This is a genomic window from Cellulosimicrobium cellulans (assembly GCF_042723955.1).
GTDB classification, from domain to species: domain Bacteria; phylum Actinomycetota; class Actinomycetes; order Actinomycetales; family Cellulomonadaceae; genus Cellulosimicrobium; species Cellulosimicrobium cellulans_H.
Genome location: NZ_JBHXIC010000030.1, coordinates 1 through 46,876 on the forward strand (window position 1 = coordinate 1; position 46,876 = coordinate 46,876).

General features: G+C 75.0%; 43 protein-coding genes and 2 tRNA genes. 22 read left to right on the forward strand and 23 right to left on the reverse strand.

Going from position 1 to position 46,876, the window contains the following annotated elements; translation table 11 throughout:
- Positions 1-58: 58 nt before the first annotated feature.
- The 6 genes from trmB (at position 59) to ACFWH7_RS10330 (ending at position 6,398) form a co-directional block, all read left to right on the forward strand.
- Positions 59-844, forward strand: coding sequence for a tRNA (guanosine(46)-N7)-methyltransferase TrmB (trmB, locus tag ACFWH7_RS10305; RefSeq protein ID WP_378216413.1), 786 nt, complete (start codon positions 59-61; stop codon positions 842-844).
- A 184-nt stretch (positions 845-1,028) separates the two neighbouring features.
- On the forward strand, positions 1,029-1,379 hold the full coding sequence (locus tag ACFWH7_RS10310; protein ID WP_047233219.1) for a DUF485 domain-containing protein: 351 nt from the start codon (positions 1,029-1,031) through the stop codon (positions 1,377-1,379).
- The gene (locus tag ACFWH7_RS10315) at positions 1,376-3,022 is read left to right on the forward strand and encodes a solute symporter family protein (protein WP_378216414.1); all 1,647 of its coding nucleotides are present in this window, start codon (positions 1,376-1,378) and stop codon (positions 3,020-3,022) included. Before ACFWH7_RS10310 ends, ACFWH7_RS10315 begins: the two co-directional genes overlap by 4 nt.
- A gap of 166 nt (positions 3,023-3,188) precedes the next feature.
- Positions 3,189-3,755 carry an AAA family ATPase gene (locus tag ACFWH7_RS10320; RefSeq protein WP_378216415.1) on the forward strand — a complete coding sequence of 189 codons (567 nt, stop codon included), beginning with the start codon at positions 3,189-3,191 and terminating at the stop codon, positions 3,753-3,755.
- A 53-nt stretch (positions 3,756-3,808) separates the two neighbouring features.
- Positions 3,809-5,377, forward strand: a complete 1,569-nt coding sequence (locus ACFWH7_RS10325; protein WP_378216416.1) for a dihydrolipoyl dehydrogenase family protein — start codon at positions 3,809-3,811, stop codon at positions 5,375-5,377.
- Positions 5,378-5,474: 97 nt separating this feature from the next.
- Positions 5,475-6,398 (forward strand): ATP-grasp domain-containing protein, encoded by a 924-nt coding sequence (locus ACFWH7_RS10330; RefSeq protein ID WP_378216418.1) that lies wholly within the window; start codon positions 5,475-5,477, stop codon positions 6,396-6,398.
- Positions 6,399-6,473: 75 nt separating this feature from the next.
- Here ACFWH7_RS10330 and ACFWH7_RS10335 read toward each other — a convergent pair whose 3' ends face one another.
- The 4 genes from ACFWH7_RS10335 to ACFWH7_RS10350 form a co-directional block, all read right to left on the reverse strand.
- Positions 6,474-7,394, reverse strand: coding sequence for an ABC transporter substrate-binding protein (locus tag ACFWH7_RS10335; protein WP_378216419.1), 921 nt, complete (start codon positions 7,392-7,394; stop codon positions 6,474-6,476).
- Between the two features lie 108 nt (positions 7,395-7,502).
- Positions 7,503-8,237: an ABC transporter permease gene (locus tag ACFWH7_RS10340; protein WP_378216420.1), complete on the reverse strand. Its 735-nt coding sequence runs from the start codon at positions 8,235-8,237 to the stop codon at positions 7,503-7,505.
- The gene (locus ACFWH7_RS10345; protein ID WP_378216421.1) at positions 8,234-8,875 is read right to left on the reverse strand and encodes an ABC transporter permease; all 642 of its coding nucleotides are present in this window, start codon (positions 8,873-8,875) and stop codon (positions 8,234-8,236) included. Before ACFWH7_RS10345 ends, ACFWH7_RS10340 begins: the two co-directional genes overlap by 4 nt.
- Entirely contained in the window at positions 8,872-9,705 is an 834-nt protein-coding gene (locus ACFWH7_RS10350; RefSeq protein ID WP_378216422.1) for an ABC transporter ATP-binding protein, read from the reverse strand. The genes ACFWH7_RS10345 and ACFWH7_RS10350 overlap by 4 nt, the downstream gene beginning before the upstream one ends.
- Positions 9,706-9,931: 226 nt before the next feature.
- Between ACFWH7_RS10350 and ACFWH7_RS10355 the strand changes: the two genes are divergently transcribed.
- Complete coding sequence (locus ACFWH7_RS10355; protein ID WP_378216423.1) at positions 9,932-10,573, forward strand: LysE family translocator; 642 nt, start codon at positions 9,932-9,934, stop codon at positions 10,571-10,573.
- Positions 10,574-10,642: 69 nt separating this feature from the next.
- On the opposite strand, the gene ACFWH7_RS10360 is transcribed toward ACFWH7_RS10355, so the two are convergent.
- The 3 genes from ACFWH7_RS10360 to ACFWH7_RS10370 form a co-directional block, all read right to left on the reverse strand.
- Positions 10,643-10,718, reverse strand: a tRNA-His gene (locus ACFWH7_RS10360).
- 76 nt (positions 10,719-10,794) lie between these two features.
- Positions 10,795-11,487 carry an oligoribonuclease gene (gene orn, locus ACFWH7_RS10365; protein ID WP_378216424.1) on the reverse strand — a complete coding sequence of 231 codons (693 nt, stop codon included), beginning with the start codon at positions 11,485-11,487 and terminating at the stop codon, positions 10,795-10,797.
- Between the two features lie 139 nt (positions 11,488-11,626).
- Positions 11,627-11,776 (reverse strand): hypothetical protein, encoded by a 150-nt coding sequence (locus tag ACFWH7_RS10370; protein ID WP_378216425.1) that lies wholly within the window; start codon positions 11,774-11,776, stop codon positions 11,627-11,629.
- Positions 11,777-12,065: 289 nt separating this feature from the next.
- Here ACFWH7_RS10370 and ACFWH7_RS10375 point away from each other — a divergent pair, with 289 nt between their 5' ends.
- From ACFWH7_RS10375 to ACFWH7_RS10385, 3 genes are read left to right on the forward strand one after another with little or no spacing between them, the layout of a single operon-like run.
- Positions 12,066-12,797 carry a phosphatase PAP2 family protein gene (locus tag ACFWH7_RS10375; protein ID WP_378216426.1) on the forward strand — a complete coding sequence of 244 codons (732 nt, stop codon included), beginning with the start codon at positions 12,066-12,068 and terminating at the stop codon, positions 12,795-12,797.
- Positions 12,798-12,840: 43 nt separating this feature from the next.
- Entirely contained in the window at positions 12,841-13,521 is a 681-nt protein-coding gene (locus ACFWH7_RS10380; RefSeq protein ID WP_378216427.1) for an ArsR/SmtB family transcription factor, read from the forward strand.
- Positions 13,518-14,906 carry an MFS transporter gene (locus ACFWH7_RS10385; protein ID WP_378216429.1) on the forward strand — a complete coding sequence of 463 codons (1,389 nt, stop codon included), beginning with the start codon at positions 13,518-13,520 and terminating at the stop codon, positions 14,904-14,906. The genes ACFWH7_RS10380 and ACFWH7_RS10385 overlap by 4 nt, the downstream gene beginning before the upstream one ends.
- 124 nt (positions 14,907-15,030) lie before the next feature.
- Here ACFWH7_RS10385 and ACFWH7_RS10390 read toward each other — a convergent pair whose 3' ends face one another.
- Genes ACFWH7_RS10390 through ACFWH7_RS10410 form a run of 5 tightly spaced genes read right to left on the reverse strand, consistent with a single transcriptional unit; the run spans position 15,031 to position 19,870 of the window.
- Positions 15,031-15,630 (reverse strand): energy-coupling factor transporter transmembrane component T family protein, encoded by a 600-nt coding sequence (locus ACFWH7_RS10390; RefSeq protein WP_378216430.1) that lies wholly within the window; start codon positions 15,628-15,630, stop codon positions 15,031-15,033.
- Positions 15,627-16,502: an energy-coupling factor ABC transporter ATP-binding protein gene (locus ACFWH7_RS10395; RefSeq protein WP_378216431.1), complete on the reverse strand. Its 876-nt coding sequence runs from the start codon at positions 16,500-16,502 to the stop codon at positions 15,627-15,629. The genes ACFWH7_RS10390 and ACFWH7_RS10395 overlap by 4 nt, the downstream gene beginning before the upstream one ends.
- A complete protein-coding gene (locus tag ACFWH7_RS10400) occupies positions 16,499-17,695 on the reverse strand; it encodes a thiolase family protein (protein WP_378216432.1) in 1,197 nt (398 codons plus the stop codon). Before ACFWH7_RS10400 ends, ACFWH7_RS10395 begins: the two co-directional genes overlap by 4 nt.
- A complete protein-coding gene (locus ACFWH7_RS10405) occupies positions 17,692-19,179 on the reverse strand; it encodes a class I adenylate-forming enzyme family protein (protein ID WP_378216433.1) in 1,488 nt (495 codons plus the stop codon). The genes ACFWH7_RS10400 and ACFWH7_RS10405 overlap by 4 nt, the downstream gene beginning before the upstream one ends.
- Positions 19,180-19,198: 19 nt before the next feature.
- Entirely contained in the window at positions 19,199-19,870 is a 672-nt protein-coding gene (locus ACFWH7_RS10410) for a biotin transporter BioY (RefSeq protein WP_378216434.1), read from the reverse strand.
- A 357-nt stretch (positions 19,871-20,227) separates the two neighbouring features.
- Here ACFWH7_RS10410 and ACFWH7_RS10415 point away from each other — a divergent pair, with 357 nt between their 5' ends.
- A complete protein-coding gene (locus tag ACFWH7_RS10415) occupies positions 20,228-20,713 on the forward strand; it encodes an Hsp20/alpha crystallin family protein (protein ID WP_378216435.1) in 486 nt (161 codons plus the stop codon).
- Positions 20,714-20,719: 6 nt separating this feature from the next.
- Here ACFWH7_RS10415 and ACFWH7_RS10420 read toward each other — a convergent pair whose 3' ends face one another.
- From ACFWH7_RS10420 to ACFWH7_RS10465, 10 genes are all read right to left on the reverse strand, one after another.
- Positions 20,720-21,652, reverse strand: coding sequence for an FHA domain-containing protein (locus tag ACFWH7_RS10420; RefSeq protein WP_378216436.1), 933 nt, complete (start codon positions 21,650-21,652; stop codon positions 20,720-20,722).
- A complete protein-coding gene (locus ACFWH7_RS10425; protein ID WP_237842278.1) occupies positions 21,649-22,932 on the reverse strand; it encodes a VWA domain-containing protein in 1,284 nt (427 codons plus the stop codon). Before ACFWH7_RS10425 ends, ACFWH7_RS10420 begins: the two co-directional genes overlap by 4 nt.
- A 94-nt stretch (positions 22,933-23,026) precedes the next feature.
- Positions 23,027-24,307: a PP2C family serine/threonine-protein phosphatase gene (locus ACFWH7_RS10430; RefSeq protein ID WP_378216437.1), complete on the reverse strand. Its 1,281-nt coding sequence runs from the start codon at positions 24,305-24,307 to the stop codon at positions 23,027-23,029.
- The gene (locus ACFWH7_RS10435) at positions 24,304-26,661 is read right to left on the reverse strand and encodes a serine/threonine-protein kinase (protein ID WP_378216438.1); all 2,358 of its coding nucleotides are present in this window, start codon (positions 26,659-26,661) and stop codon (positions 24,304-24,306) included. The genes ACFWH7_RS10430 and ACFWH7_RS10435 overlap by 4 nt, the downstream gene beginning before the upstream one ends.
- Positions 26,658-27,764 (reverse strand): hypothetical protein, encoded by a 1,107-nt coding sequence (locus tag ACFWH7_RS10440; RefSeq protein ID WP_378216439.1) that lies wholly within the window; start codon positions 27,762-27,764, stop codon positions 26,658-26,660. Before ACFWH7_RS10440 ends, ACFWH7_RS10435 begins: the two co-directional genes overlap by 4 nt.
- A complete protein-coding gene (locus tag ACFWH7_RS10445) occupies positions 27,761-28,789 on the reverse strand; it encodes a glutamate ABC transporter substrate-binding protein (RefSeq protein ID WP_378216440.1) in 1,029 nt (342 codons plus the stop codon). Before ACFWH7_RS10445 ends, ACFWH7_RS10440 begins: the two co-directional genes overlap by 4 nt.
- Positions 28,786-30,135 carry a hypothetical protein gene (locus ACFWH7_RS10450; protein WP_378216441.1) on the reverse strand — a complete coding sequence of 450 codons (1,350 nt, stop codon included), beginning with the start codon at positions 30,133-30,135 and terminating at the stop codon, positions 28,786-28,788. Before ACFWH7_RS10450 ends, ACFWH7_RS10445 begins: the two co-directional genes overlap by 4 nt.
- Positions 30,132-31,859 (reverse strand): AAA family ATPase, encoded by a 1,728-nt coding sequence (locus tag ACFWH7_RS10455; RefSeq protein WP_378216442.1) that lies wholly within the window; start codon positions 31,857-31,859, stop codon positions 30,132-30,134. The genes ACFWH7_RS10450 and ACFWH7_RS10455 overlap by 4 nt, the downstream gene beginning before the upstream one ends.
- The gene (locus ACFWH7_RS10460; RefSeq protein WP_378216443.1) at positions 31,856-32,428 is read right to left on the reverse strand and encodes a hypothetical protein; all 573 of its coding nucleotides are present in this window, start codon (positions 32,426-32,428) and stop codon (positions 31,856-31,858) included. The genes ACFWH7_RS10455 and ACFWH7_RS10460 overlap by 4 nt, the downstream gene beginning before the upstream one ends.
- 77 nt (positions 32,429-32,505) lie before the next feature.
- Complete coding sequence (locus ACFWH7_RS10465) at positions 32,506-33,723, reverse strand: toxic anion resistance protein (protein WP_378216444.1); 1,218 nt, start codon at positions 33,721-33,723, stop codon at positions 32,506-32,508.
- A gap of 303 nt (positions 33,724-34,026) precedes the next feature.
- On the opposite strand from ACFWH7_RS10465, the gene ACFWH7_RS10470 reads away from it, so the two are divergent.
- The 4 genes from ACFWH7_RS10470 (at position 34,027) to ACFWH7_RS10485 (ending at position 36,360) form a co-directional block, all read left to right on the forward strand.
- Positions 34,027-34,767, forward strand: a complete 741-nt coding sequence (locus tag ACFWH7_RS10470; protein ID WP_378216445.1) for an SDR family NAD(P)-dependent oxidoreductase — start codon at positions 34,027-34,029, stop codon at positions 34,765-34,767.
- Positions 34,764-35,180, forward strand: a complete 417-nt coding sequence (locus tag ACFWH7_RS10475) for a PPOX class F420-dependent oxidoreductase (protein WP_378216446.1) — start codon at positions 34,764-34,766, stop codon at positions 35,178-35,180. The genes ACFWH7_RS10470 and ACFWH7_RS10475 overlap by 4 nt, the downstream gene beginning before the upstream one ends.
- A 282-nt stretch (positions 35,181-35,462) precedes the next feature.
- Entirely contained in the window at positions 35,463-36,089 is a 627-nt protein-coding gene (locus ACFWH7_RS10480) for a PAS and ANTAR domain-containing protein (RefSeq protein WP_378216447.1), read from the forward strand.
- A gap of 55 nt (positions 36,090-36,144) precedes the next feature.
- The gene (locus tag ACFWH7_RS10485) at positions 36,145-36,360 is read left to right on the forward strand and encodes a hypothetical protein (protein ID WP_378216448.1); all 216 of its coding nucleotides are present in this window, start codon (positions 36,145-36,147) and stop codon (positions 36,358-36,360) included.
- A gap of 309 nt (positions 36,361-36,669) precedes the next feature.
- Here ACFWH7_RS10485 and ACFWH7_RS10490 read toward each other — a convergent pair.
- A tRNA-Arg gene (locus ACFWH7_RS10490) sits at positions 36,670-36,745 on the reverse strand.
- 133 nt (positions 36,746-36,878) lie between these two features.
- Between ACFWH7_RS10490 and ACFWH7_RS10495 the strand changes: the two genes are divergently transcribed.
- The 7 genes from ACFWH7_RS10495 to ACFWH7_RS10525 form a co-directional block, all read left to right on the forward strand.
- Complete coding sequence (locus ACFWH7_RS10495) at positions 36,879-38,561, forward strand: GTPase (protein ID WP_378216449.1); 1,683 nt, start codon at positions 36,879-36,881, stop codon at positions 38,559-38,561.
- Complete coding sequence (locus ACFWH7_RS10500; protein WP_378216450.1) at positions 38,558-40,144, forward strand: P-loop NTPase family protein; 1,587 nt, start codon at positions 38,558-38,560, stop codon at positions 40,142-40,144. Before ACFWH7_RS10495 ends, ACFWH7_RS10500 begins: the two co-directional genes overlap by 4 nt.
- 44 nt (positions 40,145-40,188) lie before the next feature.
- Positions 40,189-40,851, forward strand: coding sequence for a single-stranded DNA-binding protein (locus tag ACFWH7_RS10505; protein WP_378216451.1), 663 nt, complete (start codon positions 40,189-40,191; stop codon positions 40,849-40,851).
- Positions 40,852-40,987: 136 nt separating this feature from the next.
- The gene (gene ettA, locus ACFWH7_RS10510; protein WP_168731906.1) at positions 40,988-42,670 is read left to right on the forward strand and encodes an energy-dependent translational throttle protein EttA; all 1,683 of its coding nucleotides are present in this window, start codon (positions 40,988-40,990) and stop codon (positions 42,668-42,670) included.
- 150 nt (positions 42,671-42,820) lie between these two features.
- A complete protein-coding gene (locus ACFWH7_RS10515) occupies positions 42,821-43,822 on the forward strand; it encodes a phosphotransferase (RefSeq protein WP_378216452.1) in 1,002 nt (333 codons plus the stop codon).
- Between the two features lie 134 nt (positions 43,823-43,956).
- Positions 43,957-46,002 (forward strand): dynamin family protein, encoded by a 2,046-nt coding sequence (locus ACFWH7_RS10520; protein ID WP_378216453.1) that lies wholly within the window; start codon positions 43,957-43,959, stop codon positions 46,000-46,002.
- The coding region (locus ACFWH7_RS10525; RefSeq protein ID WP_378216454.1) for a GTPase family protein at positions 45,999-46,876 on the forward strand (878 nt) is incomplete at its 3' end. The genes ACFWH7_RS10520 and ACFWH7_RS10525, both read left to right, overlap by 4 nt.

Sequence of the window (46,876 nt, forward strand, 5' to 3'; positions counted from 1 at the left end):
CCCCCCCCCGCCCCCCCCGCGGCCCGCCCCCCCGCGGCGGCGCCCGTACCCTGGTGCGGTGCCCGAACCGACCCCCGAGACGCTCGACGACGCCCTGACCGACGACCGCCCGCGCTACCGCACGCAGCCCGTGTCGTTCGTGCGGCGCAGCGGGCGCCTCGCGCCACGCCAGCAGCGCGCGTGGGACGCCCACCGGGACCGCTACGTCGTCGACGTGCCGCGCGACGTCGCGCGGACGTCGGTCGACCCGGCGCACGTGCTCGACGTCGCGGGGACGTTCGGACGCGAGGCGCGCCTCGTCGTCGAGATCGGCTCGGGCCAGGGCGAGGCCGTGGTGGCCGCCGCCGAGCGCGAGCCGGGCACCGACTTCCTCGCCGTCGAGGTGTACGCCCCGGGCCTCGCGCAGACCGTGCTGCGGGCGTCGCAGCGCGACCTGACGAACGTGCGGCTGGTCCAGGCGAACGCGGCCGAGCTGCTGGCCACGACGCTGCCCGCGGGGAGCGTCGACGAGCTGTGGGTGTTCTTCCCCGACCCGTGGCACAAGTCTCGCCACCACAAGCGCCGCCTCGTGGCGCCGTCGTTCGCGGCGCTCGCCGAGCGGGTGCTGCGGGCCCCGCGCGAGGGGCACGGCGCGCGGCCCGGTGGGACGCTGCGCCTTGCCACGGACTGGGCCGAGTACGCGGAGCAGATGATCGACGTGCTCGACGCCGCGCCCGGGCTGCGCAACGTCCACGGCCCGCGCGGCGTGGCGCCGCGCTTCGAGGGCCGCGTGCTCACCGGGTTCGAGCGCAAGGGCGAGAACGCCGGCCGCGTCATCACCGACCTGGAGTACGTGCGCGTCTGACGCGTCGTGGACCGGTGGCCGACCGGCCGCGCCAGGTTCTTGCGGACAGAAGTGATCTACGGCACATTGTGCCGGGGGATGGAACGTCGCCCCGGGCACGCAGTGTCGCGTGCGGTCGCGTCGACTGGTGACCGTCTGCGGGTGCGGGCTCTGTCAGTCCACGGAATGAGCCAACGGAGGCGTCATGACCGACGTGACGGCCGGCCCCGGAACCGGGCCCGCCGAAGAGACCGACTACCAGCGCGTGCAGCGCTCGCCCGAGTTCCAGGACCTGCGCAGACGCTTCCGGAACTTCGTGTTCCCGATGACCGCGCTGTTCCTCGTGTGGTACTTCGTCTACGTCCTGCTGGCGAACTATGCGCACGACTTCATGAGCATTCGGGTGTGGGGGAACATCACGGTCGGGTTGCTCTTCGGCCTCGGCCAGTTCGTGTCCACGTTCGCGATCACCATGATCTACGCGCGCTGGGCCAACAAGCGCTTCGATGCCGCGGCGGACGAGCTGCGCCGGGAGATCGAGGAGGACGAGCTGTGAGCGCGCACCTCCTGGCCGCGGAGGCCACCGACGTCGGGAACCCGGTCGTCAACGTCGCGATCTTCGGCGTCTTCGTCGCCGTGACGCTCGTCATCGTGCTGCGCGCGTCGCGGCAGAACAAGTCCGCCGCGGACTACTACGCGGGCGGACGCTCGTTCACCGGGCCGCAGAACGGCACGGCCATCGCGGGGGACTACCTCTCCGCCGCGAGCTTCCTCGGGATCTGCGGGGCCATCGCGATCAACGGGTACGACGGCTTCCTCTACTCGATCGGGTTCCTCGTCGCGTGGCTCGTCGCGCTGCTGCTCGTCGCCGAGCTGCTGCGCAACACCGGCAAGTTCACGATGGCCGACGTGCTGTCGTTCCGGCTCAGGCAGCGCCCCGTGCGCATGGCGGCGGCGATCGCGACCCTGGCCGTCGTGTTCTTCTACCTGCTCGCGCAGATGGCGGGGGCGGGCGGGCTCGTAGCCCTCCTGCTCGGCGTGGACTCCACGGCGGGGCAGAGCGTCGTCGTCGCGGTCGTCGGCGCGCTGATGATCCTCTACGTGCTGGTCGGCGGCATGAAGGGCACCACCTGGGTGCAGATCATCAAGGCGGTGCTGCTCATCGCGGGCGCCGCCGTCATGACGGTGTGGGTCCTCGCGAAGTTCGGCTTCAACCTGTCCGACCTGCTCCAGGGCGCGATCGACAAGGCCGGCCCGGGCGGCGAGGCGCTCATCGAGCCGGGCAAGCAGTACGGAGCCACGGAGACGTCGAAGCTCGACTTCCTCTCTCTCGCACTGGCCCTCGTGCTCGGCACGGCCGGGCTGCCGCACGTGCTCATGCGCTTCTACACCGTGCCCTCGGCCAAGGAGGCCCGCCGCTCGGTCGTGTGGGCGATCTGGCTCATCGGCATCTTCTACCTGTTCACGCTCGTGCTCGGGTACGGAGCCGGGGCGCTCGTGGGGCCGGAGACGATCAGCGCGGCACCAGGCGGCGTGAACTCGGCGGCACCGCTGCTCGCGTTCGCCCTCGGTGGGGAGATCCTGCTCGGGTTCATCTCCGCCGTCGCGTTCGCGACGATCCTCGCCGTCGTGGCGGGCCTGACGATCACCGCGGCGGCGAGCTTCGCGCACGACATCTACGCCAACGTCATCAAGCGGGGCGAGGTGAAGCCCGACGGCGAGGTCAAGGTCGCGCGCATCACCGTCGTCGTCATCGGGATCCTCGCGATCCTCGGCGGCATCTTCGCCCAGGGCCAGAACGTGGCGTTCCTCGTGGCGCTCGCGTTCGCGGTCGCCGCGAGCGCGAACCTCCCGACGATCCTCTACTCGCTGTTCTGGAAGCGGTTCAACACGTCCGGGGCGCTGTGGAGCATGTACGGCGGGCTCATCTCGTGCGTGGTGCTCATCGCGTTCTCGCCCGTCGTGTCCGGCAAGGTGGACCCGGTGACCGGTGCGAGCCTGTCGATGATCAAGAACACCGACATCGACTTCGCGATCTTCCCGCTGAGCAACCCCGGCATCATCTCCATCCCGCTCGCCTTCCTGCTCGGGATCCTCGGGACGCTGCTCAGCAAGGAGAAGCCGCACCCGGAGAAGTTCGCCGAGATGGAGGTCCGCTCGCTCACGGGCGCGGGGGCCGAGAAGGCGGTCACGCACTAGCGGCACACTCCTGCGCTCCGCACGAGGACGCCCCCGGTCCGGTCGGACCGGGGGCGTCCGCGCGTCCGGTGGTCCGGTCGACGCGCGCTGCCGTCCCGCCGCGCCGACGTCCCCTCGCGCCGCAATCCCGTCGCCGTGGGCACGGTCCGCGACGTACGGTCGCGCCATGACCTCTCCGACCCCGCCCGACGCGGTCGCTCCCGCGGGGACCTCGGCGCCCGTCCTCGTGGTCACCGGGGCGATGGCCTCGGGCAAGTCGACCGTCGCCGAGGCGCTCGCGCGGACGTTCCCGCTCGCGGCGCACCTGCGGGGCGACGTGTTCCGGCGGTTCGTCGTGAGCGGGCAGGCGTCGATGGCGCCGCCCCTGTCGGCCGCGGCCCGCGCCCAGCTCGACCTGCGGCAGGAGCTCGCGGCCCAGGCCGCGGACACGTACGCCGCGGCGGGTGTGGTCGCCGTCGTCCAGGACATCCTGCTCGGTCCCGACCTGGAGCGCTTCACGGCACGCGTGCGGACCCGCCCGTGCTACGCCGTCGTGCTCGCGCCCGACGCCGAGACGCTCGCCGCGCGCGACGCGGCCCGGCACAAGCAGGCGTACGGGGACTGGACGCCGGGGGAGTTCGCGGCCGCGGCGCGCGAGACTCCCGGCGGCCTGCACCTCGACACGACCAGGTGGTCCGTCGCCGAGACCGTGCGACAGGTCCTCGACCGGCTCGACGAGGCGCGCGTCGCGTGACCCTGTCCCTGTCCCGCTGGGCGGCGAGCGCGACCCCGCGTGAGGATGGGCCCATGACGAGCGACCCGCAGCAGGAGACCGTGCCCGACGAGACCTACGACGTGATCGTCATCGGCGGTGGACCCGTCGGCGAGAACGTCGCCGACCGCGCCGGGCGCACAGGACTGAGCGTCGCGCTCGTCGAGGCCGAGCTCGTGGGGGGCGAGTGCTCGTACTGGGCGTGCATCCCCTCGAAGACGCTTCTGCGGCCCGGCGCAGCGCGGGCCGAGGCGCAGGGCGTCCCGGGGGTCGGTGTCGACGACGACCTCGACGTCCCGGCGGTCCTCGCGCGCCGCGACGCGATGGTCGCGGACTGGGACGACACGGGCCAGGTCTCCTGGGTCGAGGGAGCGGGCATCGCGCTCGTGCGCGGGCTCGGGCGCATCGTCGGGCCGCGCCTCGTCGAGGTCGTCCCGGAGGAGTCCGACGCCGACCCCGACGACCTCCCGCGCGCACGCCGCCTCGCGGCTCGGTACGCGGTGGTCGTGGCGACGGGCAGCGTCCCGGTGCTCCCTGACGTGCCCGGCCTCGCCGACGTCAACCCGTGGACCAGCCGCGAGGCGACGGCCGTCGAGGACGTCCCGGAGTCGCTCGCGATCGTCGGCGGGGGAGTCGTCGCGACGGAGATGGCGGTCGCGTTCGCCGACCTGGGGTCGCGCGTCACCGTGCTGTCGCGCGGCGGCCTGCTCGGGCGCACCGAGCCGTGGGCGGGCGAGGCCGTCGCGGCGTCCCTGCGGAAGCTGGGGGTGGACGTGCGCCTCGGCGTCGCCACCGACTCGGTCGAGGCGTTGCCCGACGGCGGCGTGCGCCTCACGCTGTCGGCCACCGGGCACGCGGCGGAGGGCGAGGCCCCGGACGTGGCGCCCGTGACCGCGGAGCGGGTGCTCGTCGCGACCGGTCGCGTCGCGCGGACCCAGGACCTCGGCGTCGACGCGGTCGGTCTCGTCCCGGGACGCGCGCTCGACGTCGACGACACGATGCTCGTCCAGGGGGTGGGTCCGGACGGCGCCGAGGGTGCCGGCGGCTGGCTGTACGCCGCGGGCGACGTCACCGGGCGGGTCGCGACGACCCACCAGGGCAAGTACCAGGGCCGGGTCGTGGGCGACGTCGTCGCGGCCCGCTTCGGCGACCCGGACGCCGACGGGGCGCCGACCGCCGGGGATCGGGTGCCCGCCGTCGGGTCCGCGCCCGAGCCGTGGTCGCGGTTCGCGGCGACGGCCGACGCCGTCGCGTCCCCGCAGGTCGTGTTCACGCGTCCCGAGGTCGCGGCCGTCGGGCACACCGAGGCGTCCGCGCGCGAGGCCGGGATCGACGTGCGGGTCGTGCGGTACGACCTGGCGAACGTCTCCGGCGCCGCCGTGCGCGCCGAGGACTATGCCGGCAGCGCCCAGCTCGTCGTCGACGCCGCGCGCGAGGTCGTCGTCGGCGCCACGTTCGTCGGCCCCGACGCGGCGGAGATGCTGCACGCCGCGACGATCGCCGTGGTGGGCGAGGTTCCGCTGCGGCGTCTGTGGCACGCGGTGCCGTCGTACCCGACGGTGAGCGAGGTCTGGCTGCGCTTCCTCGAGGAGTACGGCCTGTAGTGCGCGACGTCGCGGGCCGCGAGGGCACGCCGCCCGGGCCGGGCACGTCACAGGGGCCGGGCGCTCGCGCGACGGTCCCGTCCCCTAGGCTCGGGGCGTGACGACCGAGACCTCCGCCCCGCGCGTCGCCCTCGCGACGTGCTCCGTCCTGCCGCACCTCGACCCGGACGACGCGCCGCTCGTGCGCGCGCTCGACGCCCGCGGCGTCGCCGCGCAGCCCGCCGTCTGGGACGATCCGGACGTCGACTGGGGCGCGTTCGACGCCGTCGTCGTGCGCTCGACGTGGGACTACTCGGCCCGGCGCGACGAGTTCGTCGCGTGGGCGACGCGCGTCCCGCGCATCCTCAACGCGGAGGCCGTGCTGCGCTGGAACACCGACAAGGGCTACCTGCGCGAGCTGGAGGGCGCGGGGATCCCCGTCATCCCGACGCTGTGGCTCGACCCGGCACGCAACCTGTCCTCGCGCGCGATCCACACGCGCCTGCCCGCCCAGGGCGACTTCGTGATCAAGCCGGTCGTCAGCGCGGGCGCCAAGGACACCGGCCGGTACCAGGCCGGCGAGGCGCACTCGCGCGGGCTCGCGATCCAGCACGCGAAGAACCTGCTGGTCTCGGGCCGCGAGGTCATGGTGCAGCCGTACGTGACGAGCGTCGACACCGCGGGCGAGACGGGCCTCGTCTTCGTCGACGGCGAGTTCTCCCACGCCGTGCGCAAGAACGCGCTCCTCACCGGCCCGCACCGCCCGACCCGCGGCCTGTACCAGCAGGAGGAGATGAGCCCGTTCACCGCGACCGAGGAACAGCTCGACGTCGCGCGCCGGGCGCTCGCGGCGGCGGCCGACGCGGTCGGCGGCGGGGACGCGGCGAGCTTCCTGTACGCGCGCGTCGACGTGGTCACGGGCAACGACGGTGGCGTCGTCGTCATCGAGCTCGAGCTCACCGAGCCGTCGCTGTTCCTCGCGCTCTCGCCCGGGTCGCTCGACCGGTTCGCCGACGCGATCGCGGCACGCGTCGCGCGCTGACCGCCGGTCCGCGGGCGCGCGACCGTGGCCCCGCCCCGACGTCGGGACGGGGCCACGGTCATGCGGTGCCGGAGGTCAGGCGAGGCCGTTCTCCGAGAGCCAGTCTGCCGCGATGTCCTCGGGCGAGCGCTGGTCCTCCGTGGACTCCACGTTCAGGGCCACGAGGCCCTCGGGCGTGAGCGCCTCGCTGACCGGGTTGACGACGTCCGCGATCTCGTCGGCGATGTCCGCGTTGACGAGCGGCACGACGTTCGAGGCGAGGAACAGGCCCTCGGGATCCTCGAGCGTGACGAGCTTCTCGGTCTGGATGCGCGGGTCGGCGCTGAACACGTTCGCGACGTTCACCGTGCCGGCGACGAGGTCCTGCACGGTCGTGTCGCCGGTCGCGACGAACGAGACGTCGACGCCGTACACGTCCTTGAGGCCCTGCGGTCCGTACGGGCGCTGCTCGAGCTCCGCGGGACCGCCGAGCGTCAGCGGCACGTCCAGGCCCGCGAGATCGGCGATGCTCGTCAGCCCGTTCTCTGTCGCGAACGCCTCGGTGACGTTGTACGAGTCCTGGTCCGTCGCGCTCGACTGGTCGAGGACCGCGAGCCCGTCCGGGAGGGCCTCCTGGAGCGCTGCGTACACGTCGTCGGGCGACGTCGCCGTGGTCTCCGGGTCGAAGAACTGCAGCAGGTTGCCCGTGTACTCGGGGAAGACCTGCACCTCTCCGCTCTCGAGGGCGGGCATGTAGGCGTCGCGCTGGCCGATCGAGAAGTTCCGCTCGACCGTGAAGCCCTCGGCCTCGAGGGCCTGGGCGTAGATCTCGGCGATGATCTCGTTCGAGTAGTAGGCCTGCGAGCCGACGACGATGGTGTCGGACGAGGAGCCGCCGCCGTCGGACGTCGCGGTGTCCGCATCGAGCGGGTCGGACCCGCCGCCGCAGGCGGTGAGCGTGAGGACGGCGGTCGCCGCGGCGGCGACGAGGGCGGCGGTGCGTCGGGTGGTGCGCATGTGTCTGCCTTTCTGAGGGCCGTCCCGTGGACCGGGAGGGTCGGGGAGCGTCGGGAGGGTTTCGGGTTCAGGTTCGGGTTCGAGACGAGCGGTCGGGGGGTGCGGGTGTCAGGCGGTGGTCGGTTCGGGGGCCCGACGTCGTCGCCTCCGGGCCGGCTCGTCGTCCGAGGAGCGGCCGGCGGTCACCCCGCGCGGCACGACGACGCGCTGGAGGATCGCGAACAGCGCGTCGAGCACGACGGCCAGGACGACGATGAGGAGGGCGGCGCCGAGGATCTGGGAGAAGTCGCGGATCTGGATGCCCTGCACGATGTAGAAGCCGAGGCCCCAGTTGCCGACGTACCCCGCGAGCGTCACGGTCGCGACGACCTGCAGCGTCGCGGAGCGCAGCCCGCCGATGAGCAGGGGGAGCCCGAGCGGCACCTCGGCCTTGAAGAGCACCTGCCACCCGGTCATGCCGACGGACCGCGCGCCGTCGACCACGCGCCGCTCGACGGCCTCCACGCCCGCGTAGGCGCCCGCGAGGATCGGCGGGATCGCGAGGAGGACGAACGCGGTGACGGACGCCGCGACCTTGTGCGTCACGCCGAGGACGAGGACGAGGAGCAGGACGAGCCCGAAGGAGGGGACCGCGCGGGCCGCGCCCGAGAGCGCGACGGCGAGCTCCCGGCCGCGACCCGTGTGTCCGATGGCCCAGCCTGCGGGGATCGCGAGTGCCGCCGCGACGAGCACCGAGACGAACGTGAACGCGAGGTGGGTCCAGATCGCCTCCGGGAGGGGGAGCGCGCCCGTGAGCCGGTCGGGGGAGAAGATCCAGGCGATCGCGTCGGAGAACAGGTTCATGCGCGCACCTTCCGGGACCAGGGCATGACCGCTCGCCCGGCGAGCACGAGCAGCAGGTCGACGAGCAGGGCGATGACGACGACCGCGACGACGCCCGCGAGGATCTCGGCGACGATCTGCCGCTGGTAGCCGTTGGTGAAGAGGTAGCCGAGGTTGTCGATCCCGATGAGGATGCCGACCGTCGCGAGCGAGATGGTCGACACCGCGGTCACGCGCAGCCCGGCGAGCACGACCGGTCCGGCGAGCGGGAGGTCGACCTGCCAGAAGCGCCGCCACGGCCCGTAGCCGACCGCGAGGGCCGCCTGCCGGACCGTCGGGTCGACCGAGGCGAGGGCGTCGGCGACGAACCGGGTCATGATCGCTACGGCGTAGATCGTCAGCGCGACGACCAGGTTCAGCTCGGACAGGAAGCTGATGCCGAGGAGCGGCGGGAGCAGCGCGAAGAGCGCGAGCGACGGGATCGTGTAGAGCAGGCCGACGAGCGTCAGGACGAGTCCCCGTGTGAGGCGGAACCGGAACGCGAGCCAGCCCAGCGGGATCGAGACGAGGAACCCGAGCACGATCGGCACCACGCACTGGCTCAGGTGCTCGACCGTGAGGCGGCCGATGAGGTCGAGGTTGTCCAGGACCCAGGTCATGCGCCGCCCTCGGCGTGGTCCTCGACCAGGACGCCCTGCGTGCGTCCCGTGCCGTCCACGAGCACGGTCCCGTGCCCGGTGCGCTTCGTGTGCAGCGCGCGGGTGCCACGCTCCGCCCCGATGAAGCTCGCGACGAACTCGCTCGCGGGGTTCTCCAGGATCTCGCTCGGCGACCCGATCTGGGCCACCTGCGCCCCCTTCTCGAGGATCACGACCTGGTCGCCGAGCAGGAACGCCTCGTCGATGTCGTGCGTGACGAAGACGACCGTCTTGTCCAGCTCGCGCTGCAACCGGATGGTCTCGGTCTGGAGCTCGGCGCGCACGATCGGGTCGACGGCCCCGAACGGCTCGTCCATGAGCAGGATGTTCGGGTCCGCGGCGAGCGCTCGCGCCACGCCGACGCGTTGCTGCTGGCCGCCCGAGAGCTGGCTCGGGTAGCGGTCCGCGAGCGCCCGGTCGAGGCCGACGGTGTCGAGCAGCTCGAGGGCCCGCTCGCGCGCCTGCCGCCGGGGCGTGCCCTCGAGCCGCAGGACCGTCGTCACGTTGTCGACGACCTTGTAGTGGGGCAGGAGCCCGCCATTCTGCAGGACGTAGCCGATGCTGCGGCGCAGCTTCACCGGGTCGCGGTCGAGGATGGACGCGCCGTCGATCTCGATCGTGCCCGACGTGGGCTCCACCATGCGGTTGATCATGCGCAGGAGCGTCGTCTTGCCGCTCCCGGACGACCCGACGAGCACCGTCGTGCGGTGGGGCGGGATGACCAGGTCGAAGTCCGCGACCGCCGCCGTGCCGTCCGGGTACGTCTTGGTGACCGATCGGAACTCGATCATGGGGCGCTGCCTCCCGACAGTCGGTGAACCGGCCTCCCACCCAACCACGACCGTGGCCGGCCAGCCGAGCGCTTTGCCACGCGTCCACAGACCGTACGTCGAACCACCGACACGTCGCACTCGCACCGGTACGTCGGCTTCGCGCCGTGGCGCGCCCCGTGAGCCCGCCGCGGGCCACCCGGGATTCGCCCGTGACGCTCGTCACGTCGAGGCCTATCGTGGCGCTGTGCCGCACCTCGACTCCCTGCTCGCCTTCTCCCTCGCCTCGCTCGTGCTCGTCGTGATCCCCGGCCCGAGCGTGCTCTTCGTCGTCGGCCGGTCGCTCGCGCTCGGGCACCGGGGCGGGGTGCTGAGCGTCCTCGGCAACGAGCTCGGGGCGCTGACTCTCGTCGCGGCCGTGGCGCTCGGGGTCGGGACCGTCGTCGCGACGTCGGTCGCGGTGTTCACGGTCGTCAAGCTCGTCGGTGCGGCCTACCTCGTCTACCTCGGCGTCCAGGCGATCCGGCACCGGCGGGAGGGTGCGGTCGACGTCGCGGTCGCGCCCGTGCGCGAGCCGTGGTGGCGCGTCGTGCGGCAGGGCTACGTGGTCGGGGTGACGAACCCGAAGACCATCGTGTTCTTCGTCGCCGTGCTGCCGCAGTTCACCGACTTCCACGCCGGGCGCGTGCCTGCCCAGATGATGGTGCTCGGGCTGGTCTTCACGGTGATCGCGTTCGTCTGCGACAGCGCGTGGGCGCTCGCGGCGGGAGCCGCACGGTCGTGGTTCGCCTCCTCGCCCCGACGCCTGAGCGCGGTCCGTGCGACGGGCGGGGGCATGATGATCGGCCTGGGCGGCGTGCTCGCCGTCGCCTCCCACCGGACCGCCTGACACGAGCGCCGGACCCCGGGGAGACGCGACGAGGGCCGGTCTCCGTCTCGGAGACCGGCCCTCGCCGTCTGGGGTGAGTAACGGGACTTGAACCCGCGACCCCCTGGACCACAACCAGGTGCTCTACCAGCTGAGCTATACCCACCATGACCGGCGCGTGAAGCACCGGCCGTCGAAAAGTGTACCTGGTCCGGGAGGGGCTCCCGGACCGCTTTTCGAGGTCAGGAGTCTGCGGACCCTGTGACGGTGGCCACGGCGGTCTCGGCGTCGTCGTCGGCGGGTCGGGTCCGGCCGCGCGTGACGCTCGTCGCCACGACCTGCTCGGCGACCTTGCGCGCCGTCGCGGAGTCGGGACCGGGCTGGGGGACGAACACGGCGGCGCGGTAGTAGCGCAGCTCGTCGATGCTCTCGAGGATGTCCGCGAGCGCGCGGTGACCGCCGTGCTTCTCGGGCGACGAGAAGTACGCGCGGGGGTACCAACGGCGCGAGAGCTCCTTGACGGACGACACGTCGATGATCCGGTAGTGCAGGTGGCTCATGAGCGCGGGCATGTCTCGGTCGAGGAAGCCCTTGTCGGTGCCGACGGAGTTGCCCGCCAGCGGGGCCTTGCCCGGCTCGGGGACCCACGTGCGGACGTAGTCGAGGACGCGCTGCTCGGCCTCGGCGAGCGTCAGGCCCTCGTCGAGCTCGTCGAGCAGCCCGGAGGTCGTGTGCATCTGGCGGACGAAGTCGCCCATCTGCTCGAGCGCCTCGGCCGGGGGCCGGACGAGGACGTCGACCCCGTCGCCGAGCACGTTGAGCTCGGAGTCGGTGACCACGGCGGCGACCTCGACGAGGGCGTCGGCGCCCAGGTCCAGCCCGGTCATCTCGCAGTCGATCCAGACGATGCGTTCGTTCGCGTTCACAGGACTCACGGGCCACAGCCTAGCCGCGGCGCGCACGACGAAGGCCCCGGCGGTCCGGTCCACGGGGGTCCGGACGGTCGGGGCCTTCGGCGAGGTGTGCCGCCGCCTGTCGGGGAGGGTCCCCGGCCCGGCGAGCGGTCGGTGCGCGTCATGCGGTACGGCGCGGCAGGCGGGCCTGCCGGGTGTGCGCCGGGACGCGGGTCGTGGTGCGGCGCAGCTGCGACCGGCGCAGGGTCTGCTCCTGCAGCTGCTCGCGACGGCTGAGGGCCGCCACGTCGTACGTGATCAAGGGATGCATGTTCTGCTCTCGTGACGCTGGGTTCGTGGGTCTGGCCGGACCCTCCACCGCCCGGTACGGACCGGACGGACGTCACCGCGGTGTGGGTACATACGACCACGGTCGTCGTGGGCGGTGCATCCCTTTTTCGCCACGAGCGTCGGGTGCGGCCCGGTGCCCGACGCCGTCCGGCCGCGCTGCGCCGTCGGCGCGCCGTGCGTAGCCTCCGGGGATGGGTGACCGGGGCCGTGAAGCAGGGGACGAGACAGGGGACGGGGCGGGGGACGCGGCGGGGCGCGTGACGGACGGCGTGGCAACGGGCGCGACCGAGCACGAGACCGGCGATGCGTCTGCGCGCGCGGTCCTCGCGAGCGTGTGGCCCGGAGCGCTCCTGGTGCTCGTCGGGGTCGCGGGGTTCGTGCTGCTCCTCGACGCGGTCCTTGACCAGGAGGACCTGTGGCGGCTCGACGACCCGCTGCTCGCCTGGATGGTCGCGCACCGCACGCCGGTCGCGACGGGCGTCCTCACGGTCGTGACGACCGTGTCCGGCCCGTTCGTGCTGCCCGTGCTCGTCGCGGTCGGCTGCGTGGTGTGGGCGAGGCGCACGGGGACGTGGTGGGAACCGGGCCTGCTCGCGGGGGCGATGGTGCTCGCGACGCTGGTCTCGACCGTGCTCAAGGCGGTGATCGCCCGGCCGCGGCCGCCCGACGTGTCGATGGTCGTCGCCGGGGTGGAGCGGTCGTTCTCCTTCCCGTCGGGGCACACGATCGGCGCGGCGACGCTCGTCCTCGTCGGCGGCTACCTGGTATGGCACCGCCACCACGATCCGAGGGTGCTCGCGGTGTGGGTCGTGGCCTCCGTGGTCGTGATCGGGGCCGTGGCCCTGAGCCGGCTCTACCTGGGTTATCACTTCCTCACCGACGTCCTGGCGGGGTTGTCGCTCGCCGTCGCGGTGCTCGGTGTCGTGGTCACGGTGAGCCGCGTCCACGACCTGCGGCGCCCGCGGCCCCAGGACGCGCGTGATGCCGAGGACTCATCCTAAAGAAGTCTTGCGCAAGAAGTCTTTCGTGAACTAGCGTGGCGGCATGAGCACGCCCGACGACCCTCGCCCCACCCCCTCGGAGGACCCGCAGGTCACCCCGGCACCGGAACCCGCGGCGACCTCGGGCCCGCTCCCGCGCGGCCCGCGCCCCGAGCCCGGCCAGGTGGTCGCGACCGACCCGGCGACCATCCGGGCGCTCGCCCACCCGCTCCGCCTGCGGATCCTCGCGCTGCTCGACGACGAGGGCGAGGTCACCGCGACGCGCTGCGCCGAGGTGACGGGCGAGTCCGTCGCGAGCTGCTCCTTCCACCTGCGCATGCTCGCCAAGTACGGGTACGTGGAGCCCGCGGAGCGGCGCGGCAAGGAGCGGCCGTGGCGCTCCGTGGGGCGCGGCCGACAGGCGAAGGGTGACCCGCACGTCCCGGAGTCCCTGCACGCGGCGGGCGCGGTGGCGAACCTGATGCTCGACCAGGAGGCGACGCGCGTGCGGACGTGGCTCGCCGGAGCGGCCACCGACGACCCGCAGTGGCTCCTCGCCTCGACCATGACCGGCGCGTCCTTCTACGCGACGCGCGAGGAGCTCGACGCCCTCGCCCGCGAGGTCGAGGCGCTCACCGACCGCTTCCGGGGGCGCTGGGAGGACCCGGCGCTCCGTCCCGAGGGCGCGCGTCGCGCGCGCCTCTTCTCCGTCGTCAACGCCGACCCTCCGGAGGCCCCCCGATGAGCACGCCGACCGAGCCGACCGCCGTCGCCTCCGACACCCCTGCCCCGCTCGACCCGGGCCCCGGGACGGCGGCCGCGCCTGACCTGGGCCCCGGGACCGCGCCCGACCCGCGCACGGCGCTGCGCGGTCGACCGTTCCGGCTCCTGTCGGTCGCGTGGGGGTTCACGAACTTCGCCGACTCGGTCCTCGCGATCATCCTCGCCGTGTGGGTGAAGGACCTCACCGGCTCCAACGGCGCGGCCGGTCTCGTGTTCGCGGCGCTCGGCCTGCCGGCGCTCGCGTCGCCGCTCCTCGGCCAGCTCGCCGACCGGGTGTCGCGACGGCGGATGCTCGTCGTCACCTATCTCGTCGGTGCGGTGAGCCTCCTCGCCCTGCTCGCGGTCCGCGGGCCGGAGCAGGTCTGGCTCGTGTTCGTGGTGACCGTGGTCTACTCGGGCGTCGGGTTCGCGACCGCGGCCGCGCAGGCCGGCCTCGTGCGCGACATGCTGCCGGACGAGGCGATCGCCCCGGCGAACGGTCGTCTCACGACGATCGACCAGGTGTTCCGGCTCCTCATGCCGGTCGTCGGCGCGGGCGCGTACGCGCTCGCCGGTGCGTGGCCGCTCGTGGTCGCGGCGTCCGTCGCGTTCGCGGTCGCGGGCACCGTGATCGGCCGGATCTGGCTCGTGGAGACGCCGCCGACCCCGGCCGCCGACCGCGAGCCGTACCTCGCGGAGATGACGGCCGGCTTCCGCCACCTCGTGCGCACGGCGCCGCTCGGGGTGCTCACCCTGGCCATGCTCGTCGCGTTCGCGGGGGTCGGGCTGCTGAACGCGGTCAGCCTCGCGATCGTCGAGGACGGGCTCGGGCTGCCGGCGGCGCTGCTCGGCCCGATCTCCTCGGTCCAGGCGCTCACCGCGATCGTCGCGGGGCTCACGGCCGCGCGGCTCGTCGCGCGCTGGGGCGCGCAGCGGCTCGTCGCGCTGGGCCTGCTCGTGCTGGCGCTCGGCATCGTGCCCGCGACGGGGTCGAACGTGGTGGCGATCGTGCTCGGGCTGGGTGCGGTCGGGCTCGGGGCCACGTGGTCGATCGTCGGCTTCGTCACCGAGCGGCAGCTCCGCACGCCCGCGGGACTCCAGGGGCGCGTCGCCGCGGCGAGCCTGCTGCTCGTCAACGTCCCGCAGCTCGTGCTGACCGTGGTCGGTGCCGCCCTCGTCGGAGCGGTCGACTACCGCCTGCTCCTCGTCGTGACGGTCGTGGGCATCGTGGTCGCCGCCGTCGTCTCGCTGCGCGGCCACGGCGCCACCACCCCGCCGAGCGAGAACCCCGGTCCGCCGAAGGAGAACCCCGGTCTGCCGAAGGAGAACGCTGGTCTGTCGAAGGAGAACGCTGGTCTGTCGAAGTAGAACTGTGGTCTGTCGAAGCGAACGCTGGTCTTGACCAGGGTTCTACGTCGGCAGACCAGGGTTCTACGTCGGCAGACCACGGTTCTCCTTCGGCGGTCCACGGTTCGCCCTCGAGGGGACGTCGTCAGTCGTCGAGGCCGCGGGCGCGCAGGGCGTCGCCGAGCGCGTCGGCCTGACGCAGCGCGCCGACGACGAGCGGGACGGCGTAGGCGCGGACGTCGTGCTCACGGCCTCGCGCGCGGCACGCGTCCCGCACGCGCTGCGCCAGGGCGGCGACGACGGGGACGCAGCGCACGGCGAGCGAGAGGACGAGGGCCGCGCGGTCGGCGTCGACGCCGAGGCGGCGCAGCGGCCGCAGCCCCCGCTGGATCGCGCCGAGCACGGCGGACGTCCGGGTCGTGAGCAGCACGAGCCCCGCGAGCGCGACGAGCGCGACGAGCCGGGCGGTGAGCACGACCGCGGCCTCCGGCCCCAGGGCGAGCCACTGGACGGCGAGGAGCACGGGCACCACGATGCGCAGAGGCCGGACCTGGTCCCACGCCGCGCCCGGACCCACGCCCGCGACCGCGTAGAGCACACCGACGGCGAGGACCACCGCGCCGACCCCCGCCGGCGACGACACCAGGAGCGCGACGGCAGAGGCCACCGCGAGGCCCACGAGCTTGGCGCCGGCCGGGACCCGGTGGAGCACCGACGTCCCCGGTCGGTACGTCCCCGAGGTCACGGTGACTCCCCGTCGACGAGGCGCAGGTAGTGCGCGACGGCAGGCCCCGGAGCGTCGTCCGCGACGACCCGCCCGCCGTCGACCACGAGCACGCGGTCCATCGCGTCCATGAGCGACAGGTCGTGCGAGACGAGCACGACCTGGTGGGGGAGCCCCGCGAGCTCCGCGGCGAAGTGCCGCGTGTTGCGCAGGTCGAGGAGCGTCGTCGGCTCGTCGGCGACGACCAGCCGCGGCTCGGCGGCGAGCACCGAGGTGAGTGCGAGAAGCTGCTTCTGACCGCCCGAGAGCAGGTGCGCGGGGTGGTCCGCGTGGCCCGCCAGGCCGCGCGCGGCGAGGGCCTCCCGCACCAGGGCGTCCCGCTCGGCCGCGGGGAGGCGCCGCAGCGAGTACGCCACGTCCTCCGCGACGGTCGGCATGACGATCTGGGCGTCCGGGTCGGTGAACACGAACCCGACGCGCCGCCGGACCGCGGCGCCGTCGCGGCGGGTGTCGAGCCCGTCGACGAGGACGCGGCCCGACGTCGGCAGGACCAGCCCGTTGAGCAGGCGCGCGAGCGTGCTCTTGCCGGAGCCGTTGGCCCCGACGATCCCCACGCGCCGCTCGCGCAGCTCGAGGTCGACCCCGCGCAGCACGTCACGCTCGCCGAGCCGCACGTGCACGTCCTCGAGCCGGACGGTGCAGCCGGTCCCGGGGGCCGTCCGGTCGGCGGCACCCGACCCGCCGGGCGCGAGAGTCGAGCCCGACGAGCCCGACGAGCCCGACGAGCCCGACGAGCCCGACGCGCCCGACGCGCCCGACGAGCGCGTCGGCGCGGTGGGAGGAGCCTCGACGGCGGTGCGGCGCCGGCGTGCGGCGCGAGACCTCGCGATCACCGGACGACCTCCAGGACGGCCGCGACGCCGAGCCCGCCCCCGACCGCGGCCGTCGCGAGGCCGAGCGTCCCGGCCGTCGCGCCCGCGCGCACGAGCCGGGAGAACAGCCGCACGACCGACACGGCGCCGCTCGCGCCCCACGGGTGCCCGAGCGCGAGCGCGCCGCCGTCGACGCAGACCCGCGCGTCGTCGCCCGGGTCGCCGAGCGGGTCGAGGCCGAGCGCGTCGGTCACGGCGAGGACCTGCGCGGCGAACGCCTCGACGACCTCGACCGCCGCGACGTCGTCGAGCCGCGCGCCCGCACGGTCCAGCGCGGCGCGCACCGCGGGGACCGGGCCCCACCCCGGGAGCGCCGGGTCGCAGCCGAGCGTCGCCGACGCGAGCACGCGCAGTCCGGGGGCACCGAGGCCGCGCCGGACGCGCTCCGGCACGAGCGCGACGGCCGCCGCGCCGTCGCTCACCGGGCTCGCGGTGGCGGCCGTGACGGTGCCACCAGGCGTGAACGTGGGCGAGAGCCGCGCGAGCACGGCGGGTTCGAGCCGGCGTGCCCGCTCGTCGCGCGCGAGCGACCTCCCCGGCGCGCCGACCCGGACGGTCTCGGCCGCGAACCGCCCGCCCGCGTGCGCCGCCAGGGCGCGCGCGTGGCTGCGCACCGCGTACGCCTCCTGGCGCTCCCGGGTCACGCCGCGGCGGCGCGCGAGCTCGTCGGCGGCCGGCCCCATGCCGGGGTCGGCCCACGGCGTCGGCGCGAACGCGGCGCGCGCGTACGGCACGTCGCCCCACGCCGTGCGGTGCGCGCGTGCCGGGGCGCGCGACGCGCTCTCGGTCCCGCCCGCGAGGACCAGACGGGCCTCGCCCGCGCGGACCTGCTGCGCGGCGAGGAGCACCGCCGCGAGGCCGGAGGCGCACTGGCGGTCGACGGTGAGGCCGGGGACGGCGACGCCCAGGCCCGCGGCGAGCGCCGCGACGCGGGCGACGTTCCCACCCGGCCCCGTGCAGCAGCCCAGGACGACGTCTGCGACGTCGTCCTCGACCCCCAGCGCGCGCACGTCGCCGAGCGTCGCGCCGAGAGCCGCGGCCGCGAGGCCGACCTCGGACACCGACCGGTGCCCGTGCCCGGCCGTCCCGACCCACGTGCGGCGCGCCGCGACCACGACGGGCGTGTCGTCCGGCGCACCTCGGCCCGGGCTCATCGCAGCGGCTCCAGGCCCGACCGCGCCGGGTCGGTCCCGCGCAGGGCCTCGCTCACGGCCCCGCGCGCGGGCTTGCCCGACGGGGTCCGGGGGAGGGCGCGCGTGCCGTACCAGCGCCGCGGCCGCTGCGCCGGGGCGAGCGCCGCGCGCGCGACGCGCTCCAGGTGGGCGCGCAGCCCCGGCCGGTCGTCGCACTCGACGACGGCGCTCACGACCGCGCCGAGGCGACGGTGCGCGGTCCCGAGCACGACGACGTCCCGGACGCCCGGCACGGCGCGCAGCACGACCTCGACGTCCTCGGGCACGACGGTCGACCCGCCGGTGAGGATCGCCCCGTCCCCGCGGCCGCGGAGGACGAGACCGCCGCGGTCTGCCTCACCGGGTGCCGCCGACGCCGACGGGGACGCGGTGCCCGTCGCGGGCGAGGGCAGGGGGTCGGCGAGGTCGCCGACGGTGCTCCATGCGCCGTCGCGGCGCAGCGGACCGGTGGCGCGCGCGAGGTACCCGCGCGAGACCCAGGGCGAGCGGACCCAGACCTCGCCGACGCTCGCCGCGGGCAGCGGCCGCACGGCCAGGTCGACCCCGGGGAACGCGCGCAGCCCCGACCCGTCCGGGTCGTAGGCGACGAACGACAGCTCGACCGCGCCGTAGTACGCGAGCACGTCGATGCCCAGAGCCGCCGCGCGCGACCGCGCCCCCGGGGCGAGGGACGCGCCGCCGACGACCGCGTGCCGCAGCCGCGACGGCGCTCCCGCCGCGACGGCGTCGAGCACGTCGTCGAGGACCTGCGGCACGAGGTGCACGACGTCGCTGCTCGCGAGCGCGGAGGTCGTGGCCGCCGGGGTGCGCGTGAGGTACGCGCACGCCCCGACGGCGAGCGTGTGCACGGCGGCGAAGCAGTAGAGGGACGACGCGAGGGGTCCCGGGACGAGCACGGTGTCCGTGGGGCGGAGGCGCAGGAGCCGCGTGACGTCGTCGAACGACCCCGCCCACGACGCGCGGGTGCGCACGACCGCGCGCGGTCGGCCCGTGCTGCCCGACGAGAAGCCCGCCCACGCGAGGTCGTCCGGTGCGGGCACGTGGCCCGTGCCGGGGCTCGCACCCCCCTGCGGGGCGAGCCCCGGCACGAGGTCGGGGACGGCGCCGGTCCCGCGCGGCAGCGGCACCTCGACGAACGTGCGGGGGGCCAGCGTGCGCAGGACCTCCGCGCGGTGCGCGCGCGGCCACGCCGCGTCGCACACCAGTGGCGTCGCGCCGGCGTGGTCGGCGGCGAGGACCGCCGTCAGCAGGTCCAGCGGGTCGGGCAGGGACACGGCGACGAGGTCGCCGGGACGCGTGCCCGTCGCGGTGAGGTGCGTCGCGCCCGCGCGCACGTCCGCGGCGAGCGCGGCGTAGGTGCGCGACCGCTCGGGGGTGCGCAGTGCGGGACGGTCGCGCACCGCCGGGTCGGCGGCGTGCGTCAGGACCTGGTGGGCGACGGGCACGCGGACACTCTCGCAGGTGTCAGGAGGAGGCGCGGTCGGCGGCCGCGGGGCGGCCTGCGGAGCGGCCCGACCGCCGCGCGGCCGGGTAGGCCCGCACGACGCCGACGGTGATCGCCGCGGCGGCCAGCGCCTTGAGGACGTCGCCGGGCACGAACGCGAGGGAGAGCTGCGCGGTCGTCGCGAGCGGCACCCCCGTGACGATCGACTGGACCGGCACGCCGAACGCGTAGACCAACGCGACCCCGCCGACGAGGCACGCGACGAGCACGCCGACGAACGTCACCCGGCGCAGCCGGTCGACGAGCCAGCCCACGACCGCAGCCCCGACGAGGAACCCGACCAGGTAGCCCGCGGACGGGCCGACGAACGCCCCGAGGCCGCCGCGCCCGCCCGCGAGGACCGGGAGCCCTGCCGCCGCGAGCGCGAGGAACGTCGCGACGGCCAGCGCGCCGCGCCACGCACCGAGGATCGTGCCGGCGAGCATGACGCCGAGCGTCTGGAGGGTGATCGGGACGGTGTTCCCGAACAGCGCGAGCGACCCGGGCATGCCGAGCGCCGCGATGAGCGCCGCGAACGTCGCGACGCGCGCGGCGTCGCCCGCGTCGAGCGCGAGCGGTCCGCGTCGCCCTGCCCCGAGGTCGGCGGCCTCCGCGGCGGTGGTCCGGGACGTCCCGGTCGTCAGGTCGGTCATGGTGCTCCCTGCGTCGTGCGGTGGACCGGTGCCCGGCCCGTCGTGGCAGGTCTACTCTCCCGACCCGCGACGGGGCGCGACGTCGGTGACGCGGACGACGGCGACGCTGCCGCGTGCACGGATCGCACAAGCGGTTGGAGGGTTCCGCCAACTCCGCTGCGCGGGCGGGCGACGCCCGCTGAGGAAGCCGACAACGGCACCTGCGCAGGGCCCGCGAGAAGACCCGTCACGGGCTCTTGGCACTCTCCGGGGGAGAGTGCTAGAACAGACGTGTAGCCGCCCGCGAGGTGCCTACCTCGCGGGACCACCACAACGGTCCCGGACGGTCCGGGACCGACCGACGAGGAGGTGAGAGGTGTGGCTGCGATGATCGACCCGTTCACGACCACCTTCGACGCGATGGACCGCCTGGTCGGCCAGCTCGCGTCCGGGGCGCGCGCGACCGCCGCGTCCGCGTCGGGCGGCATGCCGCTCGACCTGTTCCGCGCGGGGGACCACTACGTCCTGACGATGGACCTTCCCGGCGTCGACCCGGGGACGATCGACGTGTCCGTCGAGGACCGCACGCTGACGATCCGCGCCGAGCGCAGCCCGCGGACCGACCCCGACGTCCAGTGGCTCGCGCGCGAACGGCCCTCGGGGACCTACGCGCGCCAGCTCACGGTGGGGCGCGGGCTCGCGCTCGACACGATCTCGGCGTCGTACGAGGACGGGGTGCTGACGCTGACCATCCCCGTCGCCGAGGAGGCCCGGCCCCGCCGGATCGAGGTCGCGCACCGCGCGAGCAGCGGTGCGGCGACGCAGATCACGGCCGAGGCCGAGCCCCGCGCGGCTGACGGCTGAGCCGGCTCAGACCTCGCCCGGGAGCGCCTTGCGGACGACGAGCCGCGTCCAGGCGCCGAGGTAGACGCGGTCCCCGTCGGCCAGCTCGCGTCGCTGGCCGGCGGGGATCGGGTCGGTCGGGAGCGGCTCGCCCGCGGGGCTCACGTAGGTCCCGTTCGACGACTGCAGGTCCTCGACCCACCACCGCTGGCCGTCCGTGCTGAGCTGGCAGTGCCGACGGGAGACGCCCGTGTCCGCGCCGCAGTCGACCTGCGGGTGGATGCCCCGCGACACCGACGGACGCCCGACGAGCACGCTGCGCTCGCGCAGCACGACGAGGCCCGGCAGGCCTGCCGAGGGCATCGGGTCCTCGGGCTGCTGCGCCGTGTACCAGTCGGGGTCGATCCAGATCTCCACGACCCACTGGTCCGGCCCGGGGACCGGGGGAGTCGGCAGGTGGGTGCCCGACGACGCGGGCTCGCCGGGGGCGGCCGGCTCACCCGCGGCGCCCGACTCGGCCGCGGTGCCTGCCTCGGGGGCGGTGGGCGCGGCCGAGGCGGGCAGCGGGGGCGGGGTCGACGACGACGCCGGGGTCGCGGCGGAGGCCGGCAGCGGGGGCGGCGTGGACGCCGAGGGCGTGCCCGGGACGGGGGCCGCGGGCGGCGTCGGGCGCGACGGCGGGTCGAGCGAGAGCGCGGACGGCGGGTCGACCGGGTCGGGCAGGGCACCCGTCGTGAAGTCGTAGCCGCAGTTCTCGCAGAACAGCGCGCCGCCGGGCGCCGGCGACCCGCAGTTCGGGCACGTCGTCGCGGGCGCGGCCGGGGCGCCGCCCGGCGCGGGCGTCGAGCCGCTCGGCGCGGACGTGACGGGCGTCGACGCGGCGCCGATCGGCTCGCCGCACACGTCGCAGTAGTCGGTCGACTCGGACGGGTGCCCGTTGGGGCAGACGACGGCGCTCACCGGCGGACCCGGGTGGTCTTCGTCGAGGCGGTGTCGAGGGCCATCTCGTCGAGGGTCGAGGTGTTGCGCTTGAGGCGCACCGTCCCCTGCTCCTCGTTGTCGATGTCGACGACCTTGCGCAGCCGCGACGTCGCCTCGTCGTTGCCGGTCTGCTGGGCGAGCTGCACGGCGCGCCCGAGCTTCACGGTCGCCGTCGCCTCGTCGCCCGACGCCTTGGCCGCGAGACCCTCCTGGATGGCCGCGGCGAGCTCGGTCTGGCCCGTGTAGTGCGCGACCTCGGGGTTGATGCGCGTGGTGAGCGACTCGTCGTCGGACCACTTGGCCTTGACCAGGCCGGAGGAGACGACCTCGCCGTTGACCGCGAGCTGGACGCGCGCCGCGAGCTGCTCGGAGCCGACCGGCTTCGACGCGACGCGGACGGCGACGTGGTAGTCGCGCGACTCGTCCCCCCACGACCCGGTCGGGTAGGAACCCGTGAGCGGGTTGACCTCGGCGCGGCGATGGGTCAGGTCCTCGACGGTCGGCGCGACCTGCCGCACGAAGAGCACCTGGGAGCCCTGCGGGGCCCAGACGCGGAGGTCGGCCGAGGCCACGCCGCGGGCCATGGACGCCTGCATGAGCTTCTCGAAGTCCGCGGCGATCTCGTTCGGGTCCGCGATGAGGCCGACCGAGCCGAGCAGCGCGGTCGAGATCTCGCGCAGCTCGTCGACCTGCCAGCGCGATCCGACGCCGCGCGCGTCGCACTGGAAGTGCCCGGTGACGTCGCGGACCGCGGCGGACAGGTTCGCGCGCGGCTCCGACTCGTTCTTGCCGTCCGTGAGGAGGATCGCGTGCCGCTGGGCGGCCTGCGGGACGGTCGCGAAGAGCTGGTCCGCGAGGCGCAGCCACGTGCTCATCGCCGTGCCTCCGCCGGGCGTGAGCATCGAGATCGCGCGCTTCGCCTCGGCGCGCGCGCCCGGCTCCATCTGGACCATCGCCATGCGGGCGTTGGGGTAGGGGAAGACGCGGTTGGCGACGTGGCTGCCGCCGACGATCGCGAACCACGTGCCGTCGAGGATCTGGTCCACGGCCACCTGGGCCGCGTGCTTCGCGGCCTCCATGTTCCGGCCGGACATCGACCCGGACGTGTCGACCATGATGATCTCGGCGACCCCGCCAGCGCCGCCGACGCTCCCCGCGCTCCCGGCCCCCGTGCACGTCACGGTGACGATCGCGTGGACGTCCGTCGCGCCCTCGGACAGGAACTCGTTCTGGTAGACCTCGGCGGCGAACTCGGCCATGGGGGCTCCTTCGGTGGTGCGGGTGTTCGTGCAGGCTATCGGGTCGTGGGCGGGTCGCGCGTGGGTGAGGTCGCACCGCGGCGCGGGGCTCGTGTCAGGTGGTGGGGATCGTCGTCTCGAGGTCCGGGTCGAGCTCCGGGGAGTCCGGGTCCGAGGACCGGTCGAACCGCGCGAGCGTCGCCGTGATGTTGTCGCGGCCGCCCTGGGCGTTCGCCCAGTCCACGAGGGCGCCCGCCACCGTCTGCGGGTCGTGGCCGACCCGCTCCTGGGTGGCGTGGAGCAGCGCCGCGAGGTCGGCGGCGGGGGAGCAGTAGTTCCACAGGCCGTCGGAGCACACCAGCACCCAGCCGTCGCGGTCGGGGAAGGTCGCCGCCGTCCGGGCGACGGGGTCCGGGGCGTCGGGGCCGAGCCAGCGCGTGATCGCGTGCGCCTGGGGGGAGGTCTCCGCCTGGGCGCGGGGGATGCCCTGCGCCATCATCTCCTGCGCCCACGAGTCGTCGACGCTGAGCTGGTGCGCCTCGCCCGTGTCCGGGATCCAGTAGGCGCGCGAGTCGCCCACCCAGCCCGTGACGACGAGCGGGCCGTCCACGACCGCCGCGACGAACGTGCACGACGGCGGGTTCTCGCGGTCGGCCATCGCGCCGACGGTCGTCAGGATCGCGTCCTGCGCGGCGCGCGAGGCGTCCCCGACGAGCGCCGACCAGGCGGCGACCCGCGCCGTCGGCTCGCCGACGACGGGGGAGGTCCCCTCCGGGGCTCCCGCCGCGAGCACGTCGCGCGCCGCCCGCGCGGCCGCGAGGCTCGCGACGTCGGAGTCGGGCGCGGAGGACACGCCGTCGCACACGACGAGCGCGGCGAACGCGCGGTCCGCCGCGGCGGACGGGCCGGCGGCGAGCGCCATCGCGTCCTCGTTGCGGGAGTGCCGCACGCCGCGGTCGCACACGCCGGCGACCCACGTCGCGGGCCGCTCGGCCCAGTGGTCACGCTCGGAGGCGGCCGGCTCGCCGCACTCGGTGCAGTAGCCGTCCTCGGCGACGTGGCCCCCGCACCGCACGCACGGACGTGCGCTGGGGTCCGTCGCGCCGTCCGGCGCGGTCCCGTCGCTCACCGGGGAGCCGCCCGTGGGCGCGGCCGAGCCGTCCGGCGGCACGGGCCGTTCCGCCCCGGGACCGGCCGACGCCCCGTCCGCCGGGTCTCCGGCCTGCGGCAGCGCGGCGAGCGGGGTGCCGCACGCCTCGCAGAACCGCGCCCTCTCGGGCGACGGCTCGCCGCAGGCGGGGCACGCGAGGAGCGCGGGCGGTGCCGGGACGGCCTGGTCTGGCACGGCCTCGTCTGGCACCGCCTGGTCGGGCACGGGTGCCGGGGCGTCGCTCATCGGACCGTCCACCGTCGCACCTCGTTCGCGCGGTCGACGAGCGTGATGCGCTCGTCGCGCGAGTCCGTGAGCGACGCGAGCTCGCGGTACGCGCCCTCGAGCGCGTCGCGGAGCGCGGGCTCGTCGGCGGGGACGCCCGCGATCCGCGTCGTCGGCTCGGGCCCCGACCGGGTGACGGTCTCGAGCGCGGAGCGCAGCACGCCGACGGACAGCTCGGCGCGCTCGCGGGGCGCGATCGACACCGCGGAGACGCTCGCCATGGCGTCCGCGAGCGCGGGCAGTCCGCGCCCCGACTCGGCGAGCAGGTGCGCGCGCAGCGTGCGGGACTCGACGTACGACCCGCGCGTCGGCCCGACCAGGTCGAGCGCGTGCAGCGCCCCGTCGAGGTCGCCGCGCGCCTCCCGGATCCGCATGAGACCGAACGCGGCGGGCGCTGTGTAGTTGGCGTCGGTGCGCGCGCAGATCACGTAGAGCGACTCCGCGATGTCCGGCTCGCCGCTCAGCTCGCAGGCCGCGGCGAGCGCGAGCTTCGGTGCGAGCTCGCCGGGCACCTGGCCGTAGACCGCGTTGAACGACGCGCGCGCGGCGACCGGGTCGCCCTGCGCGAGCTCGCCGAGGCCCCCGAGCCAGGCGGCGCGCCACTCCCACGGGTCGTCCGCGAGGATCGTGCCGATGATGCCGCGCAGCACGTCGAAGCGGCCCGCCTCGATCGCCGCGCGGGCGCGCGCGAGGTGCACCTCGACCGTGTCCTCGGGCGCGTCGGCGCGCGCGGCGAGCCGCGCGTCCGGGTCGACGACGTTGACGCCGGCGAGCCAGCTCGCCATCGGGTCGTGGTCGTCGCGGCGGAGCGTGGGGAGCTCGTCCCACGCGAGCGGCCGGGCCGCCACGTCGGCGACCGGCGCCTCGAACAGCACGGACGCCGCCGAGTGCAGCGCGGGGTTGCCCGGGCCCGCGTCGGCGGCGACGACCTCGCGCAGCACCCCGAGGAGCTGGGTGCGCATCTCGTCGGCGGTCGCGAAGCGGTCCGCGGGGTCGAGCGCGCACGCCTTGGCGAGCAGCCGGTAGAACGAGTCGTACTGCTGGAACACGGGCGTCTCGGCGACCGGAGGGAGCGACGCGACGTACGTCGTCGTGTTGCCGCGGAAGTCGAGGACGAGCGTCGCGAGCGTGCGGCCGATCGTGTAGATGTCCGACGCGATCGACGGGCCGACCTCCGCCACCTCGGGCGCCTGGTAGCCGACCGTGCCGAAGATCGCCGACGTGAGGTCGTCGCTGCGGCGCACACCACCGAGGTCGATGAGCTTGACGCCGTCGCCCTGCTGGATGACGTTCTCCGGCTTGAAGTCGCAGAACAGCAGGTTGTGGTCGTGCAGGTAGGCGAACGCGGGGAGGATCGCGAGGACGTAGGCGAGGGCCTGGTCCACCGGCATCGGGTCGATGAGCCCGTTGTTGGTCTCGCGGCGCTCCTGGAGGATCTCCTTGAGCGACTCGCCGCCGACGTACTCCATGACGGTGTAGCCCGCGCCGTCGTGCATCGCGAAGTTGTAGATCTCGACGATGAGCGGGTGCTCGACCTCCGCGAGGAACTGCCGCTCGGAGATCGCGGCCGCGTAGGCGTCCGGGTCGCCCGAGTTGAGCAGGCCCTTGAGCACGACCCACCGGCCCGACACGTTCTGGTCGCGGGCCAGGTAGATCCACCCGAGGCCGCCGTGCGCGAGGCAGCCGACGACCTCGTACTGCCCGCCGACCAGGTCGCCCGGCTTGAGCTGCGGCGTGAAGTCGAACTTGTTGCCGCAGTGCGGGCAGAAGCCGGAGGTGCGGCCGGGCTGCCCGTCGCGACCGCGGCCGACCTTCTCGCCGCACGCGGGGCAGAACCGCTTGCGCTCGGCGACCTCGGGCACCGCCATGACGGACTGGAGCGGGTCGCGTGCGGGCACGGACGGGACGGTCGTCAGGCCGGCGCCGAGTCCGCGACCACGCAGGCGCGTCGAGGACGTCCCGACGCGTCGCGTCGCCTTCGAGCCGGTCGCGGCGGTCCGCGCCGAGCCGAGCGCGGCCGTGGCGAGGCGGCTGGAGCTCGTGCGGCCCGTGCGGGTCGAGCGCTCGGCGTCGGGGTCAGCGCCCGCCGCCGACCCGGTCCCGGGGCGGCCCTGGACGAAGCCCGTGCCGAGCATCGCGGACGGCGACGCGGCGGCGGCCGAGCCGGGCACCGGCGCGCCGGTGGTGCCGGTCGAGGTCCCCGTCGGCGTGCCGCCGGAGCCGCCCGCGGGCGCGCCGCAGACGTTGCAGTAGCCGTCCTCGATGGTGCCCGGGCAGCCGGGCTCCGAGCACGGGACGGTCGCGGTGGTGGTCACGACGACGCTCCTTCCGGGGTGGGCAGGTCGCGGGTGAGGAACTGGTACTGCTCGACGAGGAAGCGCGCGAGCGTCACGTCGCACGGCACGGCCTCGACGGCGTCGCGCGCCTCGACGTGGCCGGAGCGCACGGTGGGCGACGCCGAGCGTCCGTTGGCCCGAGCCTTCGCCGCGAGCCGCTCGAGGCTGTAGCGCAGCTCCGCGCGCTCGCGCAGGGGCCGGGTGTAGGCGTCCTCGACGGTCTCGACGGCGCGTGCCACGGTCGCCAGGCGCGCCGCGTAGGCGTCGAGCTCGAACCGGGAGTCGGGGACGGGCCCGAGCCGCGAGACGTCGGGGACCGCGAGCCGCGGCGGGTGCGCGATCTCGCGTCGGCAGCGCGCGACGAGCTCGCGCAGCGCGGGCTCGCGGGCCTCCAGCGCGTCGCGCTGCTCCTCGGTCCGCGCGCGGTCGCGGCGCAGCTCGCGGCGCTGCGCCGACGCGACGATGAGGTCGCGCTCGGCCCGCGCGACCTCGGTCTCGAGCTCCGCGAGCGGGCCCGAGACGTCGGCCCCGCGCGCGGCCTGGGCGACGAGGTGGTCGAGGCGCCCGCGCAGCGTCTCCACGCGGCCCCGCGCGTCCGCGTCGGAGCCGGCGAGGTCCTCGCAGCGCACGAGCTCGGCGCGCACGCCGCGCAGGCGCGCGACCTGGTCGGCCGTGTGCGGGTCGAACGACAGGCGGGTGCGCAGCTGGACGACGAGTGCGTCGCACAGCTTCACCGCCTCGACGAGCGAGACGAGCGCGGCGCCCGACCCGGAGTCGAGGCGTCCCCAGACGAGCTGGGAGATCTTCTCGCGCGCGACGGCGTCCGCCCGGCCCGAGTCCCAGACGGGCCGGATCTCGTCCGCGCGCGTGCGGATCGCCTGCCACAGCGAGAGCGCGAGCACGAGGTCCGCCGTGTAGACGTCGGGCGTGGCGGCGGCCTGCGCGGCGGCGTCGAGCCGGTCGAGCTCCGTACGGCGGTCGTCGAGCCAGGTCTCGAGCGCGGCGAGGTACGCCAGGAGGTCGGCGGCGGGGATCGCCTCGCCGAGCCGTCCCGGCGCCTCGGGTGCGGTCGTGCGGGTCACGGCGTGCGGCCGTACACCGCGGTCGGCGGGGTCGGGGCCGGGCCCAGCCCGCCGAGCCACTCGCCGTAGATCGCGGCCCAGCGCCCGTCGGACTTCATCTGCTCGAGCACGCCGTTGACGAACCGCACCATGTCGACGTTCTGGGCGGGGACGCCGATGCCGTACGGCTCGTCGCTGATCGCCTCGCCGACCACCTTCGCGTACGGGTCCTGCGCGGCGAAGCCCGCGAGGATCGTGTCGTCACCCGTGATCGCGTCGACCTTGCCCTGCTGGAACAGCACGAGGCACTGCGTGTGGGTCGTGGCCGGGACGGGCTCGATGCCAGAGAACTGCTCGAGGCGCGTGAGCGTCGTCGTGCCCTCGGGCGCGCACACGCGCTGGCCCTCGAGGTCCGCGATACCGCTCGCGGACGAGTCGCGCGTGACGAGCACCTTCTGGCCGGCGTGGTAGTACTCCGCCGAGAACGCGATGGACTCCCACCGCTCGCAGTTGATGGTGAACGCCCGGGCGACGAGGTCGACCTCGCCGTTCTCGAGCACCTCCAGGCGCTGGCCGGAGGTGATCACGCGGAACTGGAGCCGGTCGGGGTCGCCGAAGATCGCGCGCGAGATCTCGTGGAGCACGTCGATGTCGAAGCCCTCGATCTGGCCGGAGAGCGAGTTGCGCGCGCCCATGAGCAGCGTGTCGGCCGAGACGCCCACGACCAGCGAGCCGCGGTCGCGGATCGCGGCCATGGTGCTGCCGCCGGGCAGGGCGTCGGGTCCGGGCAGCGCGCCCTCGGGCGCGTACGAGGCCAGGGGGTCGGCGCACTCCGCGGGGGCGGCGGGCGCCGCCGGAGCCTCCTCCGCGGCCTCGTCCTGCGGAGCCTCGGAGAGGCGGAGGTCGTCCGCGCCGGAGGGCCCCGAGCACGCGGCGAGCGCGAGCACCGCGGCGAGCCCTGCGGCGACGACGCCGCTGCGGCGCCGACGGGCACCGGCGCGGTGGCTCCGGGCGGACCGGTCGGGGGTGGCGAGCGTCGTGGTCACCGGTACTCCTCCAGTCGTGCGGTCACGCCGCGCCACGCGAGCAGGGCGGCGACCAGACCCGCGACCAGCAGGAGCCAGCCCGCCACGGTCGCGGTCGTCGCCGCGCCGTCGAGCCGCTCGCTCGTGGCGGCCGCGTTGGTCTCGATGTCGTCGCGCGCGGACGCGGAGAACGCGTCGAACGCGGCGTTGGGGCTCTCGGGGTCCGTCGCCGTGGCGAGGGCGACGGCGTCGTCCCACTGGCCGGCGTCGTCGAGCGCGCGGATGTCCGCGTGCCGGGTCACCCACGCGTCGAGCGCCTGGGCGGTCGACCCGTCGAGGATCCCCTCGGACGCCGCGGTGTCGAGCCTCGCCGTGGCGTCGTCCGTCGCCGTGACGAACGCCTCCTCGTACGCCTGCCCAGACCCGCGCTTGATGAGCGTGAACGCCTCCATCGACTTCGCGTCATTGGCGAGCGAGTACGCCTGGGACGCGGCGAGCGTCGCGGCGTACGGGCCGGTGCGGACGTCCTGCGCGCGCGAGCTCGCCTGGGCCAGCAGAACCGTGGACACGATGCCGACGACGAGCACGACGGCGGTGGCGACGGCGAGGCCGACGTTGAGCACGCGGTGCGTGCGGCGCGCGAGCCAGACCTGGCTCACGACGAGCACCGCGAGCGCGACGAGCCCGCCAGCGAGCACCCACAGCGCGTTGCGGACGCCCGAGAAGTCCGCGGCGACGCGGTCGGCGTCGTCGAGCACGACCTCGTCGAGCGCGGGCAGCATCTGCTCGCGAAGGATGGTCGACGCCTGGTCGAGGTACGCCGACCCGACCGGGAAGCCCTGCCGGTTGTTGGCGCGCGCCTGCTCGACGAGACCGGTGTAGACGGTGAGGTCGGCCGCGACCTGGCCGAGCAGCTTCGCGTCGCCCGCGTTGCTGCCCGAGAGGGTGGCGAGGCTGCTCGCGGCCTGGTCGACGAGGTCGTCGTACCGGGCGCGCTGGTCGGTGGGCTCGAGGCCGCCGACGAGGAACGCGCCGGTCGCCGTCGCGTCGGCCGCGACGAGGGCGTTGCGGACCTCCTGCACCCCGACGAGCTGCGCGGTGTCCTCGCTCGCGGCCCCCAGCGCCCGGGACTGGACGCTGCCCGCCTGGAAGCCGAGGACGCCGAGCGCGACGGCGGCGAGCACGCACAGCGCCATGACGAGCCGCAGCTTGCCGGGCGTGCGGCGCAGCGCGCCCCGGGCGCGGGACACGGTGGCGTTCGGCGCGCCGGCGGGAGCCCCGTGCGGGGCGGCTGCAGGGCCGCCCGGGGCGGGGCCGCCCGCGGGGACGATCTGCTGGCCCGCCGGGCGGACCGGGGTGGTCGTCATGCGTTCTCCTCGGCGGTGGAGGGGGCGGTCTCGGGCACGTCGTCGGACGCGACGTCGTGGGACGGTGGCGCGTCGAGGGGCACGTCCGCGGTCGGGGCGTCGTCCTGGGTGTCGCCGGGCTCCGGCGGGTCGAGCGTGGCGAGGAGCGCGGGGGCGCCCTCGCCGTCGACCACGTCGACCGGCAGCAGGAGGCGGAGCTCGTCGATCGTCGGCGCCTCGGTGTCCTTGAGGCGCCACGCGTGGCGCGCGATCGCGGCGTCGAGGACGTTGCGCGCCCAGCGCGCGTTGCCGAAGCCCTCGGTGCGCGGCTGCGCCGCCGCGAGGCGCGCGAACACGTCGAGCGCGTCGGGCGTCGGCTCGAAGTCCGACTTCGCCGCCATGCCCGCGAAGATGTCGCGCAGCTCGGCGTCGGCGTAGTCCTCGAACGTGATGGTCGTGGAGAACCGCGACTCGAGGCCGGGGTTCGTGGCAAGGAAGTCCGCCATGGGGCCGGGGTAGCCCGCCACGATGACGACGAGCTCGTCGCGGTGGTCCTCCATGTCCTTGACGAGCGTGTTGATCGCCTCGGCGCCGTACTGGTCCTCCGCGAGCCCGTACGCCTCGTCGACGAACAGCACGCCACCGAGCGCGGTGGCGACGACCTCGGACGTCTTCACGGCGGTCTGGCCCAGGTAGCCCGCGACGAGCTCGGAGCGGTCGACCTCGACGAGGTGGCCCTTCTCGAGCAGCCCGAGCGCGCGGTAGATGCCCGCGACGAGGCGCGCGACCGTCGTCTTGCCCGTGCCGGGGTTGCCGAGGAACACGAGGTGGCGCGTCAGCGTGGGGCGGGTCAGCCCCGCCTCGGTGCGCAGCTTCTCGACGCGCAGGAGCTCCGTCTGGCGGTGGATCTCGTCCTTCACGCGGGTGAGCCCGGTGAGCGCGTCGAGCTCGTCGAGCAGCTCCTCGATCGAGCGGGGTGGCTCCTCCTCGACCGCGGCCTCGGTCGTCGTCGCCGCCTCGGACCGCGTGGCTGTGGCGTCGGCGCCTCCCGCGGGCGCGCCGGTCTGCGTGCCCGACGTCGTCGTGCTCGACGACGCGGGCGTCGGGCCGGGCGGTGCCGCGGCCGGGCGGGCGCCGAGCGCGTCGAGGATCGACGCGACGGACGGGACCTCGGGCGCGGGGCGGCGCAGGCCGTCGAGCGAGCCCTGCGCGGCGAGCAGGTCGCCGAGGTCGAACGGGTCCGCCCCGCCCGTCGCCGAGCGCGCGGCGACCGGGCCGCCCGCGGCGGGCTGCGCCGTCGGGCCCGACGAGGCCCGGCCGACACCCGGGGCGGACACTGGGAGGCCGCCCGACTGCTGCACCGCGGCGGTGGCCGCAGCGGCCCCGGCCACGTGCGGACCGGGAGAGCCGAGATACCCGGCTGCGCGTGCGACGTCGGCGAGCGCCCGCCCGTACGCGGCGGCGTGCTTCGAGCGCGCCGTGCCGAGCGCGGCAAGGACGTCCGTCGGCGACGTGCGCCAGCGCCGCGCGCTCGACGCGGCCGTGAAGAAGGCGCCCGTCGCGGCCGGGTCGTGGCCGAGCGCCGCGAGCCACGCCGCGGGGGCTCCGGGGGAGGACTCGGCGACCGCCGCCGCGAGCCGGGCGCCCTCGTCGCGCGCCGCCTCCTCGTCCACGCCCGCGGCGCGCGCCGCGGCGTCGAGCGCGTCGAGAGCCGCTGCGAGGGTCGGGGTCACTTGGCCGGTCACGGTGCCTCCAGTCGTCCGGGCTCCGACGTCGGGCTGCTCGGCGGCTGGGGCGTGCCCTGGCCGGCCCCCGGGCCGAGCGCGATCGACGAGTCGCGGAACTTCTCCGCGAGGAACGCGCCGTGCGCGACGAGCGCGGCGGCGTCGGCGCGCGAGACCGCGTCGGAGATCTTGTCGAGCGTGACGCCGAGCAGGTCGAGCTGGTCGCACAGCAGCATGAGCGACGTCTTGCCCTGCGCGACGACCCGCCGGTCGGCGAAGTCGCGCGGCAGGCGCAGGTACGCGCCGACGGCCTCGGGCAGGTAGCTCGTGGCCGTCGCGACGACGGTGTGCGCCTGCTGCGACCCGCCGCCGAGGCGGTCGAGGCGCGGCACCATCTCCTCGACCGTGCCGGTGATGCGGTGCACGCGCGCCGTGACGGCGGGCGGCACACGCCCCTCGATCTGCTGCTCCACGCGCTCGACCGAGGTGAGGATCTCGGCCGACGTCGGCGGGGCGGGCAGCTCGAGCGCGGGCTCGGGCGCGGGGGACCGGCCGCCGAGGCGGCCGATCACGTCGGAGAACCAGCCCATCTAGCTCGGGGTCCGATCTGTGGTGCGGGGAGCGGCGGTCAGGCCGCGGGAGGACGAGGGGCGTGCGTCGCCAGGGGTCACAGGCGCCCGATGTCGAGCGAGCCGTTGCCGACCTGCGACTGGTCCGAGCGGCGCGCCCGGTCGAGGTACTCGTTCGCCTTGGTCGTCTCGGTCTCGAGCACCCCGATCGTCTGCGCCATCGAGTCGAGCGCCTGCGTCTTGAACGTCGAGATCGAGTCGAGCGTCGCGTAGATGTTGGCGAACGCCTGCTGGAGCTGCGGGAGCCCGACCGTCGCGCTCGCGGCCTGCTGCTGGATGTTCGCCGACTGGTCGGCCAGCATCTTCGAGGTCGAGGCGATCATGTTCGACGTCGTCGTGTTGAGCGCCGTGATCTGGTCCAGCACGAGCTTCTGGTTCGCGAGCGCCTGCGCCACGATCACGGCCGTGCGCAGCGCCGAGACCGTCGTCGTCGTCGCGCGGTCGACGCCCTTGATGAGCTCGACGTTGTTCTTCATGATGATGTCCATCGCGAGGTAGCCCTGGATGGACACCGCGAGCTGCGTGAGCAGGTCCTGGTGCTTCTGGCGGACGTAGAACAGCACGTCCTCGCGCAGCGCCTGGGCGCGCTCCGGGTCGCTCGCCTCGAGCTCGGCGATCTTCGTGGAGAGCTCGGTGTCGAGGCGCTCGGCGATGAAGATGTACTGGTTGAGGCGCGCCATCGAGTCCCAGAGGTTCTGCTTCTCGAGGTTGAGGGCGGCGTTGTCCTTGCGGAGCTCGTCCTGGCCGTTGTAGAGGGACTGGACGATCGCGTTGAGCTGCTTCTGCGAGCTCTCGTAGCGGCGGAAGTAGTCCTGGAGCTTGCCGCCGAACGGGATGAGACCCAGGAACTTCTTGCCCATGCTCGCCTCGCTGGGGTCGAGGTCCTCGACCGTGCGGCGCAGCTCGAGCAGCGACTTGCTCACCTTGGAGCTCTCGGAGACGCCGCCCTCACGCAGCTCCCGGACCGGCATCTCGAGCATGCGGTTCGAGACGTCGGAGGCCGCGCGGATGTCCTTGTCGCCCATCTTGCGGATGTCGTCGGCCTTCGCCGCGAACTCGGGCGAGCGTGTGTCCGTCGCGAGGAGCTGGTCGAGGTAGGAGGAGACCTTCGACTGGAGGCCCGGGATCGCGGCCTCGTCGACGCGTGGCGCGAGCGACGGCGCCTGCGTGGTGGCGACGGGCTTGACGGGCTCCGGGGCGCTGAGCGTGAGCGTCTCCGTCGGGGCGGGGGGCTGGAGCGGTGCTGCCTCGGTCATGTCTGTCCTTCGCTCGTGCGTGCCGTCGGACGCCGTCGGTGGCGGGTGGGGCGCCCTCGCGAGCTCCCCCTCGACCCGGGCGAACCGGGCGGAACCGGCCTGCGCCGGTCGGGCGAGTATATCTACGGCGGGTGGCTCGATCTTTACCCTTTCCGGGGATCGAGAGGGTGAGAACTCCCCATGCCAGGACCAACGTCCGGGCGGCCGATGAGTTCCGCCCGTCCGCGCCGTCGTCCGTCTGCGAGAGTTCGCTGCGCACGCCCTCCGTGGACGCGCGCGCCGCCGTCGGGGAAGGGACGTCAGATGCAGCTCGTCGGGAAGAACGCGGTGGTCTACGGGGCCGCGGGGTCGATGGGGTCGGCGGTGAGCCGCGCCTTCGCCGCCGCGGGCGCGCGCGTCTTCCTCGCGGGACGGACGGCCGCCACGCTCGACGCGCTCGCGGAGGAGATCCGCGCCGGCGGCGGGCAGGCGCACGCCGCCGTCGTCGACGCGACGGACAAGGAGTCGGTCGACGCGCACGCGGCCGGCGTGGTCGCGCAGGCGGGCAGCCTCGACGCGTCGTTCAACGCCGTCGCCTACGACGTGCTCCAGAACGTCCCGCTCGTCGACATGTCCCTCGAGGACTTCGTGGCGCCGGTCGTGTCCGCGACGACCACCCACTTCCTCACCGCGACCGCCGCGGCGCGGCACATGGTCGCCCAGGGGTCCGGGGCGATCGTCATGCTCTCGTCGTCGGCCGCGCGGGAGTCACGGCACGAGATGGGCGGCTTCAGCCTCGCGTGCGCGTCGATCGAGACGCTCGTGCGCAGCCTCGCCGGCGAGGTCGGCCGGCACGGCGTGCGCGTCGTCGGGCTCCGGCCCAACTTCACGCCCGAGACCGTCGGCGCGTCGGACGACGACCTGCCCGTGCTCGTCAAGGACACGCTGCTCGGCCGCCTGCCCCGTCTGTCCGAGGTCGCGGGCACGGCGGTGTACCTCGCGTCCGACGCCGCGGGCGCCACGACGGGGGTCGTCGTCGACCTGTCGTGCGGGGCGATCGTGTGAGCGCCCGCCCCGTGCCCGGCCCCGCCCACGTCCCCGAGGCCGCCCGCGCGCTCGTCGCCGGACCGCACGTCGCGCACCTCGCGACCGTCCTGCCCGACGGCGGCCCGCACGTCGTGCCGCTCTGGGTCGGCTGGGAGGGGGACCGGCTCGCGTTCCTCACCGGCCCCGGCTCGCGCAAGGCCCGCAACCTCGCGCGCGACCCGCGCGTCGCGGTGTCCGTGACGGAGACCGGGAACCCGTACGTCATGGCGACCCTGCGCGGGCGCGTCGTCGAGGTGCTCGACGGCGACGCGGGCTGGGCCGTCGTCGACCGGCTCTCGCTCCTCTACACGGGCAGCCCGTACCCACGCGGGGAGGAGCGGCGCGCCTACCTGGTGGAGATCGACCACGCGACGGCGCCCTCGTTCGGCTGAAGACGGACGGGGGACGGCCGACCAGACGGCGGTCACGCAGAAGTCGGGACGCCTCCGCGTCACCGCGAGCAACGACGCGCGGGACGCGGGGGATTCGCGGCCCCGGCCCGTCGGAGCGTCGCCGCGAGCACGTCGAGCAGCGCTGTCGTCGCTGGGCGTTCCGAGCCACCACGAGAACGGTCGGCCGCCACGCGACCTGTTGCACGACCGTCGCTCGGGGCTATGGTCGAAGGGTCGAGTCTTGACCTGGCTCCTCGCCCTCTGAAGAAGCCGGAGCACACGATGTCCGTGGACGACCACGAGATCGAGCAGGCGCTGGCCCGCGGGGTCGAGCAGCAGATCGGTCAGTACCGCCTCAACCTGAGCACCGGCGCCTGGTGGTGGTCGGAGGAGACGTACCGGATGCACGGGTTCGACCCGGGCGACGTCGTCCCCACCACGGCCCTGGTCCTGGCGCACAAGCACCCCGACGACCGCGAGCACGTGCGCGAGATCCTCGACCAGGCTCGGGCGACCGGCGAGGCGTTCTCGAGCGTGCACCGCATCATGGACGCCCACGGCAAGGAGCGGCACCTCGTCATCGTCGGCCAGGGGCGCCGCGATTCCACCGGCGAGGTCGTGGAGCTCCTCGGTTACTTCGTCGACGTCACGGCCACGGTCGCCGAGCGCGCGCAGGAGCGCGCGAAGCGCGACATCGCGGCGGCTGCTGACGGGCGTGGACCCATCGAGCAGGCCAAGGGCGTCCTCGTCGCCGTGCTCGGCCTGACCCCGGACGAGGCGTTCTGCCGGCTCAAGCACGCTTCCAACGACAGGAACGTGCGCCTGCGCGAGCTCGCGTGCCTCGTCGTCGACGAGGCGATGCGGACCGGCGGCGACTGCGCGGAACGCGTCGACGCGCTCCTGCGCTAGACGACCCGGAACCGCCGACGCCGGCATGGGCGTAGTGTCGAACGATGGACTCCGTATGAGTGTCATCGAGAAGTGGGTCGGTGTCGTGTGCCCCGACTGCGGCGGGCCCGCCCGTGCCCGCGTCCTGCACGTCATCGCGTGGGGCGCGATCCCCGGCTCCGTCACCCCCCACCACGTGAGCATCGTCTGCACGCGGCTGTGCACGGTCTCGGGGTTCGACGCGAAGGAAGCCGTCCGGGTCTGCCCGCACTGCAGGGTGTCCATGGGTTGACTGCCGACGTGCCCTCCCGGCCGGGCCGATCTCTTCTGCCCGCGCTCCGCGGTGACGCCGGGCCAGCTGCAGCTAGCCCGGCGCCCCTACGGGCCCACGTCTGAGCCCCGGCAAGGGGCCCGAAGCCTTTTCTTAACGACGAGACCGTCACCACCGCGATCATCACACGCTCCGCAGCGCCGCACCCGAGGTGCGACGATCACCGGCCTTCCAGCCGTGGCGTGGCAGATGGTGAGCGACCGGCCCCGTGCGGGGTCCTGGCGACCGCGTGCTCGAGGTCTGGACCGTGGGGACTCCGACGGTTCCGCGTGGTGCCCCGAGCAGGACTCGAACCTGCAACCTACGGATTAGAAGGCCGTTGCTCTATCCATTGAGCTATCGAGGCGCGCGCCCATCGTAGTGGGCGTCCGGCGTGCTCGGGAGGTGGAGGGCGTGGTGACGGACGTGCAGGTGGGGTGGTCGCGCGTCGTGCGGCGCGTGCGTTTGGCGGGGCCCCCGGCAGCCGTCACTATGAACCAGTGAGAACCCCAGACGCCGCCACGAGCGACGCGAGCCCTGCCGCGCCCGGCCGGTCGCCGGGCTCGTGGAGGCCCGCGCAGGCGACCGAGGACCTCGGCGTCACCGTCTACGACGTCGCGCGCGACCTGCGCCGCGACGTGGCGGACGTGCGCCTCCCGCTCGCGATCGACGGCGCGTCGGAGTCGGACGCCTCGCGGCGCCGGCTGCTCACGCAGCTCGACGAGCACCTGCTGCCGCGCCTGCGCGAGCTGTCGTCGCCGGCGATCGTCGTGATCGCGGGCTCGACGGGTGCGGGCAAGTCGACGCTGTACAACTCGCTGCTCGGCGAGGAGGTGTCGCAGGCGGGCGTCCTGCGGCCCACGACGCGCGAGCCGGTCCTCGCGTTCAACCCGCTGGACGCGGACGTGATCGTCGAGGGCCCGGTGACGCGCGTCGCGCGCGTCGTCGACCACGACGGCGTCCCGCGCGGCACGGGCCTGCTCGACGCCCCGGACCTGGACTCGCTCCTCTCGGAGAACCGGGACACCGCGAGCCTGCTGCTCGAGGCGGCGGACCTGTGGTTGTTCGTCACGACCGCCTCGCGCTACGGCGACGCGCTGCCGTGGCAGGCGCTGTCGCGCGCGAAGGAGCGCGGTGCGAGCGTCGCGATGGTGCTCAACCGCGTCCCACGCGAGACGCTGACCACGATCCGCGGCGACCTGCTCCAGCGCCTGCGCGACCACGGCATGGACGGGACCCCGCTGTTCGTCGTGCCCGACGTCGGCCCGCACGAGGGCCTGCTCGACCGCTCGGTCGTGGCGCCGGTCGCGCGCTGGCTGACGATGCTCGCCGGCCCGGACCGGTCGCGCGCGGTGGTCGTGCGCACGCTCAAGGGAGCGCTCGGCGCGCTGCCCGCGTGGGTCACGGGCGTCTCGGACGCGGTGGAGCAGCAGGTGGAGGCCGCGGCCGACCTGCGCTCGGCGGCGGAGAGGGCGGTCCCGTCCGTGCGCGACGCCGTGCGGCAGGCCGCGCTGGACGGTGCGGTCGCGCACGGGTCGCTCGAGGCGCGGTGGGCCCAGGTGACGGGTGCCGAGCGCGTGGACCGCGTCAAGGTGCGCGGCGGCGTGGTCCGGTCGTCCAAGCGGCGCGGACGCGCGCGCGACCTCGTGCTCGCGCCGCTCCTCGAGGAGACGCGCGACGCCGCGCACCGCACGCTCGCCGCGAACGGCGTCCTGGCCCACGACGCGCTGCGTGCCGCGCTCGACGGGGACCGCCCGCTGCCGGGAGCCTCCGACGTGCTGCCGACCGAGGAGGACGCCGCGGCGCGTCGCGAGGCCTCGGCCACGACCCAGGTGCTCCAGTGGTCCCGGCGAGCGGAGCAGGTCGTGACCGACCTCGCCGCGCCGACGGCGGGCGAGCCCGCCCGCGCGGCGGTCAAGGCGTTCGGCGAGACCGGGCTGGCGGCCCTCCTGCTCGCGGGCGCCGCGGGCAGCGAGGACGCGGCCGGCCTCGTGCGGACCGTCCTCGCTGACACCGGTGACGACGCCCTCGCGGCGCTGCGCGAGGACCTCGCCGACCGGGCCGCGACCATGGTCGAGCGCGAGGTCGAGCCCGTCCTCACCGCGCTCGCCGACCCCGCGCTCGCCGCGGACGCCGCCGTCGGGCTGCGCCTACGACTCGCCGAGCTGAGGAGGCTCATGTGACGTCCCACGACGCCCAGCTGCGTGCCCGGGTCGACGACCTCGCGCGCGCGGTGGACCTCGCGGGGGACCGCCTCGACCCCGCGGTCGCGGCCCAGGTGCGCGACGCGATCGGGGGCGTGCGCGAGCGCCTCGCGCTCGGCGTCGACCACACGGTCGTCGCGCTCGCGGGCGGCACCGGGTCGGGCAAGTCGAGCCTGTTCAACCGCGTCTCCCGGCTCGACTTCGCGGACGTCGGCGTGAAGCGCCCCACGACGGCGCGCGTCACGGCATGCTCGTGGAGCGGCGCGGCGACGGCCCTGCTCGACTGGCTCGAGGTGGACCCGGAGCGCCGCATCACGCGCGACGGCGAGCTCGACGCCGAGGACGAGGCGGCCCTCGGCGGACTCGTCCTGCTCGACCTGCCGGACCACGACTCGATCGAGCCCGCGCACCGCGACGTCGTCGACCGGGTGCTCCCGCTCGTCGACCTGCTCGTGTGGGTCGTCGACCCGCAGAAGTACGCCGACGACGCGCTGCACTCCGGCTACCTCCAGAAGTCCACGGGGCTCGAGGGCTCGATGGTCGTCGCGCTCAACCAGATCGACACCGTCCCCGAGGCGCGCCGCACGTCGCTCGTCGAGGACATGGGGCGCCTGCTCGAGGAGGACGGGCTCGACGGCGTCTACGTCACGACCGTCTCCGCGCGCACGGGCGAGGGGCTCGACGAACTGCGTTCGCTGCTCGAGCAGGCCGTCGCGCGACGCAGCGTCGCCGCGAGCCGCGTCGCGGGCGAGCTCGACCGCGCCGGGGCGCTCCTGCTGGAGCAGCTCCCGGGCGACGTCCCGTGGACCATGAGCACGGCCGTCGAGGAGGAGGTCGACGCGCTCGCCGACGCGACGGGCCTCGCCGCGGTCGCCGGCCAGGTCGGCGCGGCCGTGCGCAACGGCTACGGCCGTCCCGAGTTCTCGCCCCCGCAGCCCGACGCCGTCGCTCTCTCGCGCTCGCGCTGGCTCGCACGCGCCGGGCGGTCCCTGCGACCGGGGTGGCAGAAGGCGCTCGACGACGCGGTCGCGCCGTCGGGGAAGGTCGCGGAGGCGACGCGGTCGGCGCTCGCGAAGATCCCCCTCGACACGCGCGGGCCGTCGTCGTCGCGCCCGACGCGGCGCGCGGCATGGGTCGCGCTCGCGGTCGGGGTCGTCGCGGGCGTGCTCGCCGTGCTGGGCTCGTTGCGCGTGCTCGACCTCGGGCGGACGCTCGTCACGGTGTGCGCGATCGTCGCGGCGGTCGCGGTGCTGGGCGCGGTGGTCGCGTTCCTCGTCGCGCTCCAGGTGCGCCGCACGCTCGCGCGACGCCGCGAGCAGCAGGTGCTGGCGTCGGGCCGGGGAGCGATCGAGCGGGTCGTGCAGGACGCCATGGGCAAGCCGACCCAGGCGCTCCTCGACACCCACCGCCAGGTCCGCGAGCTGGCGCAGTCCGCCCGGGACAAGGCGCCGGCGGCACCGCTCACCGGGGCGCTACGGCTACCCACAGGCCCGGAGATCACGGGCCCGTCCACAGGCGAGGGCACGACGACGGACGGCGCCACCGCTCCGACAGCACCCTGAGGCGATGGCCGGGACCAGCCCGGCCGCCGACCTCAGGAGGAACCATGCCCGGTGACGTCACGGTCACGCTGTCCGGCTTCGTCGCGACCACACCCACGCTGTTCCGCTCGCAGTCCGGCAACGACTTCACGAGCTTCCGCATCGCCCAGACGCGCCGCTACCTCGACCGCGAGCGCGGCGAGTGGGTCGACGGCCGCACGCTGTGGTTCACGGTCAAGGCGTGGAAGCACGTCGCCCGCAACGTGGCGCTGTCCCTGCACAAGGGCGACCCCGTCGTGGTCACGGGGCGCCTCTCGCTCGACGAGTGGGACGGCCCCGACGGCCCGCGCACCAGTCTCGTCGTGGAGGCCACGGCGCTCGGCCCCGACCTGACCCTCGGCGAGGCCCGGTTCGCGCGCACGGTCCACCGGCGCGAGGACGACGGCGTGCGCCGGGGCGTGGCAGCCGGCGGCGCCGCGTCCGGGACCGCCGGTGGCGAGGGCGGGGTGGACCGGTCGTCCGTCGGACCGGGCGCCACGGCGCACGACGGCACCCCGTTCGAGGGCGGGCCGCTCGACGGGCGCGCGCTCGACGACCCGTGGACCCTCGAGGACGCCGGTGCGGAGCTCGCGGGCGAGTCCGGCGAGCCGTCCGACGCCGACGCCCACGCCGACGTCGACCCCGAGACGACGGCCGACGCCGCGACCGGCGCGCTGGCGTCGGCCTGAGCGGCTCCGTGCGGGCGGCGCCGCGGCCCGCGGGGGGTCGCGGCGCCGTCGGGCGCGCCCCGGCGGCCCGACCGCGTAGGCTGAGTGGTCGACGAATCCCGTACCTCTCCCGACCGAAACGGTGGAACGACAGGCTGTGGCTGAGTTCATCTACTCCATGTACAAGGCGCGCAAGGCGCACGGAGACAAGGTCATCCTCGACGACGTCTCCCTGAACTTCCTGCCCGGCGCCAAGATCGGCGTCGTCGGCCCCAACGGCGCCGGGAAGTCCACGATCCTCAAGATCATGGCCGGCCTGGACACGCCGTCGAACGGCGAGGCGCGCCTCTCCCCGGGCTACAGCGTCGGCATCCTGCTCCAGGAGCCGCCGCTCAACGAGGAGAAGACGGTCCTGGGCAACGTCCAGGAGGCCGTCGCGGACATCCTCGCCAAGAAGCAGCGCTTCGACGAGATCTCCGCGCTCATGGCGGAGCCCGACGCCGACTTCGACGCGCTCCTCGCCGAGATGGGCACGCTCCAGGAGGCCATCGACGCCGCGGACGCGTGGGACCTCGACTCCCAGCTCGAGCAGGCGATGGACGCGCTGCGCTGCCCGCCGCCGGACGCCGACGTGTCGGTGCTCTCCGGTGGTGAGCGTCGCCGTGTCGCGCTGTGCAAGCTCCTGCTCGAGAAGCCGGACCTCCTGCTGCTCGACGAGCCCACGAACCACCTGGACGCCGAGTCCGTGCTGTGGCTCGAGCAGCACCTCGCGACGTACCCCGGCGCGATCCTCGCCGTCACCCACGACCGGTACTTCCTCGACCACGTCGCGGAGTGGATCTGCGAGGTCGACCGCGGCCGCCTGTACCCCTACGAGGGCAACTACTCGACCTACCTCGAGAAGAAGGGCGAGCGCCTCCAGGTCCAGGGCAAGAAGGACGCGAAGCTCGCCAAGCGCCTCAAGGAGGAGCTCGAGTGGGTCCGGTCCAACGCCAAGGGCCGCCAGACCAAGTCGAAGGCCCGCCTCGCCCGGTACGAGGAGATGGCGGCCGAGGCGGAGCGCACGAGGAAGCTCGACTTCGAGGAGATCCAGATCCCGCCGGGCCCGCGCCTGGGCAACCTGGTCCTCGAGGCGTCGAACCTGCAGAAGGGCTTCGACGGTCGTCAGCTCATCGACGGCCTGAGCTTCACGCTGCCGCGCAACGGCATCGTCGGCGTCATCGGCCCGAACGGCGTCGGCAAGACGACGCTGTTCAAGACGATCGTCGGGCTCGAGCCGCTCGACGGCGGCGACCTCAAGGTCGGCGAGACGGTCTCGATCTCCTACGTCGACCAGTCACGCGGCGGCATCGACCCCAAGAAGACGCTGTGGGAGGTCGTGTCCGACGGGCTCGACTTCATCAAGGTCGGCAACGTCGAGATCCCGTCGCGCGCGTACGTCGCGTCGTTCGGGTTCAAGGGACCGGACCAGCAGAAGCCCGCGGGCGTGCTGTCCGGCGGTGAGCGCAACCGCCTCAACCTCGCGCTCACGCTCAAGCAGGGCGGCAACCTCCTGCTGCTCGACGAGCCGACGAACGACCTCGACGTCGAGACCCTGGGCTCGCTGGAGAACGCGCTGCTCGAGTTCCCCGGCTGCGCCGTCGTCGTGTCCCACGACCGGTGGTTCCTCGACCGGGTCGCGACGCACATCCTCGCGTACGAGGGCACGGAGGAGGACCCGGCGAACTGGTACTGGTTCGAGGGCAACTTCGCGTCCTACGAGGAGAACAAGGTCGAGCGCCTCGGCGCCGACGCGGCGCGTCCGCACCGCGTGACGTACCGCAAGCTCACGCGCGACTGACGTCGCGACGCCGGTCGACCACGACGCCGGGCGGGGTTCGTCCCCGCCCGGCGTCGACGTGCCCGGGAGTCCGTGGGGCCGCGTCCGTGCCGCTCAGGGGTACGGAATCCCGTTGACGTCGCCGTCGGACCCTCGGCAGGATCGCGCGGCATGACCCTCGACCTCGCTCCCTCGCGCGTGCGTCCCTCCTGGCCCGACCTCCCGCAGGCGGTGCGTACCGCCGTCGAGGCGCGGCTGGGCGCCGACGTCGCGGGGTGGACGAGCCACGACGGCGGCTACTCGCAAGGGCTCGCGTCGACGCTGCGGACGGGCGACGGGGACGTGTTCGTCAAGGCGGTCGGGCCCGAGCACGCGTTCACCCGCGACCTGTACCGGCTCGAGGCGCGCGTCGCTGCGGCGCTGCCCGCGGCGACCCCGGCGCCCGCGCTCCGGTGGGTCCTCGACGACGACCTTCACGGGGCCGGCGAGTGGGTCGCGCTGGCGTTCGACGCCGTCCCCGGCCGGCCCGTGGCCACGCCGTGGCGGGACGACGAGCTCGCCGCGGTGGCCGACCTCGCGCGCCGTGTCGCGGAGTTCGAGGTCCCCGCGGAGACGTCGCTCCCGCGGTTCGCCGAGACCGTCGGGTGGCGCGAGTGGGAGGTCCTCGCGGACCGCCGCCCGCAGGGACTGGGCACCTACGACCCGTGGGTCGCGGCCCGGCTCGACCGCCTCGCGGCGCTCGCCGAGCCCTGGCCCGTGGCCACGGCAGGCGACCACCTCGTCCACGGCGACCTCCGGGGCGACAACGCCCTGCTCGTAGATCGCGCGACGCTCGGAACCGCGGCCCACGGCGGGGGCGCCGGGGACAGGCCCGTCGCCGTCGCCGTCGACTGGCCGTACGCCGCGCGCGGCGCCGCGTTCTGCGACGCCGTCGGCATGCTCCCGGCCGTGCAGGTCGAGGGCGGGCCGCCACCGGAGGAGGTGCTGCGGCGCCACCCGCTGCCGCGCGACGTCGACCCCGACGCCGTGACCTGCTACCTCGCGGCGCTCACGGGATACTTCCTCACGTCCTCGCTCGACCCGGCGCCCCCGGGCATCCCGCACGTGCGGGCGTTCCAGCGGGCGCAGGCCGAGGCCGGGGTCGCGTGGCTCCGACGCCGCCTGGGGGAGTGACCCACCACCGCGAGATCGACCCGAGCGTTCGAGATCGACCCTCAGAGGGCCGATCTGGTGCCGGGCGGGTCGATCTCGTGCGGCGGTCCGTGTCACACCGGGCCTGACCAGCGGCGTTCCGGCAGACTGACGGGATGACGGCCAGCGGTGACCCCGGAGACGACGCGGTCCGCACGGACGCGTCCGCCGGCGACGCCGTGCCACGGGACGGCACCGCCCCGGGCGGGTCGGTCGCCGCGGGCGCCGCGGCGACGGCCGGGCTCGTCGAGTCCCTGGAGATCCTGCGTGGCCGGCTCGCGGCCGCGCGGCTCCCGCTGGACCTGCCGGGCGCGGCCGCCGCGCGCGAGGACCTCGACCTGGCGGTGCACCAGCTCGACGACTACCTGCTGCCGCGCCTGCGGTCGCACGCCGCGCCGCTGCTCGTCGTCGTCGGTGGGTCGACCGGTGCCGGGAAGTCGACGCTCGTGAACTCCCTGCTCGGCGAGCACGTCTCCGCGCCCGGCGTGCTCCGCCCGACGACGCGCGCGCCCGTCCTGGTCCACCACCCGCTCGACGAGCGGTGGTTCTCGACCGACCGCGTCCTGCCGGGCCTCGCACGCGTGAGCGAGCACGGACCGCGCCCGGGCGCCGACATGACCACGGGCGGGACCGCGCCCGCGGCGCCGCCCGACCCGACGCGTACGCTGCGGCTCGTGGCGAGCGACGCGCTGCCGCAGGGCCTCGCGCTCGTGGACGCGCCCGACGTCGACTCCGTCGAGACGGCGAACCGCGAGCTCGCCGCCCAGCTCCTCGCGGCCGCGGACCTGTGGCTCTTCGTCACGACGGCTGCGCGCTACGCCGACGCGGTCCCGTGGGACCTCTTGCACCGCGCCGCCGAGCGACGCGCGCAGGTCGCGATCGTGCTCGACCGGGTCGACCCGGGCGCCGAGGCCGTGGCCGACGACCTGCGCCGCATGATGGACGAGAACGGCCTGGACGCCGCGCCGCTGTTCGCCGTGGGGGAGTCCGAGCCGGTGGACGGCTTCCTCCCGGAGCCCTCGGTCGCCGAGGTCGCGTCGTGGCTGTCCGCGCTCGGCGCCGACGACGACGCGCGCGACCGGGTCGCGACCGCGACGCGTGACGGCGTCGTGGACGACCTCGTGCGCCGGGCCGTGCTCGTGGCGGGCGCGGCCGATGCCCAGGCGACGTCCGACGCCCGATTGCGGGCCGTCGTCGGCCGCGCGTACGACGAGGCGGCGGTGACCGTCGACGCCGCGACGAGCGACGGGGCGCTGCTGCGCGGCGAGGTGCTCGCGCGCTGGCAGGACTTCGTCGGGACGAGCGAGCTGTTCCGGTCCGTGGAGCAGGGCGTGGGGCGTGTGCGCGACGCGGTCGCGGCGTTCTTCCGCGGGCGTCCCGCGCAGGCGCCGCAGGTGGAGCAGGCGATCGCGCACGGGCTGGAGGCCGTCGTGCTCGACGCGACCGACGCCGCCGCGGAGCGCGCGTACGGCGGGTGGCGTGCCGACCCGGCGGGAACGGCCCTCCTGGAGGGGCTCGACCTGTCGCGCTCGTCCGCGGGCGTGCGGGCGCGGGTCGCCGAGGAGATCCGGGGCTGGCAGTCGGACGTCCTCGACCTGGTGCGCGAGCAGGGCGCGGGCAAGCGCGGGGCGGCACGCGCGCTGTCGTTCGGGATCAACGGCCTGGGGCTGAGCCTCATGGTCGTGGTGTTCGCGTCGACGGGCGGCCTCACGGGCGCCGAGGTCGGCATCGCCGGCGGCACGGCGATCCTCGCGCAGAAGCTGCTCGAGGCCGTGTTCGGCGACGACGCGGTGCGGCGGCTCACGCGGACCGCGCGCGAGCGCCTGGGCGAGCGCGTGAACGCCGTCCTCGACGACGAGGCGCGGCGCTACACGGCCCAGCTCGACGCGCTCGGTACCGCCGACGCGGACGAGACGGCGCGCTCGGTGCGCGAGGCCGCGCGGGCGGTCGAGGCGGCGGCGCGCGTCGAGCGCTCCGCGCGGGGAGCGGGCCCCGACGCGGGACGCCCCGCGGTCGGACGGCACGCCGCGCGGCTCCTGCGCGGCGCGGGGTGGCGTGCGGCGCCGGAGGACGAGCCGGTCGCCGCACCGGGCGAGGACGGGTCGGAGCCTGCGCCGCGCCCCGGGTTCTGGCGGCGGCTCCTGGGCGGTGAGCGCGCGTGACGATCGACCTCGCCGCGCGCACGACCGCCCTCGAGACCGCCGTCCGTGCGGGCGAAGGGCGCGTGGACTCCGACCTGCTCGCCGACGCGCGCACCGTCGTCGCGCGTGCGCGCGAGCGGGCGGGCCTCTCCGCCGACCACACCGTCGTCGCGCTCGCCGGCGCGACGGGCTCGGGCAAGTCGTCGGTCTTCAACGCGCTGGCCGGGGACGACCTGGCGACGGTCGGGGTCCAGCGCCCGACGACGTCGCACCCCCTGGCGGCCGTGTGGGGCACCGGTGGGGTGGTGCGCCCGGCGAGCGGCGCGCCGTCCGGCACCACGCCCGGCGCGGCCGGGGCCGGAGCCCTCCTCGACTGGCTCGAGGTGCGGCGCCGGCACGAGATGGGGACGCCGCTCACGTCGGGGGACCCCGACGACGCGCGGGCGGGCGGCGGGCTCCGTGGGCTCCTCAAGGGCCGGCGCGCCGCAGAGGTCACGAGCGGCCTCGTGCTGCTCGACCTGCCCGACCACGACTCGGTCGTGGTCGAGCACCGCGTACGCGCGGAGCGCCTCGTCGAGCGTGCGGACCTGCTCGTGTGGGTCGTCGACCCGCAGAAGTACGCGGACGCCGCGCTGCACGAGCGGTACCTGCGCCCGCTCGCGGGGCACGGGTCGGTCGTCGTGCTCGTGCTCAACCAGGTCGACCGGCTCTCGCCCGCCGACGCGGACGCGTGCCTCGCGGACCTGCGCCGGCTCGCCGCCGAGGACGGGCTCGGCGACGCGCGCGTCCTCGGGGTCTCGGCACGCACGGGCCAGGGCCTGGACGAGCTGCGCGGCCTGCTCGCGGACGCCGCGGCGCGACGGCGTGCGGCGAACGACCGGCGCGCCGCCGCACT

Bases quoted from the DNA above. Each gene is read 5' to 3' on its own strand.
- ACFWH7_RS10340 (WP_378216420.1), bottom strand. From the start codon at position 8,237: ATGAACCTGTTCTCCGACGCGATCGCCTGGATCTTCTCCCCCGACCGG.
- ACFWH7_RS10310 (WP_047233219.1), top strand. From the start codon at position 1,029: ATGACCGACGTGACGGCCGGCCCCGGAACCGGGCCCGCCGAAGAGACC.
- ACFWH7_RS10370 (WP_378216425.1), bottom strand. From the start codon at position 11,776: ATGCATCCCTTGATCACGTACGACGTGGCGGCCCTCAGCCGTCGCGAG.
- ACFWH7_RS10425 (WP_237842278.1), bottom strand. From the start codon at position 22,932: ATGGCCGAGTTCGCCGCCGAGGTCTACCAGAACGAGTTCCTGTCCGAG.
- ACFWH7_RS10345 (WP_378216421.1), bottom strand. From the start codon at position 8,875: ATGACCTGGGTCCTGGACAACCTCGACCTCATCGGCCGCCTCACGGTC.
- ACFWH7_RS10410 (WP_378216434.1), bottom strand. From the start codon at position 19,870: ATGACCGACCTGACGACCGGGACGTCCCGGACCACCGCCGCGGAGGCC.
- ACFWH7_RS10380 (WP_378216427.1), top strand. From the start codon at position 12,841: ATGAGCACGCCCGACGACCCTCGCCCCACCCCCTCGGAGGACCCGCAG.
- ACFWH7_RS10470 (WP_378216445.1), top strand. From the start codon at position 34,027: ATGCAGCTCGTCGGGAAGAACGCGGTGGTCTACGGGGCCGCGGGGTCG.
- ACFWH7_RS10450 (WP_378216441.1), bottom strand. From the start codon at position 30,135: ATGACGACCACCCCGGTCCGCCCGGCGGGCCAGCAGATCGTCCCCGCG.
- ACFWH7_RS10430 (WP_378216437.1), bottom strand. From the start codon at position 24,307: ATGAGCGACGCCCCGGCACCCGTGCCCGACCAGGCGGTGCCAGACGAG.
- ACFWH7_RS10325 (WP_378216416.1), top strand. From the start codon at position 3,809: ATGACGAGCGACCCGCAGCAGGAGACCGTGCCCGACGAGACCTACGAC.
- ACFWH7_RS10335 (WP_378216419.1), bottom strand. From the start codon at position 7,394: ATGCGCACCACCCGACGCACCGCCGCCCTCGTCGCCGCCGCGGCGACC.
- ACFWH7_RS10465 (WP_378216444.1), bottom strand. From the start codon at position 33,723: ATGACCGAGGCAGCACCGCTCCAGCCCCCCGCCCCGACGGAGACGCTC.
- ACFWH7_RS10320 (WP_378216415.1), top strand. From the start codon at position 3,189: ATGACCTCTCCGACCCCGCCCGACGCGGTCGCTCCCGCGGGGACCTCG.
- ACFWH7_RS10520 (WP_378216453.1), top strand. From the start codon at position 43,957: ATGACGGCCAGCGGTGACCCCGGAGACGACGCGGTCCGCACGGACGCG.
- ACFWH7_RS10480 (WP_378216447.1), top strand. From the start codon at position 35,463: ATGTCCGTGGACGACCACGAGATCGAGCAGGCGCTGGCCCGCGGGGTC.
- ACFWH7_RS10485 (WP_378216448.1), top strand. From the start codon at position 36,145: ATGAGTGTCATCGAGAAGTGGGTCGGTGTCGTGTGCCCCGACTGCGGC.
- ACFWH7_RS10385 (WP_378216429.1), top strand. From the start codon at position 13,518: ATGAGCACGCCGACCGAGCCGACCGCCGTCGCCTCCGACACCCCTGCC.
- ACFWH7_RS10515 (WP_378216452.1), top strand. From the start codon at position 42,821: ATGACCCTCGACCTCGCTCCCTCGCGCGTGCGTCCCTCCTGGCCCGAC.
- ACFWH7_RS10400 (WP_378216432.1), bottom strand. From the start codon at position 17,695: ATGAGCCCGGGCCGAGGTGCGCCGGACGACACGCCCGTCGTGGTCGCG.
- ACFWH7_RS10460 (WP_378216443.1), bottom strand. From the start codon at position 32,428: ATGGGCTGGTTCTCCGACGTGATCGGCCGCCTCGGCGGCCGGTCCCCC.
- ACFWH7_RS10350 (WP_378216422.1), bottom strand. From the start codon at position 9,705: ATGATCGAGTTCCGATCGGTCACCAAGACGTACCCGGACGGCACGGCG.
- ACFWH7_RS10505 (WP_378216451.1), top strand. From the start codon at position 40,189: ATGCCCGGTGACGTCACGGTCACGCTGTCCGGCTTCGTCGCGACCACA.